The 57,207-nt window shown below is 33.5% G+C and carries 57 protein-coding genes, 1 tRNA gene and 2 pseudogenes (2 of these 60 cut by a window edge); 35 read left to right on the top strand and 25 right to left on the bottom strand.

Features of this window, described 5'->3' with window-relative positions:
• A pseudogene (locus DMB92_RS04145) lies at positions 1-333 on the bottom strand (IS1595 family transposase); it reaches 281 nt to the left of the window's first position.
• Between the two features lie 210 nt (positions 334-543).
• Here DMB92_RS04145 and DMB92_RS04140 point away from each other — a divergent pair.
• Positions 544-633 (top strand) — tRNA-Ser (locus tag DMB92_RS04140).
• 190 nt (positions 634-823) lie between these two features.
• Here DMB92_RS04140 and DMB92_RS04135 read toward each other — a convergent pair.
• From DMB92_RS04135 to DMB92_RS04120, 4 genes are read right to left on the bottom strand one after another with little or no spacing between them, the layout of a single operon-like run.
• A complete protein-coding gene (locus DMB92_RS04135) occupies positions 824-1,624 on the bottom strand; it encodes an adenylosuccinate lyase (RefSeq protein WP_142681811.1) in 801 nt (266 codons plus the stop codon).
• Entirely contained in the window at positions 1,602-2,363 is a 762-nt protein-coding gene (locus DMB92_RS04130) for an arginyltransferase (protein WP_142681789.1), read from the bottom strand. Before DMB92_RS04130 ends, DMB92_RS04135 begins: the two co-directional genes overlap by 23 nt.
• A gap of 2 nt (positions 2,364-2,365) precedes the next feature.
• Positions 2,366-2,560, bottom strand: coding sequence for a hypothetical protein (locus tag DMB92_RS04125; RefSeq protein WP_142681788.1), 195 nt, complete (start codon positions 2,558-2,560; stop codon positions 2,366-2,368).
• A complete protein-coding gene (locus tag DMB92_RS04120) occupies positions 2,560-4,005 on the bottom strand; it encodes an acetyl-CoA carboxylase subunit A (protein WP_142681787.1) in 1,446 nt (481 codons plus the stop codon). Before DMB92_RS04120 ends, DMB92_RS04125 begins: the two co-directional genes overlap by 1 nt.
• A gap of 144 nt (positions 4,006-4,149) precedes the next feature.
• On the opposite strand from DMB92_RS04120, the gene ftsW reads away from it, so the two are divergent.
• Positions 4,150-5,313, top strand: a complete 1,164-nt coding sequence (ftsW, locus tag DMB92_RS04115) for a putative lipid II flippase FtsW (RefSeq protein WP_142681786.1) — start codon at positions 4,150-4,152, stop codon at positions 5,311-5,313.
• Positions 5,310-6,317: an undecaprenyldiphospho-muramoylpentapeptide beta-N-acetylglucosaminyltransferase gene (gene murG / locus DMB92_RS04110; protein ID WP_142681785.1), complete on the top strand. Its 1,008-nt coding sequence runs from the start codon at positions 5,310-5,312 to the stop codon at positions 6,315-6,317. The genes ftsW and murG overlap by 4 nt, the downstream gene beginning before the upstream one ends.
• Positions 6,318-6,392: 75 nt before the next feature.
• Here murG and DMB92_RS04105 read toward each other — a convergent pair whose 3' ends face one another.
• The 4 genes from DMB92_RS04105 to DMB92_RS04090 form a co-directional block, all read right to left on the bottom strand.
• The gene (locus DMB92_RS04105; protein WP_142681784.1) at positions 6,393-7,562 is read right to left on the bottom strand and encodes an NAD(P)-dependent alcohol dehydrogenase; all 1,170 of its coding nucleotides are present in this window, start codon (positions 7,560-7,562) and stop codon (positions 6,393-6,395) included.
• Between the two features lie 100 nt (positions 7,563-7,662).
• Positions 7,663-8,244 carry a DNA-3-methyladenine glycosylase I gene (locus DMB92_RS04100; RefSeq protein WP_142681783.1) on the bottom strand — a complete coding sequence of 194 codons (582 nt, stop codon included), beginning with the start codon at positions 8,242-8,244 and terminating at the stop codon, positions 7,663-7,665.
• A 64-nt stretch (positions 8,245-8,308) separates the two neighbouring features.
• The gene (locus DMB92_RS04095) at positions 8,309-8,734 is read right to left on the bottom strand and encodes a cupin domain-containing protein (RefSeq protein ID WP_142681810.1); all 426 of its coding nucleotides are present in this window, start codon (positions 8,732-8,734) and stop codon (positions 8,309-8,311) included.
• Positions 8,735-8,907: 173 nt separating this feature from the next.
• A complete protein-coding gene (locus DMB92_RS04090) occupies positions 8,908-9,810 on the bottom strand; it encodes a DMT family transporter (RefSeq protein ID WP_142681809.1) in 903 nt (300 codons plus the stop codon).
• 229 nt (positions 9,811-10,039) lie between these two features.
• Here DMB92_RS04090 and DMB92_RS04085 point away from each other — a divergent pair, with 229 nt between their 5' ends.
• The 14 genes from DMB92_RS04085 to DMB92_RS04020 all read left to right on the top strand — a co-directional run bounded on the left by DMB92_RS04085 (position 10,040) and on the right by DMB92_RS04020 (position 22,716).
• Positions 10,040-10,312: a hypothetical protein gene (locus DMB92_RS04085; RefSeq protein ID WP_142681782.1), complete on the top strand. Its 273-nt coding sequence runs from the start codon at positions 10,040-10,042 to the stop codon at positions 10,310-10,312.
• Positions 10,313-10,329: 17 nt separating this feature from the next.
• Positions 10,330-10,845 carry a hypothetical protein gene (locus tag DMB92_RS04080; RefSeq protein WP_142681781.1) on the top strand — a complete coding sequence of 172 codons (516 nt, stop codon included), beginning with the start codon at positions 10,330-10,332 and terminating at the stop codon, positions 10,843-10,845.
• A gap of 78 nt (positions 10,846-10,923) precedes the next feature.
• The gene (locus DMB92_RS04075) at positions 10,924-11,145 is read left to right on the top strand and encodes a hypothetical protein (protein ID WP_142681780.1); all 222 of its coding nucleotides are present in this window, start codon (positions 10,924-10,926) and stop codon (positions 11,143-11,145) included.
• Between the two features lie 219 nt (positions 11,146-11,364).
• Positions 11,365-12,618: a GTP pyrophosphokinase family protein gene (locus tag DMB92_RS04070; RefSeq protein WP_142681779.1), complete on the top strand. Its 1,254-nt coding sequence runs from the start codon at positions 11,365-11,367 to the stop codon at positions 12,616-12,618.
• Positions 12,615-13,559, top strand: coding sequence for a hypothetical protein (locus DMB92_RS04065; RefSeq protein WP_142681778.1), 945 nt, complete (start codon positions 12,615-12,617; stop codon positions 13,557-13,559). Before DMB92_RS04070 ends, DMB92_RS04065 begins: the two co-directional genes overlap by 4 nt.
• Before the next feature lie 10 nt (positions 13,560-13,569).
• Positions 13,570-15,753 carry a hypothetical protein gene (locus DMB92_RS04060; protein ID WP_142681777.1) on the top strand — a complete coding sequence of 728 codons (2,184 nt, stop codon included), beginning with the start codon at positions 13,570-13,572 and terminating at the stop codon, positions 15,751-15,753.
• An 11-nt stretch (positions 15,754-15,764) separates the two neighbouring features.
• Positions 15,765-16,442: a hypothetical protein gene (locus DMB92_RS04055; RefSeq protein ID WP_142681776.1), complete on the top strand. Its 678-nt coding sequence runs from the start codon at positions 15,765-15,767 to the stop codon at positions 16,440-16,442.
• Positions 16,443-16,453: 11 nt separating this feature from the next.
• The gene (locus DMB92_RS04050) at positions 16,454-16,693 is read left to right on the top strand and encodes a hypothetical protein (protein WP_142681775.1); all 240 of its coding nucleotides are present in this window, start codon (positions 16,454-16,456) and stop codon (positions 16,691-16,693) included.
• Entirely contained in the window at positions 16,693-17,196 is a 504-nt protein-coding gene (locus tag DMB92_RS04045) for a hypothetical protein (RefSeq protein WP_142681774.1), read from the top strand. Before DMB92_RS04050 ends, DMB92_RS04045 begins: the two co-directional genes overlap by 1 nt.
• Positions 17,193-20,264, top strand: coding sequence for an ATP-binding protein (locus DMB92_RS04040; RefSeq protein ID WP_142681773.1), 3,072 nt, complete (start codon positions 17,193-17,195; stop codon positions 20,262-20,264). The genes DMB92_RS04045 and DMB92_RS04040 overlap by 4 nt, the downstream gene beginning before the upstream one ends.
• A 9-nt stretch (positions 20,265-20,273) precedes the next feature.
• Positions 20,274-20,453, top strand: a complete 180-nt coding sequence (locus DMB92_RS04035) for a hypothetical protein (protein WP_142681772.1) — start codon at positions 20,274-20,276, stop codon at positions 20,451-20,453.
• 13 nt (positions 20,454-20,466) lie between these two features.
• Positions 20,467-20,766 (top strand): hypothetical protein, encoded by a 300-nt coding sequence (locus tag DMB92_RS04030; RefSeq protein ID WP_409513385.1) that lies wholly within the window; start codon positions 20,467-20,469, stop codon positions 20,764-20,766.
• Positions 20,763-21,851, top strand: coding sequence for an HP0729 family protein (locus DMB92_RS04025; RefSeq protein ID WP_142681770.1), 1,089 nt, complete (start codon positions 20,763-20,765; stop codon positions 21,849-21,851). The genes DMB92_RS04030 and DMB92_RS04025 overlap by 4 nt, the downstream gene beginning before the upstream one ends.
• Positions 21,835-22,716, top strand: a complete 882-nt coding sequence (locus DMB92_RS04020; protein ID WP_142681769.1) for a helix-turn-helix transcriptional regulator — start codon at positions 21,835-21,837, stop codon at positions 22,714-22,716. Before DMB92_RS04025 ends, DMB92_RS04020 begins: the two co-directional genes overlap by 17 nt.
• On the opposite strand, the gene DMB92_RS04015 is transcribed toward DMB92_RS04020, so the two are convergent.
• The 8 genes from DMB92_RS04015 to DMB92_RS03980 all read right to left on the bottom strand — a co-directional run bounded on the left by DMB92_RS04015 (position 22,713) and on the right by DMB92_RS03980 (position 31,020).
• Complete coding sequence (locus DMB92_RS04015; RefSeq protein WP_142681768.1) at positions 22,713-23,126, bottom strand: EamA family transporter; 414 nt, start codon at positions 23,124-23,126, stop codon at positions 22,713-22,715. The two genes, DMB92_RS04020 and DMB92_RS04015, sit on opposite strands and share 4 nt — an antisense overlap.
• Positions 23,127-23,353: 227 nt before the next feature.
• On the bottom strand, positions 23,354-25,042 hold the full coding sequence (locus DMB92_RS04010; RefSeq protein WP_142681767.1) for a DUF262 domain-containing protein: 1,689 nt from the start codon (positions 25,040-25,042) through the stop codon (positions 23,354-23,356).
• 70 nt (positions 25,043-25,112) lie between these two features.
• Positions 25,113-25,739, bottom strand: coding sequence for a flavodoxin (locus DMB92_RS04005; RefSeq protein ID WP_142681766.1), 627 nt, complete (start codon positions 25,737-25,739; stop codon positions 25,113-25,115).
• 3 nt (positions 25,740-25,742) lie between these two features.
• Entirely contained in the window at positions 25,743-26,720 is a 978-nt protein-coding gene (locus DMB92_RS04000) for an aldo/keto reductase (RefSeq protein WP_142681765.1), read from the bottom strand.
• Positions 26,721-26,863: 143 nt separating this feature from the next.
• Complete coding sequence (locus DMB92_RS03995) at positions 26,864-27,880, bottom strand: alpha/beta fold hydrolase (protein ID WP_142681764.1); 1,017 nt, start codon at positions 27,878-27,880, stop codon at positions 26,864-26,866.
• A 122-nt stretch (positions 27,881-28,002) separates the two neighbouring features.
• On the bottom strand, positions 28,003-28,626 hold the full coding sequence (locus DMB92_RS03990) for an NAD(P)H-binding protein (RefSeq protein WP_142681763.1): 624 nt from the start codon (positions 28,624-28,626) through the stop codon (positions 28,003-28,005).
• A 122-nt stretch (positions 28,627-28,748) separates the two neighbouring features.
• The gene (locus DMB92_RS03985; protein WP_260604744.1) at positions 28,749-29,663 is read right to left on the bottom strand and encodes an aldo/keto reductase; all 915 of its coding nucleotides are present in this window, start codon (positions 29,661-29,663) and stop codon (positions 28,749-28,751) included.
• 151 nt (positions 29,664-29,814) lie between these two features.
• Positions 29,815-31,020, bottom strand: a complete 1,206-nt coding sequence (locus tag DMB92_RS03980) for an MFS transporter (RefSeq protein ID WP_142681762.1) — start codon at positions 31,018-31,020, stop codon at positions 29,815-29,817.
• A 474-nt stretch (positions 31,021-31,494) separates the two neighbouring features.
• Here DMB92_RS03980 and DMB92_RS03975 point away from each other — a divergent pair, with 474 nt between their 5' ends.
• From DMB92_RS03975 to DMB92_RS03930, 10 genes and pseudogenes are all read left to right on the top strand, one after another.
• Positions 31,495-32,574 carry an AAA family ATPase gene (locus DMB92_RS03975; RefSeq protein WP_142681761.1) on the top strand — a complete coding sequence of 360 codons (1,080 nt, stop codon included), beginning with the start codon at positions 31,495-31,497 and terminating at the stop codon, positions 32,572-32,574.
• Positions 32,574-33,260 carry a DUF4276 family protein gene (locus DMB92_RS03970; RefSeq protein ID WP_142681760.1) on the top strand — a complete coding sequence of 229 codons (687 nt, stop codon included), beginning with the start codon at positions 32,574-32,576 and terminating at the stop codon, positions 33,258-33,260. Before DMB92_RS03975 ends, DMB92_RS03970 begins: the two co-directional genes overlap by 1 nt.
• A 464-nt stretch (positions 33,261-33,724) precedes the next feature.
• A pseudogene (locus DMB92_RS03965) lies at positions 33,725-34,969 on the top strand (anthranilate synthase component I family protein); the annotation flags it as partial.
• 272 nt (positions 34,970-35,241) lie between these two features.
• Positions 35,242-36,855, top strand: a complete 1,614-nt coding sequence (trpD, locus tag DMB92_RS03960; protein ID WP_142681758.1) for an anthranilate phosphoribosyltransferase — start codon at positions 35,242-35,244, stop codon at positions 36,853-36,855.
• 27 nt (positions 36,856-36,882) lie between these two features.
• Positions 36,883-37,515 carry a phosphoribosylanthranilate isomerase gene (locus tag DMB92_RS03955; protein WP_142681757.1) on the top strand — a complete coding sequence of 211 codons (633 nt, stop codon included), beginning with the start codon at positions 36,883-36,885 and terminating at the stop codon, positions 37,513-37,515.
• Positions 37,512-38,690: a tryptophan synthase subunit beta gene (trpB, locus tag DMB92_RS03950; RefSeq protein ID WP_142681756.1), complete on the top strand. Its 1,179-nt coding sequence runs from the start codon at positions 37,512-37,514 to the stop codon at positions 38,688-38,690. The genes DMB92_RS03955 and trpB overlap by 4 nt, the downstream gene beginning before the upstream one ends.
• Positions 38,683-39,429, top strand: a complete 747-nt coding sequence (gene trpA / locus DMB92_RS03945) for a tryptophan synthase subunit alpha (RefSeq protein WP_142681755.1) — start codon at positions 38,683-38,685, stop codon at positions 39,427-39,429. Before trpB ends, trpA begins: the two co-directional genes overlap by 8 nt.
• Before the next feature lie 66 nt (positions 39,430-39,495).
• Entirely contained in the window at positions 39,496-39,924 is a 429-nt protein-coding gene (locus DMB92_RS03940; RefSeq protein WP_142681754.1) for a hypothetical protein, read from the top strand.
• Positions 39,917-40,234, top strand: coding sequence for a flagellar motor switch protein FliN (fliN, locus tag DMB92_RS03935; RefSeq protein WP_142681753.1), 318 nt, complete (start codon positions 39,917-39,919; stop codon positions 40,232-40,234). The genes DMB92_RS03940 and fliN overlap by 8 nt, the downstream gene beginning before the upstream one ends.
• Positions 40,231-41,052: a hypothetical protein gene (locus DMB92_RS03930; protein ID WP_142681752.1), complete on the top strand. Its 822-nt coding sequence runs from the start codon at positions 40,231-40,233 to the stop codon at positions 41,050-41,052. The genes fliN and DMB92_RS03930 overlap by 4 nt, the downstream gene beginning before the upstream one ends.
• On the opposite strand, the gene DMB92_RS03925 is transcribed toward DMB92_RS03930, so the two are convergent.
• The 4 genes from DMB92_RS03925 to plsY form a co-directional block, all read right to left on the bottom strand.
• A complete protein-coding gene (locus DMB92_RS03925) occupies positions 41,040-42,506 on the bottom strand; it encodes a Ppx/GppA phosphatase family protein (RefSeq protein ID WP_142681751.1) in 1,467 nt (488 codons plus the stop codon). The two genes, DMB92_RS03930 and DMB92_RS03925, sit on opposite strands and share 13 nt — an antisense overlap.
• 50 nt (positions 42,507-42,556) lie before the next feature.
• On the bottom strand, positions 42,557-43,228 hold the full coding sequence (gene hsrA / locus DMB92_RS03920) for a homeostatic response regulator transcription factor HsrA (protein ID WP_142681750.1): 672 nt from the start codon (positions 43,226-43,228) through the stop codon (positions 42,557-42,559).
• An 81-nt stretch (positions 43,229-43,309) separates the two neighbouring features.
• Positions 43,310-43,627, bottom strand: coding sequence for a dihydroneopterin aldolase (locus DMB92_RS03915; RefSeq protein ID WP_142681749.1), 318 nt, complete (start codon positions 43,625-43,627; stop codon positions 43,310-43,312).
• On the bottom strand, positions 43,612-44,217 hold the full coding sequence (plsY, locus tag DMB92_RS03910) for a glycerol-3-phosphate 1-O-acyltransferase PlsY (protein WP_142681807.1): 606 nt from the start codon (positions 44,215-44,217) through the stop codon (positions 43,612-43,614). The genes DMB92_RS03915 and plsY overlap by 16 nt, the downstream gene beginning before the upstream one ends.
• A gap of 384 nt (positions 44,218-44,601) precedes the next feature.
• Here plsY and DMB92_RS03905 point away from each other — a divergent pair, with 384 nt between their 5' ends.
• The gene (locus tag DMB92_RS03905) at positions 44,602-46,242 is read left to right on the top strand and encodes a GspE/PulE family protein (RefSeq protein WP_185900157.1); all 1,641 of its coding nucleotides are present in this window, start codon (positions 44,602-44,604) and stop codon (positions 46,240-46,242) included.
• Positions 46,239-47,435 (top strand): type II secretion system F family protein, encoded by a 1,197-nt coding sequence (locus tag DMB92_RS03900; RefSeq protein ID WP_142681747.1) that lies wholly within the window; start codon positions 46,239-46,241, stop codon positions 47,433-47,435. The genes DMB92_RS03905 and DMB92_RS03900 overlap by 4 nt, the downstream gene beginning before the upstream one ends.
• Before the next feature lie 2 nt (positions 47,436-47,437).
• Here the strand turns inward: DMB92_RS03900 and DMB92_RS03895 are convergent, their stop codons facing one another.
• The 3 genes from DMB92_RS03895 to DMB92_RS03885 all read right to left on the bottom strand — a co-directional run bounded on the left by DMB92_RS03895 (position 47,438) and on the right by DMB92_RS03885 (position 49,969).
• Complete coding sequence (locus tag DMB92_RS03895; protein ID WP_142681746.1) at positions 47,438-47,842, bottom strand: hypothetical protein; 405 nt, start codon at positions 47,840-47,842, stop codon at positions 47,438-47,440.
• Between the two features lie 85 nt (positions 47,843-47,927).
• On the bottom strand, positions 47,928-48,992 hold the full coding sequence (locus tag DMB92_RS09155) for a hypothetical protein (protein WP_185900156.1): 1,065 nt from the start codon (positions 48,990-48,992) through the stop codon (positions 47,928-47,930).
• 209 nt (positions 48,993-49,201) lie between these two features.
• Entirely contained in the window at positions 49,202-49,969 is a 768-nt protein-coding gene (locus DMB92_RS03885; RefSeq protein ID WP_142681745.1) for a TSUP family transporter, read from the bottom strand.
• A 117-nt stretch (positions 49,970-50,086) separates the two neighbouring features.
• On the opposite strand from DMB92_RS03885, the gene DMB92_RS03880 reads away from it, so the two are divergent.
• The 5 genes from DMB92_RS03880 to dapE all read left to right on the top strand — a co-directional run bounded on the left by DMB92_RS03880 (position 50,087) and on the right by dapE (position 53,361).
• Positions 50,087-50,782 carry an NAD-dependent deacetylase gene (locus DMB92_RS03880; RefSeq protein WP_142681744.1) on the top strand — a complete coding sequence of 232 codons (696 nt, stop codon included), beginning with the start codon at positions 50,087-50,089 and terminating at the stop codon, positions 50,780-50,782.
• Positions 50,783-50,840: 58 nt separating this feature from the next.
• The gene (locus DMB92_RS03875) at positions 50,841-51,128 is read left to right on the top strand and encodes a type II toxin-antitoxin system RelB/DinJ family antitoxin (protein ID WP_142681743.1); all 288 of its coding nucleotides are present in this window, start codon (positions 50,841-50,843) and stop codon (positions 51,126-51,128) included.
• A gap of 10 nt (positions 51,129-51,138) precedes the next feature.
• The gene (locus DMB92_RS03870; RefSeq protein WP_142681742.1) at positions 51,139-51,411 is read left to right on the top strand and encodes a type II toxin-antitoxin system YafQ family toxin; all 273 of its coding nucleotides are present in this window, start codon (positions 51,139-51,141) and stop codon (positions 51,409-51,411) included.
• A 252-nt stretch (positions 51,412-51,663) separates the two neighbouring features.
• Positions 51,664-52,263 carry a LysE family transporter gene (locus DMB92_RS03865; RefSeq protein ID WP_142681741.1) on the top strand — a complete coding sequence of 200 codons (600 nt, stop codon included), beginning with the start codon at positions 51,664-51,666 and terminating at the stop codon, positions 52,261-52,263.
• A 3-nt stretch (positions 52,264-52,266) separates the two neighbouring features.
• Entirely contained in the window at positions 52,267-53,361 is a 1,095-nt protein-coding gene (gene dapE, locus DMB92_RS03860) for a succinyl-diaminopimelate desuccinylase (protein WP_142681740.1), read from the top strand.
• A gap of 79 nt (positions 53,362-53,440) precedes the next feature.
• On the opposite strand, the gene DMB92_RS03855 is transcribed toward dapE, so the two are convergent.
• Entirely contained in the window at positions 53,441-54,508 is a 1,068-nt protein-coding gene (locus tag DMB92_RS03855) for an iron-containing alcohol dehydrogenase family protein (protein WP_142681739.1), read from the bottom strand.
• 125 nt (positions 54,509-54,633) lie between these two features.
• On the opposite strand from DMB92_RS03855, the gene DMB92_RS03850 reads away from it, so the two are divergent.
• Positions 54,634-57,207, top strand: the beginning of a protein-coding gene (locus DMB92_RS03850) for a S6 family peptidase (protein ID WP_185900155.1). It continues 2,574 nt past the right edge of the window; the window shows 2,574 of its 5,148 coding nt (coding positions 1-2,574); its start codon is at positions 54,634-54,636; its stop codon lies beyond the right edge, outside the window.

The following is a 57,207-nucleotide window of genomic DNA, read 5'->3' as shown; positions in this document are numbered from 1 at the left end:
AAAACAATGGTTTTTATATGCTCCTCTGCCTCTTTTTTCTCTCGCTCTTTTTGCTCCTTCTTGAAAAGTTGCGAGCAAAGCGAAGTAAAAAGTAAGATTCATCTAATTCTATTTCACCTCTCATTTTAGAAATTTTCTCACATTCTTTTACCATTAATTTAATAAATTCTCTCAATATTTTATTAATAAAATTTCTAGAAATTTTATAAATTTCAGCAATTTTTGTAACATCAAAACGAAGTTTCTTTAGTAAAATCCATACAAAAATACCTTAAAATTTCACGAAATTTCTTCTCAGAGATTTCCTGAACGAACTATATACTTATTTTTCATCGGAGAAATCTACTTAAGCCTCCTGAAAAATGCTTAAGTTGTCTTGAGCCTTTGATATATTGTCTTGTTGTGAGAATTTATTTACTTGCTTTTTATTAATGAAATGATCAGTATATGTTTGTATTATGAGCGTAGATGATTAAATTAAAAAAGTTTTTATGTGTTTAAGCTTAAAATTATGATTTTTTGCTACAATTTTAGCTTCGATATGGACAGATGGGTGAGTGGCTGAAACCACACCCCTGCTAAGGGTGCAGATCTTAACGGGTCTCGAGGGTTCAAATCCCTCTCTGTCCGCCATAATCTCATTTTTTATTTTCCCTTGTTTTTTAATATCCCTTAAAATAGGCTTTTGAGCTTTTTATTGTAAAATCTTTATTTGGATATAAGTTTTTTCTTCGGTAAGCTAAGGATTTTTTGTTATTCAGTGCATGATTTTAATAAATTTGAGCATAGTCATAAACATTGCTTAAGATTTTATTTGGCAATCTTAAGCATTATTTTTATAAAGAGCCTTAAGATTATCATAGGCAATTTGTATTTTTTCAAATTGTTCTCTACAAAAAGCCTTTTCGATACCACTTTTTTCGTGATGAAAATCCGGGTGATAGAGTTTAACTAAGATAAGATATTTTTGTCTTATTTTGCTAAGATCATCTTCTGGAGTGCATTCAAGCGTTTGAAAGTAAGAACTAAAGAGCTTAGCTAGAGCGTTAAATTTCCATTTATTACCCTCTTTTTTGTGTACTTTTGCTTTAAAATCTTTAAATTCTTTTTCATCTATATCAAAATCAACGCAATATTTTAAATGCTCACTCTCGCCTGCAAAACTTTCAAAAAGCCTTAAAGTGCTTTCATCTTTGTAAGGTATCATTAAGAGATTATTTTCAGTACAAAATTCACATTCATGATTTTTGAAGTATTGTTTGATATAGCTGATAAAAAGCCTTTCATTGACACTTAGTTTCAAGGCTATACCACCTTCTATAAATTCTGTCTTAACTAAGATAACGGGCTTGAGAGAATTTTTTTCTGTGAAATTAAGCCTAAAGGTCTTGTTATAAGCCTGACTTAAATCACTGATTTGATCTAAATCTTGACACTTTTTTTCAAGCAATTTTAAAAAATATTTCCTTTGAGGAATTTCATTTTCTTCAAAGAATGAAAAAATTTTATATTTTTTTCCTAGAATTTTAGAAAAATTTTTAGTGATCAAATCCTTAAAATAATTAAAAACACTAATATCATCAGTATTTACACTGATCATTTCAAGACTTTGAACGATTTGCATCATCTTTCTCCCACAAAAAAGCACTTTCGTTTAAATTTGAAGTGCGTTTTAGAATTTCATTTGGGGTATAATCGGCTTTATATGATAAAGATTGACATTTTTTTACAAAATATCCTAAATAAATATACTTAAGTTGCCTCATTTTTGCAAGTTTGATTTCGCTAAGAAGTGAGAATTTTCCAAGGCTCAAGTGATTGTAATCAGGATCGTAAAAACAATAAATACTTGAAATTCCATCTTCTAAAATATCAATTAGATCCACGCAAACAAGCTTATCGTCGATATAAAAATCAAGTTCATATCCATATTTGTTTGCTTCATCTATGTAGAGATTGTAATACTGTCTAAAATTAAGTCTATAAAATTTCCATTCTTTTTTTATCATCATAAATTCATGGTATTTATCATATAAAAATAAATGTTCATTTGTAAGTTGCGGTTTCCTTAAGATGATCTTAGTTTGAGCGTTTTTTTTAAAAACCCTTTTATGTGATTTGCTAAAATGAAAATCTCTCACAAGCACTCTATATCCTAAGCAATCCATGCAGTTTTGACAAATAGGACGAGAAAAATACGCCCCAAATCTACGCCAACCTCTTAACACAAGCTCGTTATTAAGATCGAAGCTACAATTTTTGATAAATTTATACTCCATGCGACATGTTTGTCCTTTTATATAAGGACATTCATCATCTAAGGTACAAAAGTCAATCCGCATTACTTCGTCTAAATTTTGCATAATTATGAGTTTAAAAAGGCGAAGAGTTCTTTTCGCAATCTTTCTTCTTTTTGTGTCAAGCTCTCAAGGGTGTTGTTTTCATGATTTGAAGAAGCTTGTTTGTTGTGCTTTAAAGCTTCTTTTGACGCTTTTTCTTCCTGTTTTTTTGCTTCAAGCATTTCTTTTTTGATGTCTTTTAAGCTTTCTTTAAAATCCATTAGTTCTTTTCCCTACTTGCTCTGATTTTTTGAAGTGTTGCTGCAATTGCTGCTATCACTTCTTCTTTATTATCTTGATGGCGATCCTCTGTTTTTGATAAAAGTTCTTGCATGTGCATTTCTATAAATGAAGTATCAAAGTATCCCCTTCTAAATTCCTTTATCTTTGTAATGGCAATTAAAAAAGGTATAGTTGTGCGAACATCATCTATGATAAATTCTTTCAAAGCGCGTTCGAGTTTATTTACTGCTAGATCATAGCTTGTTGCCTTGATGATAAGTTTTGCTAGTAAAGAATCATAAAAAGGCGGAATAGTATAATCCTTATAAATATGAGAATCAACACGCACAGAAGGACCTAGAGCAGGGTAGTATTCTGTGATCTTTCCTGCACTTGGAGCAAAATTTTTCCATACATTTTCAGCTGTGATACGCACTTCTATGGCATATCCTCTCGGCTTTACATCGCTTTGTTCTATGTCTAAAATTTCTCCACTTGCTATGCGAATTTGACGCACTAAAAGATCAATTCCTGTGATTTCTTCTGTTATGGGGTGTTCTACTTGTATTCTTGTGTTCATTTCCATAAAATAAAAGCGGTTATAATCATCTAGCAAAAACTCAACCGTTCCAGCATTTGTATATCCCACAGCCTTAGCAGCAGCAATAGCTGTAACGCCCATACTTTTCCTTAAATTATCGCTGATACTAGGACAAGGTGCGATTTCTACAATCTTTTGATGTCTTCTTTGGATAGAACAATCCCTTTCGCAAAGATGAATGATATTGCCGTAATTATCGCCTAGAATCTGAAATTCGATATGACGAGGATTTTGGATATATTTTTCCATAAAAACTTCATCATTGTTGAAAAAGGCTAAGGCTTCTCTTTTGCAGGCTTCAAAGGCTTCTTCAAGTTCTTCTTCTTTAAAAACTACGCGTATACCTCTGCCTCCTCCACCACCGCTTGATTTTAAGATCACAGGATAGCCTATTTTTTCAGCACAATCTTTGATTTCATTTATGGATTTGTTATTGAGCTTGTCAGTTCCAGGTACGATAGGGATACCATTTTTATTCATCAAATATCTTGCTATATTTTTATTGCCCATTTTACGAATAACATCTGATTTTGGACCAATAAATATAATCCCAGCATCTTCACATTCTTTTGCAAAATCATAATTTTCACTTAAAAAACCATATCCCGGGTGTATAGCATCAGCCTTACATGCTTTAGCAACTTCGATAATTCTTTTAATGTCCAAATATCCACGAATCGCATCAGTTCCTATACGATAAGCTTCATCGGCGATTTTAACATGCAAACATTCTCTATCAGGCTCTGTAAAAATAGCCACACTTTTTATATGTAAATCTCTACAAGCTCTTATAACTCTAACGGCTATTTCCCCACGATTTGCAATCAAAATTTTATGCACCATTTTAAGCCCTTGAAGTGTAAATTCTATGCAACATTATAATGAAAAAAGTTTTAAGATTTTTTAAAAAGTTTTAAATCTTAGTTTTACAAGGCTTTAAGTGTAATTTTTATACAATTAAATTTTTATTTTAGGTTAGGAAAAAATTTGGTTGCAGATAAAAAACTTTTTTATTTAAGCTCTATTTTGATTACCATAGGCATAGTTTTTTCTTATTCTTTAAGTTCTTTTGCTGTGTTGTATTTTGAATATGATGAATTACATTTTTTTATCAGACAGCTTGCTTTTGGAAGTAGTGGAATTTTGATCATGTTTTTTATTTCAAGATTAAATCCAGATAGCGTAAATTCTCATCGTTTTATGGTTGCCTTGCTTGTCATTTCTTTTGCTTGTATCGTGATCTTACCTTTTTTACCTACTAGCCTTGCTACTGCAAGCGGTGGGGCAAAGAGGTGGATTAGACTTGGTCCTGTTTCTATCTCGCCGGTAGAATTTTTTAAAATAGGGCTTATTTATTTTCTTGCTTGGTCTTATACAAGAAGGATTGATGAGGGAAAAAAGGCGATCAAGCATGAAATTTTAATCCTACTGCCTTATGTAACGCTTGCTTTGATTGTCATTGGGTATATTTATATCACGCAAAATGACCTAGGACAAAGCGTTATATCCTTTTTTCTTATCCTTGCACTTGCTTTTTTTGCCGGGGCTTCAAAAAGACTTTTTGCCTTTGGTTTGGCTGTGGCTACGATGATAGGCATTTTAGTCATTTTTAGCAACCAAAGAAGAATTCAAAGGATAGCTAATTGGTGGGGAAATATCCAAGATGCCTTTTTGCCACTTTTCCCAGAATGGCTTGCAAATGCCCTTAAAGTAAGTAGTAGCGATGAGCCTTATCAAATTTCACACTCCTTAAATTCTATCGCACATGGAGGCTTTTTTGGCGAGGGCTTGGGGCTTGGTATTTTTAAGCTTGGTTTTTTAAGTGAGGTGCATACGGACTTTGTTTTATCAGGCATTACAGAAGAAATAGGTCTTTTTGGCTTAATGATCATTTGTTTGCTTTATCTTGCTTTGATTTTAAGGATTTTTAAAATCGCTGGGCGTTGCGAAAAGAAAGTGCATTTTATCTTTTGTTCTGGCGTTGCTTTGCTTTTGCTTTTTAGCTTTTTTATGAATGCCTTTGGGATTATCTCTCTTACGCCTTTAAAGGGCGTTGCTGTGCCTTTGCTAAGCTATGGAGGTAGTTCGATGTGGGCTATTTGTATAGGTATAGGCTATGTATTGATGATTTCAAAAAAGGTTAAACTATGATAGCTTTGACAGGAGGAGGCACAGGAGGACACTTAGCCATAGTCAAGTGCTTGCTTGAAAGTGCCATGAAATTTAATATAGAATGTATTTATATAGGGAGTGAAAACGGGCAGGATAAGGCTTGGTTTGAAAATGATGAAAGATTTAAAGAAAAATACTTCCTGCAAAGCAAAGGAGTTGTGAGTAAAAAGGGTTTAGCAAAACTTTTTGCTCTTTTTGATATATTTAAGCTTGCCTTACAAACGAAACAAATTCTAAAAAAGCACGACATACAAGCTGTTTTTAGCGTTGGTGGGTATTCGGCTGCTCCTGCTTCTTTTGCGGCTTTGCTTAGTCAAATCCCTTTTTTTATACATGAGCAAAATTCCAAAAAAGGAAGCTTAAATTCGCTTTTAAAGCCCTTTGCAAGCAAATTTTATAGTGCTTTTGAAAAAACTTTTTGCCCATATCCTGTCCATGATAAATTTTTTAATGAAAATATAAGAAAAAAACTTCAAACTATTATATTTTTGGGCGGTTCTCAGGGTGCAAGTTTTATTAATTTACTTGCTTTAAATTTAGCAAGCAAACTTGATGAAAAAGGCATTAAGATCATTCATCAATGCGGAAAAAATGAGCTTGAAAAATGTCAAAAAACATATGATCAGCTCGGTATAAAGGCTGATATTTTTGATTTTTGTGAAAATTTAGAAGAAAAAATGCAAGAAGCTGATCTTGCTATATCAAGAGCAGGAGCAAGCACGCTTTTTGAGCTTTGTGCCAATTCTTTACCTTGTATCTTTGTGCCTTACCCATATGCAGCAAAAAATCATCAGTATTTTAATGCCCTTTTTCTTCAAAAGCAAAATTTAGCTGAAATTTTTACCCAAGATGAAGATGAAAACAAGCTTTTAGAAATGATTTTTAAGCTAAATTTACAAGAGCTTTCAAGTAGGCTTCAAAGTGTGGTGCAAAAAAATGCGGCAGATTTTTTGCTTCAAGATGCCTTAAATTTAAAGGATTAAAATCCTTAATTTTGTAGGAAAAATACAAATGATTTAATCCGCACAAGTGGATTAAAAAAGCCTTAAAATAAGGCTTTAAATACTTGCACTATCTATAACATAGCGATATCTTGCTTTTTTATCAAGAACTTTTTTCCACGCTTCATTTATAGCCTCAGCCTTGATGATTTCTATTTTTGGATAGATTTTATTTTCAGCACAATAATTCACTACTTCTTGTGTTTCTTTCATATCGCCGATTAAAGAAGCGGTGTAATTTACCCTAGTTTTTGCTAAATTTATGTTTGAAAGTGCTACTTCAAATTTAGCTGGCATTCCAACCTGCGTAAAAGTGCCAAAAGGCTTAACACAACTTGCATAAGCGGCCACATCAAAAGGCACAGGTATAGTGCTTATCATATAATCAAGCTCGCCTTTAAGCTTATCTAAAGCCTTAGTATCCTTAAGTGCGTCGCCCACAACGATAACTTCACTTGCTCCAAAGCTTTTAATGTCTTTTACCTTATCTTTTGAGGTCGTAAAAGCATAAACCTTCGCACCCTTACTAACAGCAAGTTTTATAGCTATGTGTCCAAGCCCTCCAATGCCAGCAACGCCTACCTTGTCGCCTTTTTTGATCTGATACTTCATAAGTGGCGAATAAGTCGTAACCCCAGCACAAAGCAAAGGCACAGCCTCTTCAAAGCTGATATTTTCAGGGATCTTAACAGCAAAATGCGAATTTACCACGATATTTGTGCTGTATCCTCCTTGAGTGATACCGCTTGGCTCTCTTTTGTCAGGATTTCCGTAGGTAAAAAGCGTGTTTGCGTCGTATTGTTCTTCGCTTCTTACGCCTTTTAGATTATCCACCATACAACCAACGCCAGCTCTATCGCCCACTTTGAAATTTTTTACCTTGCTACCCACCTGTGTAACTATACCTACGATTTCGTGTCCCGGAACTTGAGGATAAATTTGCTTGCCCCAATCGCCTTTGATTTGATGAATATCGCTGTGGCAAATGCTAGCAAATTTGATCTCTATCAAAATGTCCTCAGCTCCAAGAGCTCTTCTTTCAAATTCCCAAGGCTTTAAAACTCCGCTTTCATCAAACGCCGCAAAGCCTTTGCATTTGATAGTTTTGTTTTTAGCATTTGCTAAATTTGCTCCAAAAATCTGCGAAGCACCGCCTAAAGCTACCGCGCCACCTATGATAGCAGCGTTTTTGATGAATTTTCTTCTTGTATGAGAAGTGTTTTTCATTTTTTCTCCTTTTTGTGAAATGATTTTATAATTATAAAAAATGAGAGCAACTCTAAGTCAAGACTAAATTTAAAAAAATTGCTAATTTTTATGAAAAAATTTAAAGATAAGTTATGTCAAAATTTTCAATGATCTGTTTATAACAAGGACAGCTAGGATCATGGTCGTTGATGATACCGCAAGCTTGCAGGTGCGAATACACCGTGATGGGACCTAAGAATTTAAAGCCATGTTTTTTAAGCTCTTTGGCAATGTGTGTGGATAGATCATTGCTAGCAGGCACTTGTGTTTTTGCATGCGAGCGGTAAATGAGGACTTTATTTTCGGTAAATGCCCATAAATACGCACTAAAGCTTCCAAACTCAGCCCTGATTTTCTTAAAAACTCTTGCGTTGTTTATAATGGCTAGAATTTTAGCTTTTGAAGCGATCATGCCTTGTGTGGAGAGAATTTGTTTTAGCTTATCTTCATCAAAAAGGGCGATTTTTTCAAAGTCAAAATCTGCGAAACATTTCCTAAAAATTTCGCGTTTTTTAAGCATGAGCTGCCAGCTAAGCCCACACTGCATCACTTCCATACTCAAGTGCTCAAACTGCTTTAAATCATCATAAACAGGCACTCCCCATTCATTATCATGATAGTTTTTATAAATTGCTTTCAAGCTCCAATCACAATACCCCATTTTCACTCCTTTTTAGCAAAATTATACAAAATTTAAGCGCGAAAATGAGGATAAATTTAAAATCCTAGTTTTGATTTTTAGCCCTAATTAAAGCCTTGTTGTATTCTTTATCGCTTACTTTTTTAAGCCAAGTTACATTTTTGCCATCAATTTCGCTTGTAAGTGCTAAGTGCATACCAGCTTCATCATCAAGTGCGCCGTGCCAATGCTTTAAATTTGGCGGACAAGAGATCACATCGCCTTTTTTTGCCACTTGCACCTGTCCTGTCTCAGTACCTGTGATGATAGCACCTTCAAGTACGAGCAGGGTTTGTCCCTTTGGGTGTGTATGCCAAGCACTTCTTGCTTTAGGGCTAAAACGGACAAGCCCACCACTAAAATCACGCCATTCATTTGCCTTAAACGCCATATCCACGCTAACTTCACCGCTAAAAATTTTACTATCTCCTTTAAAGCCTCCAAGCGTGCCTTTTTGGATAAGTTCTTGCATATTATCCTCCTTTGCGTATAAATTTGAACTCAAAACAGCAAGGCTAAGTGCTGAAACTGCCAGCATTTTTTTAAGATTTTTCATCTTTTCTCCTTTTTGTGAAATGATTTTATAATTATAAAGCATGAGAGCAACTCTAAGTCAAGGATAAATTTAAAAAAATTGCAAAAAATTTATACTTTTTTACCTTTTTTGCTGTAGATATTGATGCAATAAATCGCACAAATTGCTAGCACACAGCCTAAAAGCGTGAGCAAAGTAGGGATTTCATCTAGGATAAAATAGCTTGAGATTAAAGCACTTGCTGGGGTTATGAGTATGAAAGAATTTGCTTTTATGCTTCCAAGTTTGTGTATGCCAAAATAATAAATGCTAGTTCCTACCACTGTGCTTAAAAATGTTACAGCGATAAGACTTAGCCAAAATGTGCCATCGTTATTAAAAACTTCAAAGGTGTTTGGCAAAAGCAAAATAGGAGCAAAGATGATGAGCGAAACGGCGTTGATATAGAAATTTACGGCTAGAGGATTTGCTCCCTTTGTTTTGTGAGTAAATATCGTCATGCAAGCCCAAATCAAAGCACAAAGCAAAAACAAAACATTAAATTTCCCAAAAAGCGTGCTTAAAGAATCAAGCTCAAGCAAACAAAGACCCGAACAAAGTCCTAGGAAAAGACCGAAAAACTCTGTTTTATTGATATTTTCTTTTATTTTTTTGTGCTTCAATTTAAGAGCAAGGATAAAAAGCAAATATGAAAAAATCGGTATCATGGTAGTAACCAAAACACCGCCTTTTCCAGCAAAACCATGTGCTATGGCTATAAAAAATATGAGCGTATAAAGAGCGTTTAAAAGTCCTGCGATGACTATGTATTTGATAATGCTTTTGTCAAGTTTGAGCGAAATTTTAAAGATCAAAACCACGCCAAGCGAGCCAAGCACGACAAATACAAACCTCCAAAAACAAATAATATCAAATCCTTGAGGATAATAGGTCAAGATCTTAGAAAGGGGCCAAGAAGTTCCCCAAAAAAACATAGAAAGCACGAGCAAAGTATATAAATAACCTTGTTTCATTTTATCACTCATCAAATTTTTTGGTGTCATTATAAAATATTTTTATTTGTTTTTAGCTTTAAAGCTAAAATCTATTTTAGATATAACTTGATCTCTTGCCTTTTTATCGCAAATTTAGGCAGGTTTTAGGCAAAAAAATTAAATAAATTTATAAATTTGTAAAAAACGACACAAGCTGTCGCAAGTGTGTTTTATACTTTCAAAACATTTCAAAAATAAGGAGGAAAAAATGTTGCGTTATGTATTTGCCGGTGTGGCTTTATTTGGTGCTTATAAGTTTAAGCAGTGCTATGATAGGACAAAAAAGGAAAATGAATATTGGGTTGAAAGTCCAAAAGATGTTCTTATCCAAATGGCTGAAGATGCTACATATAAGTGTGTTGATTTTACAGATGCACTTGAAGAAAAGGTAGAAAGGGGCTTTGAAAAAATAGATAAGTTTATGGATCAAAATGAAGCCTTGTTTGATAAGGCTGATAAGCTTTTAGGGCTTAAAAAATAAATTTAAAAGGAGAAAAGATGTTAAACAAATTTTTATTAGGCGGTATAGCAATAGCTGCTACAGGGTATGGGCTTAAAAAATGGCTTGAAGGTCCTTTTGAGGAAACAAAGGCTTCAAAAGAAGAAGAATTTGAGACACAGCCAGAGCAGATCATTGATTTGATCCTTAAGACTAAGCTTTTTGCTGAGGAAAAGCTAGAAAATTTAGTCCAAAGGGCTAATGATTTAAAAAATAAGTGCAAAGAGCTTTTAGAAGAGCCTGAGTTTAAGGAGTATTATGAAGAGCATGCAAAAGAATACACTAAAGATTTGGATTTTACAAATATAACAAAAAATTTAGAGGAGCTTATCAAAGCTGATAAGGAATTTCAAATTTTAAGTGCTTTTAATGAGGAAAAGTTAAAAAATGAATTTCAAATGTTAAGTGCTTTTAATGAGGAAAAATGTAAAGATGAAAATGATCCTTTAACTGAGCTAAGAAAGGATATAAATTTAGAGATCCGTCGCTTTAAAAATACTTATTTAGAATTTTAAGCTTTTAAACCCTAAAGCAAAAGCTTTGGGGTTTATATTAGGACTTTGAAAAGCATTTGTAAATTTTAAGGAGAGCTTGTGAGTTTTCTTGTGGCTTTGGCTGTTTTTGCTTTGGGCATTATGTATTTTAGTATTGTTATTTCTTTGGTGATTATTTTGCTTGCCCTCTTTTTGCTTTATAGTTTTGGACTTTATTTGCATACTCATATACCAGAGCCTTGGAATATTTTTGTGGTTTTAGCCTATGTGCTTGTGCTTGCTTTTTTTGCTTTGAGGATTGTTAAAAATTGGCGAGATTAGGTTCATTGAAAAGCTTTCAGTAAAGTTTAAGGACAAGATACATTAAAAATTTGCTGTAAATTTTAGTAAAGCTATTTAAAGCCCTAAAAGAGCTTTGAAAGTTTGTATAAATTTTTTTGAATTTTAAGGTTTTTATGAAAATTTGCTTAAAAATTTAAGCTTTACAAAAAAAAAAAAAACGATAAAATTATTTTTCAAAATTTTTATAAGGAGCTAGCATTGATAGACGAGTTTGACAATCAGTTTTTGGATATGAATTACGATCCTGATGAGGTCGTAAAAGAATTTGAGCAAAATATTCGAAAATATGAATCTTTTGAAAAAATTTTGAAAAATTACATTCATTATTTGATCTTAAGTGCTGTGGATAAAGGAGAGCTAGATAAGGATAGTTTTGATCTTAAGTCTCGCACTAAGACTAAGCAAAGCTTTGAGGGCAAGATCAAAAGAGATGATAAAAGGCGTCAATACAAAGACCCTATACGAGAGGTTACGGATTTGGTTGGAGCTAAGATCATGCTTACTTCTTTAGGGGATGCAAATAGGGTTTATGATCTTTTAAAAAAGGATCTAAAAGAGCAAATCGATGAGAAAAATAGCGTTAATAAGACAAAGGATCTTTGGGCAAACCGTAAATTTGGCTATCTTGGAAGACACCTTGTTATAAGCTTTGATCCTAAAATGCTTAAAAGCTTAAAAGATGATAAGTTAAGCTCTAAGATCTTTGAAAGCTTGAGATTAGAGATTCAAAAGACGCTTAAGAGCCTTGAGGAAAATCATTTTAGTTCAAAGGACTTTGAGGGCTTAAAAGCAGAAATTCAAATCAAAACCCTACTTCAGCATGTGTGGGCTGAGATAGAGCATAAGGCTAGATATAAGGCTGGAGAGGAGCTATCAGCTGATAAAAGAAGGTATTTTGATCGTTTGGCTGCTTTAGTAGAAGTGGCTGATGATTTGTTTAGAGATCTCATCAAGGAAAGTAAAAAGCAAAGCAAAAGGGCGAGAAAGCGTATCAAGGCTGAAAGTTCGGTTAAGGATATCAAAGAGCTTAAAGGTATTGAAAATCAAAAATCCATTGAGCTTGATAGTGCTTCTATGCTTGTTTATCTCAAAGATGAGGGCGTTATAGCTAAATTTAAGAGCTTAGAAGATGAGTATTTAGATATAGCTTGTTATGATGAACCTGATTTGGTCAGTGCTAAATTTATAGAGCTTGCCAGACTTAGCGAGGTGCTTTATACTAGGGATTTAAATGAGCTTTTAGAAAACAAAAACTACGCTTTGATCTTGCAAGAGTATGCAAGATATGTAGCCCAGCATTCAAGGAGTAAGAAAATTTTACAAAAGCTTCATATTTTACAACTTTTAATTTACATTCATTCAAACAAAAAAGAAAAGATAAAAAAAGAAAGATTGATCAATGAAAGGAGTGCGAAAATCTTAGATGAGTTAGTAAATAGGCTAGGGCAATGAAGGTTTTAAAAAAAGAAAAAGCCTTTATGAAGCTTTTTAAATTTATGCAAAAAATTTACAAAAAACACAGAGTTAAAAGGACAAGGATAATGGCAGAGCATAAAGACAAGATCACAAAGCTTACAGTGAGTTTTGAGCTTGAAAATGGACAAAAGCAAAGCGAAGTTTTTGTAAGGCAAAAAGATAGTGAGGAGCTTATAGAAAAACTTAGCTCTTTAGAAGAAAGCATTAAAGGGCTTGATTCCTCAAGCAAGGATCATTTAGACAAGCTAAGTAAGGAGTTTAACGATAAGGAAAAAAGACTTAAAGATGAGCTAAGCTCCAAAGAAAAAGAACTTACAGAGCTAAAAACTGAATACAAAAAAAAGCAAGAGGAGCTTGAAAGCTCTTTAAAACAAAGAGAAAAAGAGCTTGACGACACTATTAATTTCGCTAAGCTAAAGAAAAAAGAACTTGATGAGTTAAAAACTTCTTTAGCTCAAAAAGAAAAAGAACTTGAAACTAAAAACAAGTCTTTAAAGGATCAAGAGGCTAAATTTAAAGAGCTTGAAAAAGAAGCGAATGTCAGCTTGTATGAGGATTATAAGTCCTTGCCAAGTGATTTTAGAAAGAGGTTTTCTTATATAAATGATGAAAGCTTGTTTAGCTTTAATGCTACGGCTTTTGCCCGCGTTATTTTAGGCTCTTTGCATGAGTATATTAAGGAGGATTTGAAAAATAAAAGAGAAGTTACTCATCTTATAAAATTCTTTGATGAGCTTTTTAGCTTTCATCAAAAAATTTATGGTTTTGAGCGTTTAAAATGCGTGGTTGGAGATAGCTTTAACCAAAAAGAACAAATGAATTTAGGCACTAAGGCTCAAGGAAATATCAAAGAGGTGTATTTTCTTGGCTTTAAGGATAAAAATCAAACCTATGCTTGCATAGTAAATTTAGACTGAAAGGAAAAAAATGAGTCAAAAGAAAAGTATCACAGAAATCATTTTGCATAAGGACGAGCCTTTAGCAAGGGTTTTAAAAAGAATAGAGGGCAATCAAAAGGAAATAGAAGAGTTTTTGTTGAATGTTGATAAAGTAGCTGTTGATATAGACGCTTATGATATAAGTGTGCTTACAGATATTAACAAGGGACATTGGGATATTTATAGAGCTAGTGCGCCTACTGAAAATAGCATAGAGATAAATTTAAACTCTGAGTTACAAGCAAGAAGTCCTGTGCTTGATGTGCAAAAAGATAGAGTCGTTGCCATAGACTTTGGCACAAAAAGCACGGTAGCTGGATACTTAGATGAGCGTTCTAGAAAAAGGCTTATTCGTATAGGGACAGGCGATATTAAAAATGATCACGAGCAAAACGACTATGAAAATCCAACCGTTGTAGAATTTGCAGATATAAAAAGCTTTTTTAAGGCCTATGATAGTGTAAAATCAAGACCCCTTACTTCTTGGAATGATCTAAGGGTTTCTCACGCAGCAGCAAATAATCTTTTTGAAGCTAAAGATGAGGATTTTTACCGCTTTTTTGCTGATTTAAAACAATGGGCTAATGCCTTTGATTTAAAAATTCGTATAAAGGATACTAAGGCGGTTTATGATTTAAAGGATTTTGCAGATTGTAAGGACGAAGACATTAATCCTATAGAACTTTATGCATATTTTCTAGCAAGATATATTAACAATATGAGAAATGGTATATACTTAGAATACCTCCTTTCTTTTCCTGTCAAATACCCTAAAAAAGTAAGGGATAAAATCCGTGAAAGCTTTGAAAGAGGGATAAGAAAGGCTTTGCCTTATGCTGTGCTTTGTGATGAAGACTATGCAAAACAATTTAAGGTAGAACAAACTTTAAGCGAGCCAGCAGCCTATGCTATCAGTGCTTTGAAAGAATACGGCTTTGAAGATGAAAAATACGCAGAAAAAAATATTTATTATGGTATTTTTGATTTTGGTGGAGGCACAACTGATTTTGACTTTGGGATTTGGAGGAAAAGCTCAAGCAAGAATTATGATTTTGAGATAGAGCATTTTGGCTCTGGCGGGGATGTAAATCTTGGCGGAGAAAAACTGCTTGAGCTTTTAGCCTATGAGGTCTTTAAACACAATAAAAATTTAATGAGAGAAAAAGACTGCTCCTTTACAAAACCCAAAGGCAAAGATGGCTTTGGAGCGGACGAAAACTTGATCGCAACTTCTCAAGAAGCCAGAAAAAACACAGCTAAGCTTAAAGAGGCATTAAGGATCTTTTGGGAAAATGCAGAACTTTTTATGAACGAAGAAGAAAATAATGCCTCAGTTGAAGAGAAAATTCAGGCTTTGAAAAGAGGAGAAATCACTCTTAATTTGGTTAATAATACAAAACAAAGCTTAAGCGTAAATTTGGAAGTAGATACGAAAGAGCTTTTAAGTATTTTAGCTAAAGAGATTAAAAGAGGCGTGGATAGTTTTTATCATTGCTTTTTAAGCACTATTGATAAAATGAAAGGAATCGATAGGCTTCATATCTTTTTAGGGGGCAATTCTTCTCGTTCTGTTTTAGTGAAATTAGCTTTTGAAGAACTTATTTCTAGGCTTAAGCAAGAAAATTCAAATTTAAACATAGAGCTTTACCCTCCACTTGGAAGCAAAGAAGCTGATGAAAAGAAAAAAGAGCTTGGTTTAGAAGCAAGCGAAAATGATGATTTTTCTACTAAGATCACTTGCAAAACAGGGGTTGTTTTTGGACTATTAGATGGAAGAAAGGGTTCTAGGATCAGAGTGATTTCAGAAATTTCACATGATGATGAGGCTAAGTTTAACTTCTATCTTGGTTGCATTCGCAGAGGTAAATTTGAGGTCTTGCTTGATAAAAACGAGCTAGATATAGAAGATGGTGTTTTTCATCAACTTTCAGAACTAAAAGAAGATGAACCGCCAATGGATCGCTTTGAGTTAGCCTATACTTCAAATGATAGGGCTGTGTCTAGCGAGGGTCTTTTAGCAACTGATGTCACGCGTTTGACCTTTAACTTTCCTGAGATCAAAGAGGGTAAGCTTTGCGTGCAAATCACAGGCACAAATAGCTTAAAGTTTCTTATCATGGTAAATAATAATGATGAGATAATTCATGAAGAAGAAATAAAACTCACAGAATAAAAGGAGAAAAAATGGGATTTTGGAGTTCAGTTGGCGGTTTTTTAGGTTCAGTTTGTAGTGGTATAGGTGAAGTTTGTAGCAAAATAGGCGGAGCTTTAGCAACGGGTATAGGTGCTTTGGCTGGGGCATTAGCACCTATTCTTTCTACCGTAGCACCTATTATAAGTGCGATAGCTAGTCTCATAGGTGTGTTTAAAAACGAACACACTCCAGAAGATTATGGCGAGGCGATGCAAAAGGCTGAGAAAAAGCCTGATGATTTTGATAGCATTAATGAATACATTGCGTATTTAGATGAAGAAATTAGCAGTGGTCGCATACAGCTTGATGAAAAGGAAAAGAAAACGGATATACAAAAAAACATTGACACAGCCATAGGCTCAGCCCTTGGTATGAAAGGCATAAGTGAAAAATACAACCTTGAAGACAGCGTAAGTTTTTGGGCTACTATGGGTCAGAAATTTAAAGATGAAAAGATCGATGAAAAAGAACTTGTCTCAACCTTAGAAACCATGAGTGAAAAAGACATTAGTGCTGATGATGTGAGTGCGTATTTGGAGGATAAAACCTTAGAAACAAATAGCAAAAGCGAGGTATCTGAAGCTTTAAAACAAGGTTTAGAAAAGGCAAATCCTGAGCTTAGCAAAGATGAGCTTACGACTAAATTTAACGAACTTCTTAAGTCTTAAGGAGGCTAGATATGGGTACTTGGGATAAAATGGTTGAGGATATAGCTAGCTCTTTAGGAAGTGAAAAAAAGTCAGTAGAAACGCTAGTGAAAGAAGTGCTAGAAAGTTTAGAAAATAAAACCACGCTAAAAAGACAAGCACCCATAAAAAAGGCTTCTATGCCCAAAAAAGAATTCATCTTGCCTGAATTTGATATAAACAAATACAAATTAGAGGATAATTTTTTAGATGGTCTTAAAAAGGATAAATGATGAGAAAAATTTGTAATTTATTTTTACTTAAAGAAGGGCAAATAGCCGTTTTTAAGCTTCACAATAATGAACTTACAAATTTAACAAAAGAAGGCGAGGTATTTTTTACGCTAGAACAAGATTTTTGGCAGTGGTGGCAGGATAAAACAAGCTTTGAAAAAGATGAAAATGAGCTTGATCTAGCCTTTGTTTGGGACGAGGAAAATCCTTTGTTTTTTGAGAGTGAGTTTTTTAAGCCTTGCTTAGAAAATAGTCTTTGGCAAAGATCTTGGCTGGAGGATATTTTAAAAAAAATTGCTAAGGATATGGGTATAAAAAGTTATGATGGCGACTTAGTGGGTAAGGGTGAAATATATCTTAACTCTAACATAAAACTTGATAAAAATATAAAAGCAAAAAAGGACATAAAACAAGATAGTGAAGAAAATTTAGAAGAAGAAACTGAAATGTATAGGTTTTTTAAACAAGAACAACAAAAAATGAAACAAAGGATAAAAAAATGAATGAGTTTAAAGAATTTAAAGAAAATTTAAAAAATCCAAATATTTATTATCTTAACAAAAAAGAACGCATCACTACCCAAGATACGCAAAGCCTAGATCTTAGCGATGTGGTGCTTTATAGGGTGCATAGCATAAGCTTTGTTAAGGACGCTCCTCGCCGTGAAGCCTTAGAAAATGTCTTAAGTGCCTTGAGGATAGAGGGGATTAATTTTATTTATCTTATCTTAGGCGATGAAAATGAGGTGGAGTTTTATTATGGAATTTCAAGGGATTATTCAAAAAATCCCCCAAAGCTTGATGTCGATGAGATAGGTAAGTTTATACTAGAGCCAAGTATAAAGGGCAATTTTAGAGGAAGCAATATCGAAGCAGTAAGCAAGGAAGAAAAACGCCTTATCTTAGAAAAGATCCAAAATAACAGCTTTCAAAGCATTATAGAGGGTGTGCCGGGTGTCTTGGAAAAAGAGAGTGAATTTCAAGGTATGGATAGGTTTGCTGATGTTATGGGTGTGGGAAGTGAGTTTGGCTTTATGATCATAGCTTCCTTGCTTAGTGATAATGATCTTTTGAGTATAGAAAAAAATATTTTTGAGCTTTATTCAGGGCTTTTGCCTCTAGCAAAGCATAGTTTTCAAAGCTCTTTGGGTGAAAATGAAAGTAAAACTCAGGGAAGCTCTAAAACCTCCACTAAAAGCACAAATGACGGAGAAAGTAGAAGTGAAATCACCACTAAAGGCGAGAGTAAAAGCTGGAGCAAAAATGAAAGCGAAACTGAAGGAACAAATGAAAGCAAAACAAAGCAAACAACTCGTGGAAAGAGTGAAAGTGAAGGCTCGTCTTATTCTACAAGCGAATCAGGAAGCGAAAGCAAAGCTACGGGATCAAGTGACAGCAAAACTACGGGATCAAGTGAAAGTGTCACACACAATCAAAGCAAACAGCAAAGCCTGAGTAAAAATACAGGAACAAGTGAGAGTTTAGCCATAGCTGAAACTAGCTCCACCCAAACAGGCACAACTAAGAGTGATTCTATCACTAAAGAAAATCTTGATAAACAAATCCAAGATTGGCTTAAATATATAGACGATGTTTTACTTCCAAGGATAGACTATGGTAAGGGCAAGGGTATGTTTTTAAGCTCTATGTTTTGTTTTTCTAACTCAAAGGCTGTCTTGATGAAGCTTGAAAACACCATTATATCTTTATTTAGCGGAGAAAGTGGCAATAAACTTCCTTTAAGAGCTTTTTTGCTTGATGATGGCAAAAGGCTAAAGGCTTTTAGAAATTTACAATTACCTAAAATCTCGCTTCAAAATGCAGACAAAAAGCTTGCTTCCTTGCTTTCTCAAAGCCCTGTAAATTTAGGCAATGTCATCAGCTCAAAAGAGCTAAGTTTAATAGCCGGTCTTCCTAAAAAAGATGTCGTAGGCTTAGAGCTTAAAGAAGAGGTAGAATTTGGGCTCAATTTCAAAGAAGCTAGTGATCCTTTAGTGCTTGGAAAGCTCATTCAAAGTGGCAATGTTACAAACAAAAGTGTAAGCATAGATAGTAAAAATCTTGATAAGCATATTTTTATCACAGGGGTTACAGGCAGTGGTAAAACAACTACTTGTCAAAACATACTCATTAACTCAAATAAGCCTTTTTTAGTCATAGAACCAGCCAAAACGGAGTATAGAATTTTAAAAAACAAATACGAAGATTTGCTCATCTTTACCTTAGGCAAGGATACCTTAGCGCCTTTTAGACTAAATCCATTTGAGTTTTTCCCTCATGAAAGCATAAGCTCTAGGGTGGATATGATAAAAGCTAGCATAGAAGCTGCCTTTGACATGGAAGCTGCTATACCTCAAATCATAGAAAGTGCCATTTATGAATGCTACAAAGATAAGGGCTGGAACATAGCTACAAATGAAAATGAAATTTATGGCAAAGATGCCTTTAATGAGGGCGTGTATTCTTTTCCTACCTTGGAGGACTTGCATTTTAAAGTTCAAAGCGTGGTTAAAGAACAAGGCTTTGATGAAAGGCTTAAAAATGATTATATAGGCTCGATTAAGGCTAGGTTAAATGGGCTTTTAGTGGGTGCAAAGGGCTTTATGCTTAATACCAAAAGATCGGTTGATTTTAGAAAGCTCCTTGATAGACGCATAGTCTTAGAAATGGAAGAGATAAGAAATGGTAGCGAAAAGTCCTTGATCATGGGCTTTATACTAGGAAATGCTCTTGAGGCTATCAAGGCAAATTTCTTGCAAAGTGAGAAAAAACACGGGGTTAAACATATCATCTTGATAGAAGAAGCACACCGCCTTTTGAGTAAATTTCAACCCGGAGATAGTCCAAACAAAAAGCAAGGCGTGGAAGTTTTTGCTGATATGCTGGCTGAAATTCGAAAATATGGCGAATGCTTGATGATAGCTGATCAAATTCCAAGCAAACTTACCCCTGAAGTGCTTAAAAATACAAACACAAAGATCGTGCATAGGATCTTTGCTGCTGATGATCAAGAAGCTCTAAGAAATACTATGGCTTTAGAAAGAGAACAAGCTGAGTTTTTAAGCAAGCTTGAAGTTGGTGCTGGAGTGGTTTTTTCAGGTGGCTTTAATAAGGCTGTGATGACAAAGATGAAACAAGAGCTAAATACAAGCTCTGATGAAGAGCTAATCAGCGAGGAGCTTATACAAAAAAGTGCTTATGAGTTTTATTTGAGCGAATATAAAAGCGGGGTTTTAATGGGATCACACTTGCTTGAAAGTCCAAATTTAAAAGATATAGAAAATCTTTTTGCCCTACAAAGAAGGGGTTTAATGAAAGCACTTAAGGAAAATTATACAAAAACGCAAAAAGTTGCTCCAAAATTACTTCAAAGCTTGAAAGAATTTGAAGCTAAATTTGATAAGAACTTTTTGGCTAAGTATTTGATCTTAGAAAATAAGCTTGATTCGGACGCAAAGAAAGAAGAAGATAAGAATAAAATTGCTAAAATTGCTTTCGAGTTTATCGATAAATACCTGAATGAAAAGCTTGATATAGATGATGTGCAATATTTTAAAGATAATTTATTTTAAGGAACTAAGATGATAAAGCCTCGACCTTTTTTAAAAAAATGTCTTAATTGCAAAAAGCTTTTTCTTTGTAGTCCTAAAAGTGATGTTTTAAATCCTGCTGATTTTATTTGTCCTAGTTGCAGGGGAGAAAAGGGGCTTTTAGAAAAGGGCTTTGAGCTTTTGACAAATGTTTTGGGCAAAAATAAATAAAATGCTTTCAAAGATGAAGATATTTTCAATTCTTTCTTTGGCTTGTGATTTAAAGTCGCCGATTTTCAAACGCTTAAGCTCTCCTCTTCAAAGCAAAAGAATTATTGGTTTTATGCTTGATATAAGGGGCATTTTTGAGCAAGAAGGAGTGGCTTTTGAGGATAGGCTTTGTAAAGGACTTGATCTTGTGGTGCAGTTTAAAAAGGATTATCCTGATGATTTTGATGAGCTTTTTATTATCATAAAAGAAATCTTAGACGAATGGGGTAAAAACGGCGATATCAAGAAAAATTTAAAAGAACTTTTAAAATGAAAAGCAAAGAAGATCTTTTAATCCTCTATAATCCCTACTATGAAAAAGATGTGATCAAAGCTCATCTTGAAGTGCTAAAAGACAAGAAAAAAGTCGCCTTTGGCAAGGTCAAATCAAAACTTAAAGATCAAAACTCCCCCTTTGAAAAGGATCTACAAAGGCTTTATCAAGGCGTAAATGAGCAAAACTACTTACAGCTTTTTCTTAGTGATTATGCAAATTTATTTGTGGCTAAGGTTATAAGGGTGCAAAAAGAGCCTGCTGATGAGCTTTTGCCAAGTTATTATGAGCAAAAAAAGCTTGAGGTGGAGGATTTTTTCATCATCGAGGACTTAAGAGAACTTGTAAGGGAAAATTTTAGCCTGCTTAGAGATGAGTTTTTGAGCAATTTTCTAACCCCAAATGATCACACCTACGCCATTTATGGCAACAATTATACTTATCCTCTTATCGTGAGGCAAAAAAATTATAAGGCTTATTTTCAAAGCGATGAAGTGCATTTTTTAAATATCTATAAAAGCGAGGATTATCTTAGGATAGGACAAATTTTTGTTGATTATGTTTTTGGAAGCTTTTATTATAAATTGCACCATGATAGCATTTCAAATTTGATCTCAGCCCAGCTTGAGTTAGAACAAAATGAAGCTAATAAGCTTTATGATTATACTAGCGTTGTGGTGAAGTACTCAAAGGCTTTGGAGTATGAAATTTATGATTTTTCAAGGGCTATTTTTGCAAGACTTTGCAAGGCTAATAAAGAGCTTTTAAATATCTCTTATAGCGTGCAAGAAAGAAGCTTTATCTTAGAAAATTTTTTCACTCAAAAGCCAAATTTAGGCACAGTTAAATTTTTATTTTTAAAAAAAGAACTTTTTGATCCCCTAGAAAAGCCTTTAAAAAATTTTGTCATAAAATTAAAAGATGATATCAGTTTTTTACAAAATATACGCAATGCTAGCGTGCATAAGGACTTTGCAAGCTTGGAACAAGCTAGGGCTTTAAGGGCTAAAATTTTAGGACTTTATGAGCCAAGCTTACTTAAAAAACTTATTTTTTATAAGGAAAAATATGGACAAGGATTATGATAAACTCAGCACAAGAATAATTCAAATTTTGCTTAAATTTAACAACGGCGAAAGCTTTAGTGTAAGCGAACTAGCCGAGGAATTTAGCGTGAGTGAGCGAAGCATACAAAGGGATTTGCAAAAATTAGCCTCCTTGCCCATAAAAAAAGAAAAAGGCAAATACTCCTTAGAATCTTGGGCTTTGGGAAAATTTCAGTTAAAACACTTGCAAGAATTTGCCCTTTTAAGCGGGATCAAAACCCTTTATCCAAGGCTTGATGGAAATTTTATCGCTGATATTTTAAATAAAAATCTCAATGATAAAAACAATAATAAATTTTTTCTCATTAAAAATTCCGGCTTTGATAAGGTGGATTATGATAAATTTGAGCTTTTAAGCAAGGCTATCATAAAATATAAACAAATCAGCCTTACTTACAAGCAAAAAGATCGTATCCTAAAGCCTTATAAGCTTTTAAACAAGGACGGCATTTGGTATTTGCTTGCTGATGAAGCTGGCAAACTTAAGCATTTTACCCTAAATAAAATAGAAAATTTAAAAGAAAAAGAAGAAAGCTTTAAGATTGATGATGAACTTTACAAGGACATAGTTCAAAGCAAACAAGCTTGGCTAGGTGATTCAAAAGAATGCCTTTTAAGAGTGGATAAAAAGGCTTGGGAGTATTTTTCACGCAAAAGCTTTCTTAGTCATTTTGAGCTTAGCGATGAGGACGAACAATTTTTTTTCATCAAAACCAGCTTTGCTTATGAAGATGAAATTCTAAATATCGTAAAGCTTTTTATCCCTTATATTTTCATCATTTCGCCCACAAGCTTAAAAGAAAAATTAAATGAAAGCTTGAGGGCTTATTTAAATTTATCCTAAAACGCCATTATCAAAGCTCCAGCACCTATCAAAATCGTAGCAATGGCTGTTTTTAAAGTAAAGCTTTCGCCCAAAAAAAGCACAGCAAAAATGATCGCTAAAACCACGCTTAGTTTATCAATAGCTGCGACCTTTGCCACCTCGCCAAGCTGCAAAGCCTTATAATAACAAAGCCAAGAAGCCCCGGTAGCAAGCCCTGAGAGTATCAAAAAGACCCAGCTTTTAGCACTTATCTTTGCGACACCACTTCCAGCACCCACCAAAAAGACCATACCCCAAGCCAAAAGCAAGACAACGCCCGTGCGAATGGCTGTTGCTAGATGAGAATTTACGCCCTCAATGCCAATTTTTGCCAAGATCGCAGTAAGTGCCGCAAAGATAGCTGAACCCAAAGCATAAATAAGCCACATTTGTTTTCCTTCTTATGTGAATTTAAGCTTTTATTTTAAGGCTTTTTTGCTTAAGGGCGTTTTAGATTTTATAGAAAATAGAAAAAAATTGAGTTTAAATTTCAAAAAGTATTGTCATTTTTGCTATATTTTTAAATTTACTCATTTTATCTAAGCCTTATTTAGCATAAAACTAGGATTTGGAAATTTAAAATTTATGATTTTAAAAGATTTTTGAGCTTATATTTTTAAAAAAACTCATCATCTAAAAACTCATCATCTTTAAAACTCCAAGTTTCAAGCACAAATTCTACAATATGCAAATGTCTTTTAACGATAGCATCTGTGTCCCATTTAAGTTTCCCCTCTTCATCTTCGTTTGCAAATTCTTGGATTTCTTTTTGTTGTTCTAAAAGATCGTAGCTTTCAAGCTTTTTACTAAAGGGTTTATTGCCAATAGAGCTATTATTATGCGTTTTTGAAATAAGCAAGAGATTGCCTATAATATCCCTAAATTTTTCATCATACCACCAATATCCACTTGCTAGCTTTTCTTCGTTTTTAATTTTCGGTGCTATGCGTTCTATGTCAGGATCTTTTATATCCTTTAAGCTAAATTTATATCCACTAGTTTTTGCCTTACGCAACTTATTTTCATAACGCTCGAAAATGTATTTTACCATGTCCTTATCATCGAATATATTATATATATCATTTAAAGCTATCTCTACTACATGTTTTCCCCAATTCCAATCATGTTCATTACAAATATTTCTCAACCCATCTTCTAAGCTTTTTATATCTTTAAAATTTTTAAGCACATGATCGAGCTTATCATTATTTATTAAATCAGTTCCTGTTTTTACGAGCTTGTGTCTAAAAGCTATTATTTCTAGTAAATGAAAAGCATTTTCTAAATCCTTGCTTTCTTTGCCAAATAAATCATAAGCTTTTAGCACAAAAGGATATAAAGTTGCCAAATCCAAATAACGCAAATTTACAGCATTTTCACACTTCAAATTCTCAAAATCCTTAAAAATCACAAAGGCATTTTTAAGCTTTCTTACATAAGCTTCTATATATTTGATTTTTTCGCTATTTTCCCCTATCTTTTTTATTTCCTCTTTATAATCCCCCTCTTTATAATAATATCCATACAAGCTAATATTAAAATACTCGAGTATAAAATCTTCATTTGTCTTTATATCGTTCATAAGCCTATAAATTTCCTCAAAAACGCTTGTGATTTCTTTTATCTTAAGCTCTGCTTCTTCGTTTTGAGTGTAAGTATAAAGTTGATAGCAAAGATAAGATTTTAACTTTTCTATATCGCTAAGTGCTTTTCCGCGGTTATTTTGAAGCTCAAACATAAGCACAGAATCCTTTTTATTTTCAAAATGCATGCTTGTAATTTCAGCCTCGCACATTGTTTTTAAAAGTCTTTCAAGTTCTTTAGCATCTTCTTTTTCAAGCTCTTTTGTAAAATACTCTCTTGCATCTTTAATGCGTTTTTGAGAAGGACTACAAGGCTCATGCTTTTTTTCATCCAAGATAATAAAATCCTTAAAATAATCCCTATCATAAGCCACGCTTTCAAGCTTTGCCTTGTTTTTATGTATCAAAAAATCATCTTTTATATCTTCTATTTTTTCATTACTAAAACTTGCTTCATTTTTGTTTTTTAAAAGAACATAAATGACCCTAGCAAAGATGATTATAGTAGTGATTCTTTGTTGTCCATCGATAAGTTCATTGTTTTTTTCAAGTAAAACATTGCCAAAAAAATAATTATTTTCACCCTTGCTAGCTTCCTTTAGATCTTCTAAAAACTGCTCTAATTGCTTTTGTTCCCAAGAATAAGCCCTTTGATACGCAGGGATAAAATACTGCTTTTTGCCAGCAAAAAATTCTTTTATGCTTTGTTTGGTTGGTGTCATTAAAATTCCTTAAATTTAAGTTGCTTCGTATTATATTAAAAAAACGCAAAAACTTGCTTAAAATTTATTTTTAAAACTTTTTGAAGCTTTTAAACTCAAGATGAGCATGGAGTTTTTGCTCATCTTCTTTGCTTAAAATGCTTTGTTTCGCTTTGATTTTGGCTAAATTTAAGGCTCTTAAATTTCTAATTTTTCTTTCAAAAAGTTCAAATGAAAGTTCTATATGAGCTAGGAAATTTGCGTTAGGGCATTCTTGTTTCATGATATTTAGGGCATTACCTACCCCAAAACCAGCGTTTGTGAAAATGGGCATGATATTTTTGCCCTTAAAATCAAAGCTGTTTAAAAAGCTTCTTATGGGGCTTGCTAGCGACATTGCCCAAATTGGCGAGATGATGATAAGATTTTTAAAGCCCTCAAGCCTTAAACTTATGGGCTTTAGAGCTGGTTTAAAACCGCTTTGTTTTTCAAAAAGCACTCTTTTAACCATTTCATCATAATCTTGCGGATAAGGGCTTTGAGTCTTTATTTTAAGCATATCAAAGCCCGTTTTTAAGGATATAAAATCAGCCACAAAGTATGAATTTAAGCTCCTAGTATAAAAAACGATCAAGCTTTTAGCTCTAAGATCCTCGCCAAAGCTTGAAACGCTCGCAAGGCTTAAAAGGCTAAATTTTAAGAAATCTCGCCTTTTCATGGCTCATTTTCCAACCCTTGCGGCAAGTTCTGGCGGATAGCGATCCCCACTTATTTTAATCTCACTTAAAGCCTTTTCAAACTCGTTTAATTCACTTTGACTAAATTTCACTTCTAAAGAGCTTAAATTTTCATCTAAACGCTTTAAATTTGTCGTGCCAAAAATAGGCACTAAAAAGTCCTTTTTAGCGAGTATAAAGCCAAGTGCAAGCTGTGCTAGGCTTATGTTTTTGCTCCTTGCAAACTCGTTCAAAAAGTCAAGCAAAACTTGATTTGCCTCTAAATTTTCCTTGCTAAATCTTGGCACAACGCCCTTAAAATCGCCCTCGCCAAAGTTAGCACTCTTAATAGCTCCTGTTAAAAAGCCCTTACCAAGCGGGCTAAAAGGCACAAAGCCTATATTTAGGCTCTCAAGCTCGTTAAAATAGCTCTCAGGCTCCCTAAACCACAAAGAATACTCACTTTGAACAGCACTAAGCTCAAACTCCGCATTTGCCCTTTTTATAGTCTCAATGCTAGCCTCGCTAAGTCCCCAAGCTCTGATTTTACCCTCATTAAAAAGCTCCCTCATCACGCCAGCTACTTCTTCGATCGGCACATTTGTATCAACTCTGTGCTGATAGTAAAGATCGATATAATCAGTCTTTAGCCTCTTTAAACTTCCATGGGCCGCCTTTCTTATCTGCTCTGGGCGTGAGTTTAGCACTTGTTTGCCATTTTCATAATAAATGCCAAATTTACTTGCCAAAACGATTTTTTCTCTAAAGCCCTTTATAGCCTCGCCCACAAGGCTTTCATTGCTCTCATCTTTATAAACATAAGCTTCAGCCGTATCAAAAAAAGTAAGGCCCTTTTCATAGGCTTTATGAATGAAAGCTATCATCTCATCTTTTGGCTTTGGTAAGCCATGCCCATGTGTCATACCCATGCAACCAAGCCCAAGGGCTGAAACTTCTAAATTTCTTAATTTTCTTTTTTGCATTTTTTCTCCTTTTTAAAATTTATGAAATTATCCAACCTGACACCTAGTGTTTGTCAAGGGGTTTTGTAAAAAATCAATAAAAATATTTAAAATTTAAGGCTTGATTAAACCTTAAATTTAAGAGCTCAAGAGAGTTTATAAACTTATTTATCAAGCCCTTTTTCTTTAAGCCACTCTGAGATTAAATCCGCAATTTCTACATTATTTAAATCAGACATTAAAAAATGCGTATTTCCATAAATTTTAAGCTCAGGCAGGTGAATTAAGCTTACATCTCCGCCTGCTTCATTAACAGCATTTGCCCACTTTTTAGCTAAATCAAGCCTAATTCTCCATATATCAAGCTCTGGTACGTTTGATTTTGTAGTAGGGATATTATCTCCATAGATGAGTAAAATCGGCATTTTAGTAAAGCTTTTAAAGGTTTTTTCATCAACCATAATATATTCCACCCCTTCGCTCGCTTCAGTTTGGGGTCTTTTTACAAAGGAAAAATATCCACCACCCTCAAGAGCTATAACAGCTTTAACATTTTTTGTTTTAGGTAAGAGTTTCCAAGTATGCATCACACCTTGAGAATGAGCCATCATAATGCCTCCCTTAAGTTCATCAAAAAAGTTAGCTAAAATATTTGTATTTAGCTCAAAGTCTATTTTGCCTATGTTTGGGGTTATTTGTCTTAAGAATTGATTAAGACTTTCTTTATCTTTTGAAAACTGCACTCCTTTAAAATAATTAGGATAAATGCCAATTCTCCATTTCACAAACCAAGACTCCTCATCAAAAACGGGCTTGATTAAAGCCTCATCTAATGAGCGTGAAGCATTGCCCCTGCGAGGCGTAGTAAAATTATATATACTAAAACCTCTTCTTAAAAAAATATTAGCATAACCCTCTCTGCCATCAGGTGTGCTTTCCCAAGTTTTAGTAGCTTGATGAATGCCGTGCAAAAGCACGATAGGAAGTTTTTTTGCATTCATAGGTTTTTGATAATATACATAAGCGTGATCTCCGTGAAAGCTCTTGCCCTCATCATTTTTAAGCACACTCCCACCCACAAAAAAGCTTCCTTGTGAAGCTATAACTAAAGGCTTTTGCTCTAAACTCTTAGCTTGTGAAATACCCATTATAAAAAGAGTAAGAAAAATAAGTTTTTTCATAATTTATCCTTTAAAAATAGTTAAAATTTAAAACAAAATTACAACATAATCTTGTTTGCTTGAAATTATAAAACCTGACACCTAGTGTTTGTCAAGGGCAAATTTAAAAAATTTGCAAAAATTTATTTTTTAGGCTTATTTATGCCTAGACTTTGGCGAATTGCAAAATCCTTTTCAAGACAAAGTTTTATAACCAAATGAGCAATACTCTTGCGTGAGATCAAAGCGTCAGGATTTTTAAAGACCTCACCCTTTAAAGTTAGCTCATAATCAATCTCATCAGCATTACTAAACCACTGCGGACGGATAAGGGTATAGTCTAAATTTGAAGCTTCGATGAGTTTGGCTGAGTCCGCATATGGCTTTAGCGCAGACGAGATAGCACCTAGGTTGCGACTAGGAAGCTCTTTATACTCATCTTGATGAATGCCATAACTACTGATCCAAACAAGCCTTTTAAGCCCTGTTTCACTCATCGCCTCGATGATAGATCTTGCCATAGTAGGCAAGTCCCCAGCTAAATTTGCATACACTACATCAACGCCTTGCATAGCCTTTTTCAAAGCCTCTTTATCACTAGCACTGCCTTCAACTAGCTCTACTCTTTCAGGATTTGCATTTTTCACGCTTTGCAAACGGCTGGAATTTCTTAGAAAAAGCTTTAAATTTACCTTTGTTCCACCCAAAAAGCCATTTATCGCCTCCCTTGCCACGCTACCATTTGCACCTATGATTAAAATTTTCATTTTTTCTCCTTTGTAATTTATCCCCTCAAAGTCCCTTTCCTACCACTCGCTTGCCCTTGTAAGCCCTATAAAAGAAAATAGGGCAAAGAGGATAAAATTAATGTATTTTTGCATTTTTATCCCTAAAATTTATCTTTATACACTTCTATGAGCCATTTTACCATGGCTGGATCTTGGTGGTTGAAAAACAAGCTTTGTTTGTTATCAAGGCTAGCTATGGCTTTCATATCGCTATCATCAAGTGCAAAGTCAAAGACAGCGAAATTTTCTTTCATTCTTTCCTTGCGTGTGGTTTTTGGTATCACGACAATGCCTCTTTGAATGAGCCATCTTAAGGTAACTTGAGCGTTTGTTTTGCCATATTTTGAGCCGATTTTGCTTAAAAGCTCATTTTTGAAAAAGTCATTCCTGCCCTCGCCAAAACTAGCCCAAGACTGCAATACGCATTCGTATTCTTTTAAGATATTTTGTGCTTCAAATTGTGCGTGAAAGGGGCTACATTCGATTTGATTGATCATAGGTTTTATTTCTTGATTTAGGGCAAAATCAGTAAAGCGATCAGGGTAAAAATTACTCACGCCAATAGCCTTTATCCTGCCCTCTTTGTAAAGCCTTGACATCACACGCCACGCACCATAGGTATCATTAAATGGCTGGTGAATGAGATAAAGATCCAAATACTCAAGCCCAAGCTTTTTAAGGCTAGTCTCAAAGGCTTTTAAAGCCTCTTTTTCGTTTGCGTGAGTGATCCAAAGCTTTGTGGTGATGAAAAGCTCTTCTCTTTTAACTCCGCCTTTAAGGGCTGAATTTATCGCAGCTCCTACGCCTTCTTCGTTAAAATACGCTTGTGCAGTGTCGATGAGGCGGTAGCCAACGCTGATAGCTTCTTCTACGCATTTTTGTGTTTCTTCCGGCTTTATTTGATAAGTGCCATAGCCTAAAATTGGCATTTTAACGCCGTTATTTAGAGTGATGAAATCCATTTTTTCTCCTTTTGTTAAATTTGCAAATAAATTTGTGCTAAAACTTGAAACCATAGCCAAGCCTAAGCCGAATTTAGCCGAATTTTTTAAAAACTTTCGGCGAGTTTTTTACATTTTTTGCTCCTTTCATAAAAAATTTATGAAATTATAAAACCTGACACCTAGTGTTTGTCAAGAGCAAATTTAAAAAATTTGCAAAAAATGTTCATTTTTTTAAAAAAATATTAGTTGCATAAAGAAAACTTACAAGCAAAATCACCAAAGACCAAATCAAAAATTCCACCTTAAGCCCTAAAAAATGCACCATAGGAGTTGTTATAAACGGCGAAATGAACTGCCCAAAAAACATACAGCTAGCCAAAATCCCATAAAATTTGGCCTTTGAATGAGGAGGAACTATGCTAAATAAAAAAGCCGCATTATTGGTAACAATAAACCCACCAACAAGTCCAAAAAGAAAGAGCGAGAATAAGGCTATAAGAAAATGATCCACCAAAAAACACAAGAAAAAGCCCAAAGCCTCTAAAATGAGAGCAAAGACATAGATTTGCCTCACGCTTAAAAATTTAGCAAAATCCTTGTAAAAATAGCAAAAAATTCCAAAAGATAGGGTTGGCATAGCCATTGCAAAGCCTATGTATTTGGCATTTAAGCCTAAATTTACCTCGATATAATGGGGAAACTGCGTGCCTGCCAGGTAGTAAATAAACATAATAAAAAAGCCCATAAAATACACAGGCAAAAGTCTTTTTGAGTTAAATTTGTTCGGAAGTTCTTGTATCTTTTGCTCTTTTTTCTTGCGTTTTTTAGGCTCAAAAAGATAAAAAGCACAAAAAATCAAGACCAAAATTCCGCTTAAATAGACCAAAAAAACCAAATTCCAAGCAATACTTGTTAAAAATCCCCCAACACAAGTCAGCAAAGCTCCACCAAAAGCCATAACAAAGCCTTGCAAACTAAGGGCTTTTTGCCGCCTTTGTGCGCTACTTTCATAATAATCAGCCAATAAAGATGAAGCTGCAGTAGCGATAAATGCAGTCGCTACGCCAAAAATCACCCTGCTTAGTAAAAGCTCATAAATGCTATTTACAAAATACCCACTAGCACCTGTAAGCACCCAAAGCAAAATAGCTGGATAAAGAAATTTAAGCTTGCCAAATTTATCCATCAAAATCCCAGCCAAAGGTGAGAAAATCATCACAGAAAGTGCAGGTATAGTAAGAACCAAGGCACTTAAAAACTCAATGTAAGGTGTATCTTTGAAATGCGAAGCAATAGCAGGCAATGCAGGAGCTATCACACTAGCACCCAAGGCGGTCATAATAGCCACTGAAAATAGCACCATTTTAAACATAAATCTCTCAGTTAGATTAAACATTTTTCGCTCAAATTTATCAAGCTTTTCTTGCATTTTTTCTCCTTTTTTAAAAATTTATGAAATTATAAAACCTGACACCTAGTGTTTGTCAAGGGGAAATATTTCAAAATATAAAAATAATTTCGTTTCATTTGTTTTTTAGTTTTTTAAAATGTGTTAATTGCTAGCTCAAATTTTTATATAAGAAGCAAAGAAAATGATTGATCATATGGTTGTTAATTTTTAGATTATAAAGTAAGCTATGATAGGAATATTTTGATTTGTAGCAAAGTGTTGGTGTTGTTAAAATAAATGTAAAGATTTCAATAATGACTTTTGCGAGAGAAATATAATAATGTTTCAATATTATTTTTATAAAAAAGTTTGCTTATGTGATATATTGTAAATATTTAATTTAAAAAGAGGTATTGAAAAATTTAAGCTTTTTAATATTTAAAGATAATTTGATATAATCACACCTTGGGTAAAATATTTTTTTTGGTAAAAGGACTATTATGAAGGTTGTCTATGCTTGATAAATTAACCATTAAAGGTTATAAATCAATACGAAATTTAGAAAATTTTAAACTAGAAAATATCAATATCTTAATAGGGGCAAATGGCGTAGGCAAAAGCAATTTTATCTCTATATTTAAAATCCTTAATAGTTTATTTATCAAAAATTTACAACTTTATACGCAGAGCAAAGGACCTGATAATTTTTTATACTTTGGTAGAAAGAAGACACAAGAATTATATCTTGAATTTGTTTTTTCCAGAAATCATTATTGCGTTACCTTAATTCCGACAGATGAAAATAAACTTATGATAAAAAATGAATATATTGGTTTTGATGGTAACTATACAAATTATAAAGAGCCAATAGGGAGCAATCTATTAGAAAGCAATATCTCTAATTCAAAGGAAGTCGCTAGCTCCAGAAGTGTGGCACAATATACGCTTGATGAACTTAAAAAATTGAAAATATATCATTTTCACGACACAAGCGATACAGCTAGAATGAAGAGGATATGTGCAGAAAATGATAATCTCATGCTCAAATCAGATGCTCAAAATATAGCTCCATATTTAAAAAAAATATATAATAATTACCCTGATCATTACAAGCAAATTTTAAGAACCATACAAGATGTAGCCCCTTTTTTTGGAGGATTTGTTTTTAGAGATACGGAATATATTCAATTAGAATGGTATGATAAAAATGATCCTGATACTCCTTTTAAGGCACATATACTTTCTGATGGCACTTTAAGATTTATATGTTTGGCTACTTTGTTACTTCAGCCTTTTGAGTTAATGCCTAACACTATTATTATAGATGAACCAGAGCTAGGACTACATCCTTATGCATTAAAAATTTTAAGTGAAATTATCAAAAGGGTATCTCAAAAAAAACAATTAATAATTTCATCTCAGTCCGTTGAGCTTATAAACCATTTTGAAGCAAATAATATTATCGTGGTTGATAGAGAAGATAATCAATCTACTTTTACAAGATTAGACAATGAAAAGCTTAAAAGTTGGCTTGAAGAATATACACTCGGAGAAATTTGGGCAAGTAATCTCATAGGAGGAAAACCTAAATAATGTCAGGTATTTTAAGGTGTTATATAATTTGTGAAGGACAAAGTGAGGAAAAATTTGTAAAAGATGTTTTATACGGTTATTTTCAAAGCTCTAATATATGTCTTATTCCACTCATGATACCTACATCTAAGGGACATAAAGGTGGGGGATTAAACTATGATAGAGTCTCTAATTTTATTAAAAAATTTTTAAATGGAGATAAGGAAGCTTTTGTAACAACTTTTTTTGATTATTATGGATTGGATAAGAGATTTTTAGAAGGCATAAAACCCGATACTGATATATATGAAAAAATTAAAAATATACAAGATAAATTTGATCAAAAAATCAAAGGGTGTTGCGACACAGAAAGATTTTTTAGCCATATACAGCCACACGAATTTGAAAGCTTGCTTTTTAGTGATATTGGTAAAATTATACAAGCAGATGCTGAGTGGAAAGAATTATCAATTTGTGAATTAGAAAATATTATTAATAAATTTGACAATCCAGAGCTTATTAACAATAGTAAGGAAACAAGTCCCTCACATAGACTAGAAAAAATTTTTCATTCTCCTAAATATAGGAAGATTTTGCACGGTAGCAATATTGCAAAGGAAATTGGTATAGATAATATAAGATCAAAATGTCAGCATTTCAATAGCTGGTGCGTGAAACTTAATTCTTTAAGAGATTTTAAAAAGTAAATATTAAATTTTTATGGAAGTTTGAAAAAATAGGTGTAAAAGCAAAGCTATTGCAAAAGCTTATCAAAATTTTTGAGGCTTGATTTTAAGGCGTTTATTTTTTAATATAATCTTTAGGGCTTTAAATTTTAAAAGAGAACAATTTAAGGTAGGATTTTTTGATAATTTCTCGAATTTATGTTATTTTTATATCTAAATTTTTCTAAATTTGGCATTTACTTCTTTCATTGAGCTTTTCAAATTTTTTAGCTTTTATTTATGTCAAAAATCAAGATATATCAGTTTTTAAATCTCTTTTTTAAGCCAAATTTTATATTTATTATCCTAAACTTTAAGCTTTTAAAGCTTAATAAAAAGGAAAAAAATGTATAAATCTCAAAGTCCTCATACTAACTCACTTTTTTCCCTCTTTCTTTGGCCTTTTTTCTAAAATCCTAAAACTCAAATAAATTTAAAGGTAAAAAATGTTAAGCAAAGAAGCAAATTTTTATTATAGACAAATACTTGAAAAATACCCCTTTTCTTATTTTGCAGAGGATAAGGATAAGATCATCATAGGCATAGATCCTTTATTTTTAGATTCTAAAGAGCTTGATTTTAGTTCTTTTAAGGCTAAATTTTATGAAAAAACCAGCCAAAGGGCACTTTGTAAAGAGGCTGGCTTTTTTGGGGTGCTTTCTTTTGATTTTATCCATCTTTTTGAAAGGCTTGAAAAGCTAAGCTTAAAAAGCTATGATTTTCCTCTTTTTTTATTTGCTGACGCGAAGGCTTACTTAGTGTATGAAAAAAATACCAAAATTTATTATGAATACGGAGATAAAGCCTATTTTTCCTTTTTAAAAGAAGAAGAGCCAAGCTTAAAAGAAAAAAAAGAGCTTAAATTTAAGATACTAAGTGATTTAAAAGAAGAAGAAAAAAAATTTTTAAGCATGGTTAAAGAGGCTAAGCAGTATTTGCTTAGCGGGGATATCTTTCAGGTGGTTTTAAGCAAACAGCTTTGCATAGAGCATAATATTTCTAGCTTTGATTTTTATGAGGCCTTAAGCAAGGAAAATCCAAGCCCTTATATGTTTCATTTTCCAAGCAAGTATGGGGTGGTCTTAGGCTCTTCACCTGAGCTTGTCTTAAGCATTAAAAATAAAGAGCTTTTCGTAGCCCCCATAGCAGGAACAAGAAATTTAGACTCAAAAAGCGATATAAAAGCCTTGCAAGAGGATTTATTAAGTGATGAAAAAGAACTTTGCGAACACAAAATGCTAGTTGATTTAGCCAGAAATGACTTGGCTAAATTTGGAACTGAAATTGAGGTAAAAAATGCCTTTAGCGTGCAAATCTATCAATTTGTCATGCACATAGTAAGCGAGGTTTATGCAAGCTTAAGAAAGGATGCTAGCATATTTGACGCTATTTCAGCTGTCTTTCCAGCAGGCACGCTTAGTGGAGCGCCTAAAATTAGAGCCTTAGAGCTTATTGCCCAGCTTGAAAGGCTTAATAGAGGGGTTTATGGAGGGGCTATTGGCTTTTTAAGATTTAATGAAGACGCTCTTTTAGCTATTTTAATCCGTTCAGCTTTTTTCAAAGACAATAAGGCCTACCTAGCAAGTGGAGCTGGAATAGTGCTAGCTAGCAAGGCTCAAAAAGAATATGAAGAAATAAAGGCAAAAAGAAGATCCTTATTAGCTCTTTTTGAAAAACTTTGCTCTAAAAACTCAAATTTAAAGGAGGAAGGGGATTTTTTAAGCTCTGCTAAAGACTTAAATTTAGCAAGGAAAAAAGATCTCGCTAAATCAAATTTAGCCTCTGCAAAGTTTGGCAAGGCTTCAAAAAAAAGCCTCACCAAAGGCTTAAAGCTAGAAAAAACAAGCCCTGCTAAGACTTCAAATTTAGAGCTTAAAAAGCCAAGCTTAGCTAAAAATTCAAAGCTTAAAAAGCCAAATTTAGCCAAAGGCTCAAAAGAAAAAGCCTTTAGCAAGGATAAAAAATGATAGTTTTAATAGATAATTATGATTCCTTTGTTTTTAATGTCCGCTCTATGCTAGAAAGCCTTTATAAGGGAGAAATTAAGACCATAAGAAATGATGAATTAAGCCTTGAAGAAATCATCTCCTTAAAGCCTGATTTTATAGTGTTAAGCCCAGGGCCAAAGCATCCAAAAGATAGTGGGGTGTGCTTAGAGCTAATCAATGCAAGGCTAAAGATCCCAATACTTGGCATTTGCCTAGGTCATCAAATCATAGCCTTAAGCTTTAAGGCAAAGATTAAAAGGCTTGAAAAACCAGCTCATGCTATAAGCTCAAAAATAAAGCTTGTAAGCTCAAATTTGCTTTTTAAAGAGCTTCCCAAAAGCTTTAAGATCATGCGTTATCACTCCTTAGAAGTTGTAAATTTGCCAAAGGAACTTGAGCCTTTAGCTTTTAGTGAGGATGGGGTTTTAATGGCTTTTGCTCATAAATCCTTGCCTTATTTTGGGGTGCAGTTTCACCCTGAGAGCTTTTTTAGCGAATACGGACTTAAAATACTTTCAAATTTTTTAAGCCTTAAAAAAAGTGAGCTTCAAGAAGAAAAAAAAGATTTCACCCCCTTTTTACAAAAATTAAGCCTTGATCAAAATCTTGATAGTGAGGATTTTAGCCAAATTTGTTCTTTGATTATGAGTAAGGACTTTGAAGAAATTCAGCTTGCTGCCCTGCTTGTTTTAATCACAGAAAAAAGCCTTAATGAAAAAAGCCTAACAGCACTCATTCAAAATATCTTAAAATACTCAAATACCTTTAATGATGATAGCGATATGATAGATATAGTAGGCACAGGAGGGGATGGCTTTAAAACTATAAATATCTCAACCACAGTGGCTTTCATACTAGCAGCCCTTGGACTTAGGGTAGCAAAGCATGGAAATAAGGCTATATCAAGTAAGAGTGGCAGCTCTGATGTCTTAAGCGAGCTTAAGGCCGAGGGCTTTAAAGAGCCTCAAAAACAGCTTTTAATGCTTGAAAAAACAAGGCTTTGCTTTTTTCACGCTCCCTTTTTTCACCCCCTTGTTGGCGAGGTTAAAAGTGTGAGAGAAAGGCTTAAATTAAGAACGGTTTTTAATATCTTAGGACCCCTACTTCATCCAAATTTAAGCTTAAAATATCAACTTGTGGGCAATTACCACGCCCCTGTGCATAAGCTAATAGCTGAGGTTTTAAGGCTTTTGGGTCGTAAAAAGGCCTTGGTTGTTAGGGGAAATGATGGCTTAGATGAGCTTAGTATTTGCGATGAGACAAGCATTTATGAGCTTGATGATGGAGAAATCATTCATTATAATATAAGCCCTGAGCAATTTGGCTTTAAAAGAGCCTTTCATAGCGAAATAGCAGGAGGAAGTCCTAAAGAAAATGCTGAAATTTTAATCAAAACTCTAAAGGGCGAGCAAAGGGGGGCTAAATTTGATATAGTGGTGCTAAATGCTATCTTTGCTCTTTATACAGCCAAAAGGGTGGATAATCCTTTGAAGGCAAAGGATATGGTGCTTGAGGCTATATATTCAGGCAGGGTTTATGAGTATTTTTGTGAATTTCAAGAAGAAAGAGCAAAACTAAGTCAAATTTAGAGCTTTTAAGGCTTAAAAAGGAAGCTTTTGAAAAAGATTAAAATTTGTGGCATAACAGAGAGTAAAAACGCTCTTGAGCTAGCAAGGCTTGAGCTTGATTATATGGGCTTAATCTTTACAAAAAGCCCAAGGCAAGTAAGCTTTGAAAAAGCCGTTGAGATAGCTAGTATCATTAATGAGCATGGTAAAAAAAGCGTGGGTGTTTTTGTAGATGAAAAAGATGAGCTTATCTTAGAACTAGCCAAGGCTTGTAAGCTAAAAGTGGTTCAAGTTTATAAAAATATTTCAAAAAGCTTATATGAGGACTTAAAGGCTTTAAATTTAGAGCTTTGGCAGGTTTTAAGCATAAATGAAGATTTTAAAAAGGACTTGAGTGAGCAAGTCTTTGCTGATTTGATCCTTTTTGATACTAAGGGAAAATTTAAGGGAGGAAATGGGCTAAGCTTTGATTGGAAGCTTTTAGATGAGCCTATTTTACAAGCTTTTTTAAGCGAAAATAAGCTTGATTTTGGCTTAGCTGGAGGCATAGGGCTTGAAAATATCAAAGAAGCCTTAAAAACAAAGGCCTTGCTTTTGGATCTAAACTCAAGGGTTGAAATAAAAGCTGGACTTAAGGATATAAGCTTGGTAGAAAAGATTATAAAGGAGCTTGGAGAATGAAAAAGAGTTATTATGGAGAATTTGGGGGGCAGTTTGTACCAGAAACAGCAATGTTTGCTTTAAAGGACTTAGAAAAGGCTTTTCATGAAATAGCTTTTTTAAAAGATTTTAAAAAAGAGTTAAAAGATTTACTTAAAAACTATGTAGGACGCAAGACACCTCTTTATTTTGCTAGAAATTTAAGCAAGCATTTTGGACATGAAATTTATTTAAAAAGAGAGGATTTAAATCACACAGGAGCACATAAGATCAACAATGCTTTAGCCCAAGTACTTTTAGCTAAGAAAATGGGCAAAAAAAAGGTGATAGCCGAGACAGGAGCAGGGCAGCATGGACTAGCCACCGCCACAGCAGCAGCACTTTTAGGCTTAGAATGTGAAATTTATATGGGCGAAACGGATATGCAAAGACAGGCTTTAAATGTTTATAAAATAGAGCTTTTAGGAGCTAGGGTTGTGGGCATTAAAAATGGACTTAAGACCCTTAAAGAAGCCACAACTGCTGCCTTGCAAACTTGGATCAATGAGATAGAAAAATCCTTTTATGTGATAGGAAGTGCTGTTGGACCTTATCCTTATCCTCAAATCGTAGCACATTTTCAAAGTATCATCGGCAAGGAGACAAAAAAACAGCTGAAAAAGTTGGGTAAAAAAGCTGACATGATCATTGCTTGTGTGGGTGGAGGAAGTAATGCTGTGGGTATTTTTTATGAATTTATAGAAGATAAAAAAGTGCGTTTGATAGGCGTTGAAGCAGGAGGGCTTGGCGTGGATACTCCTTATCATGCAGCGACCTTAACAAAGGGGCGAACAGGTATCATTCATGGTATGAAAACAAAGGTTTTGCAAGATGAGCTGGGTAATATCTTGCCTGTGCATAGTATTTCAGCTGGGCTTGATTATCCGGGTATTGGTCCTATTCATGCTCATTTGTTTGAAAGTAAAAGGGCAAGTTATTATGCGGTAAGTGATGATGAGTGTATCGAGGCTTTAAAGTTTTTGTGTAAAAAAGAAGGAATTTTAAGTGCTATTGAAAGTGCGCATGCCTTGGCTATTTTACCAAAAATTTGCAAGGATTTAAGCAAAAAAAGCGTCATAGTTGTCAATCTTTCAGGAAGAGGGGATAAGGATATAGAAACGATCAAAGCTTACAAAAAAGGAAGAATTTATGGTTAATTTTAGAACTCATTTTAAAGATAAGGCAAATGTAGCGTATATGGTGGCTGGATATCCAGATCTTAAGATGACAAAATCCTTTATAGAGGGGCTTGATAGAACAAATATCGATATTTTAGAGCTTGGTATAGCATACTCTGATCCCATTGCTGATGGAAAAATTATCTCAGAAGCTGCTTTAAAAGCCTTAGAAAAAGGGGCGACTATACATAAGGTCTTTGAGCTTTTAAGTGAGGTAAAAACTTCTAAAATTCTTGTTTTTTTGGTGTATTATAATGTGATCTTTTCTTATGGTTTGCAAAGCTTTGTGAAAAAGGCTAAGGAAGTAGGCATTAAAGGGCTTATCGTGCCTGATCTTCCTTTTGAAGAAAATGAAGAGCTTTTTAGGCTTTGCGAAGAAGCAAATTTAGCCCTAATCCCACTTATCAGCGTAACAACGCCTAAGCCTCGTATCAAAGAGATATTAAGTAGGGGAAGTGGCTTTGTGTATGCTGTGGCAAGTGTTGGCATTACCGGAGGCAAAAGGGCTGAACAAGCAAAGCTTAAGACTCTTGTCAAGGATATCAGAGAGGAAAGTTCTTTGCCTGTTTTTTTGGGTTTTGGTATTAAAACAAAAAAAGATGTGCAAAAGATAAAGCAAATTTGTGATGGGGCTATCGTTGGGACAAGTATAGTCCAGCTTTTTAAAGAATACAAAATAAGAGAAATTTTTAAAAAAATCAAAGAAATTTTTGAATAAATCTTGTTTTTTAAAGCTGTTTTGTTTATAATTATGAAATTTCGTTTATTTTAAAAGGAGGAAAAAGTGATTCGTGCACTTGAGGATTCTATAAGACATTTTTTTGAGGATATTTTAAAGGGTAAATTAAAAGAAAGTGATCAAATTTCTGGAGAACTTTATGGAGCGAGTATTAGTTTAAGTTCTAGCCAAGAGGGCGAGTTTGACTTCTATCTTTTTTTTCCAAAGCAGGTGTTTGAAAAATTTAGAAAGATTTTTTTGAAAAATATTACCTTTGATGAAAGTGATTGGTGTGATTTGGCAAAAGAAATGGCAAATGAAATCATAGGACATGCCAAGCTTACACTTAAAGAAAGCAATTCTAATGTTGAATATAAGCTTGGAATTCCTGAATATCTTGGACGCGTCGATTTTTCAAATTTTAAACTCGATAAAGCCTTTACTTATGATTTTGATGGAGATAGTTTTAGGATAGGTTATAGGAAAAATGGCTGAGGAGAGATTAAATGAATTTGGCGAACATGCAGGTTTGCTTGATTCTTATGAGGATATTTTAGATATTACTGTTGATTTTGTTAGCGAGCTTGGTACGACACAAATGAGTGTTAGCGAGCTTTTAAAGCTTAATGTGGGTTCTGTTATTGATCTTGAAAAACCAGCTGGTGAGAGCGTGGAATTATATATTAATAAAAGAATTTTTGGAAAAGGCGAGGTTATGGTATATGAAAAAAACCTAGCCATTCGTATCAATGAAATTTTGGATTCAAAAACGGTTCTACAATACTTTAAAAAAGAAGTAGTATGAGGGTTTTTATTTTACTTTCTTTTTGTGTTTTACCTCTTTTTGCAACCAAGCTTTTGGATTATAATATTTATGATAGAAATGATAGAGTAGATATTACGCTTTCTTTTGATAGTGCGTATAAGGGGCATGTTACTCAGAAAAAAGAAAATAACTTCATTTTACTAACCTTAAATGAACTAAGTTTTGATAAAGAAAAAGAACAAGAATTTAAATCTCCCATACTCAAAAAAATGTTGATAAAACCAGAACAAAATAAGGTTTTGATCATGTTTGAAGCACCAAATGACACTTTTTTGACCCTAAGTGATACAAATAATAAAATAAGTCTTAGAATAAGAGCCTTAAATAAAGAGCTTGCTCAAAGCCCAAACGCTTCGGCTATCCCAACAAACGATGTTCAAGAAGCAAAACCAAGCTTAAATTTAGAAACAAAAGAGGAATTAAAGCCTAAAAGTTCGAGTTTGGACGGCTTTGATTATGTGAATTATGTTTTAGTGCTTTTGGTTTTGTTTATTTTGCTTGCGGTGCTTTGGTGGATTAAAAATTCTTTAAAAAAGAAAACTTTTAATATCAAAGAATTTGACTTGATTTATCAAAGATATTTAGATAAACATAATCAATTTGTTATTTTAGACTATAATGATAAAAGATATGTTATGATCATTGGAAATTCAAATGTAATCTTAGATATTAGCGATATAAATAAAGAACATACAAATTTACAAACTCAGGCAAAAAGTGAAAAAAGTTTTAATTCTATTTTTGAAGAAAATAAACAAAAGCTACAAAATTTAATCCAAAAAAATCAAGGCACTTGATTTACTACTAAAATAAGATCTTCAGGTAAAACAAGCTTTTTAAGCTCATCTTTTGGGATATTTATGGTATTTTGAGAGTAGATATATAGAGATTTGTTTTTTAGTTTAAATTGGATTTTATCTTTTTCAAAGCAGTTTTGTTCTAAGATCTTTGCAAGTCCTAGTATAAAGCTTAGCCATGCTAGAATGGAAAATTTGGGCAAGAGATCTTGATATTCTTTAATAAGAGTAGAATTGATCTTTTTTCCTGAAAATTTTATCAAGTGAGCAATGAGGGTTTTTTCTTTATGAGAAATCCTATAATCTAGGTTATTAAGCACCAAATACGCACTATGTTCATTTGAATAATAAGGACTTATAAACTCGCCTATATGATAAAGCTTAGAAGCGTTAATTAAACTCGTTTTAAAGGATATGTTTAAATCATGCAGGCTTTGAAGCTCATCAAAGATTTTTGAGCAATAAAGGCTAATTTTGCTTTTATGATTTTTTTTCAAAAATCTATCTTGCAAGGATCTAAGACTTGGGTTAAAATTTACGGGAAAGCTTTTTGTTTTAGGGAGCAAATCTTGTAAAAAAACACCCTCTCTAACACCAACGCCACTTGTGATGATTTCTTTTGCTCCAAGTGTTTCAGCAATATTTAAAAAGATCAAAATACCTTCTTTTATAGTATCAAAGCGATCCTTTTTAATACCATAGTTTGCTAAATCCTCATTTTGGCAAGCAAGTATTTTTTTAATATGTGCTTTTTCATTTTTAAGTTCATAATGAAAATTATGTAAGGTTTTTAAAGGATATGAGTTTTTTTGCATGATAGAATTTGAAAGCGCTCTTAAACTTCCTCCTATGGCGATTAGCTTTTCATTTTTAAAGCTTTCAGGGATAAGTTTTAAAAGAGGTTTAAAAAAGTTATCAAGATCCTTAAGTTTATCTTTATCACTAAATAGCTCCTTAAGTCTTACTGTGCCAATATCCAAAGATATATAATCAACAATTTTCCCTCCTCTTATCAAGCAAAGCTCACTTGATCCACCGCCTATATCAAGAGTGGTAGCGTTTTGGATATCGCTTAGTAAATTTAAAGCGGCTAAGCCTCCAAGATATGATTCGGTTTTTCCGTCTATGCAACGGATATTAAGTTTTAGCTTATTTTTTATCCTCTTGATGAAATCCTTAGAATTTGGAGCATCTCTTAGGGCAGAAGTACCTACGATCAAAAGTTTATTACATTTATGCTTTAGGCTTAAAGCCTTAAAATGAGCTAGAGTATCTTCTGTTCTTTGCATAGCTTCAGCTTGTAAGACTTTGCCGTTATTATAGGCATTTTCTCCAAGCCGAACCTTTCTTTTATACTCAGCACAAATATTAAAAGCAAATCTTGAACTTTTTTCAAAGATCACCATTCTTACAGAATTTGAACCAAGATCAATAACAGCAGTTTTTCTTGCCATAAATTTTCTTTATTTTGAGCATATCCTGAAAGATCAAGATATGCTAATGGCTAGGATTTTTTGGGGAAACAAAATCTATATCCTCTACGACGCACGGTTTCTATGGTAGAGATATTAAGAGGTTTATCCATTTTTTGACGAATTTGATTGATAGCAACTTCGATGACATTTGGAGTTACAAGCTCAGGCTCTTCCCAGATCGCATCTAAAAGTTGTTCTTTGGAAACGATTTGATCTGAGTGTCTGGCTAGGTGGGTTAAAACCTCAAAAGGCTTGCCCTTAAGCTCTATGTCTTGTCCTTTGTAAGTGATCTTTTCTTCATCAGGATCTATAACCAAATCATCTATCTTTATCACATTTGTTCCGCCCATTCTAAGTCTAGCCTCAACTCTTGCTAAAAGAATGTCAAGATCTACAGGTTTTTTTATAAAGTCATCAGCCCCTGTTTTCAAAGCTTTGATCTCATTTTGCTTGTCTGTTTTTGAAGAGAGTATAACAACGGCGGTTCTTGGGGATTTTTGTTTGATGATATTGATCAGATCAGCACCTTCGCCATCAGGCAAATTCCAGCTTGAAAGCACAAGATCATAGCGTCTTATCCCTATGTAGTATTCTCCGTCTTTGAAATTTTCTGAAAAATCCGTTTGATAGCCAAATTGATTTAGGTTATCCACTATGGTTTTATTGAGTGAATTATCATCTTCAATTACTAAAATTCTCATTTCCTTTTTTCCTTCGAAGTTAAAAATTTTTAAAAATCATAACATAATTTAAGTAAATATTTAAAAAACTTTAAAAAAAAATTAATAAATCCGTTCTATACTCGAACCCACCTTAGCTTTCTTGATGATCTTGAGCTTATAAAGTGTGATTTTTAAAAATTTGATTTGAGGATATAAATTTTTAAGTTCATGGCAAAGTTCTTCTAGGGATTCTTCGATGAGTTTAAATTGGCGTGTTTTATAAATTTTTTTAAGATGATTTACAAGCTGTGCATAGTCTAAAAAATCATCAGACTTGGCTTCGAGTTTGATTTGTATTTTTTGTTTTTTTTTGCGTTCAAAGTCTAAAATACCGATGATACACTTAAATTTAAGTTTGATTTTTATATGACTTTGCATTCTTCTTTTTTAAACATTCTTTTGATATTGGGTATATGCTTATAAACGATGATAAAACAGATGATTAAAACAGGTGCGTGCGTGTTAATGCTCATATCATAATGCAAGATAAAAGAACTTGCAAGGAAAAAAACCAAAGCGACCAAGGAAGCTAGACTTGAAATTTTAAAGACCTTAGCAACGATAAACCAAGCTACAAAGCCAATGAGAAGCTCTAAAGGAAGTAAAGCAGCCATAACTCCTGCTGCTGTGGCTACGCCTTTTCCACCCTCAAGTGATAAATAAGCAGAAAAACAATGCCCCAAAACACAAAACACCCCTATGCTCCAAAGCATATTATCATCAAAGCCTAAAAATTGAGCAAGGATAATAGGCACAAAAGCCTTTGCAAAGTCTAAAAGCAAAGTCGCAACAGCAAGTTTTTTAGCAAGTTTGGGATTTTCTTTTTTGACCACTCTTAAAACATTAGTCGCACCTATGCTTTTGCTGCCTTCATTTTGGATATTGATTTTGGCAAAAAATTGAGCTAAAAGCAAACCAAAAGGGATAGAACCTATCAAATAAGCAAGCAGATAAATCATTAAATTCATTCTATGCAAGGCAAAACCAAAAATGACAAAAAAGCCCACAAGGATATAAAATTTAGAATCTTCAAGATCAAGCTTTTTAAAAGCTATAAAATAAAGCGTTCCTCCACTCAAAACGCCTGCTAAAATGATATATAAAAACTTATCGTGAGTACTTAAAATAGCAACAAAAGCAAGAGCTAAAATGCTTGCAAAAATTAAGGTAACATTTTTCATAAAAACTCTTTGTATGGTATTAAAAGCCCCATTATAGCATAATAAATTTAAAATAAATTAAGTTCTAAAAGTAATACTTTTTCTTAAAAATGATAGATTTTTAAGGATTTTAAAAGCACTTCTTGCTTTTTTAGATACAATGTTTTAAATTTATGTATGAAAAGCAAGACAATGAATGATGATTTTTTACAATACCTTTGTGAAGTAAAAGGAGTGCAAAAAGCAAGTATAGAAGAGTTTTTGAGGGAGTATTCTTTTGATGATTTGGCTGGGTATGTGTTTTTGTTTTATGAGAAAAATCCTCATTTTCTTAATAGGCTTTGCTTGCATTTTAAGCTTAAGGTGGAGGATTTTTTAAGATCTTTTGCCTCGTTTAAGGGCTTGGAATTTGTGGATTTAAGTCTAGATGAAGTGTTTGTTTCTAAGCTTCCTTTAAATTTGCTTTTAAGTCTTAAGGCACTTCCTTTTAAGGAGGATAAAGAAAATATTTATATCGCCTTTTGTGAGCCTAGTTCTTTTTTAAATTTACAAAAAATTCAAAATTTCTTTAAGGATAAATTTGTAAAGCCTTATCTTGCAAATCCCCTTAAGATAGCCGAGTTTTTGCAGGATTTAAGTTTAAAAGAGCAAATTTCTTTACTCTTAGCACAGATCAAAACAGAGCTTAAGGATAATACCCAAAAAGAGCAAAGTGGTGTAAGTGCATTTTTTGAGCTTCTTATCAAAGAAGCTATAAGGCTTAGAACAAGTGATATACATTTAGAGCCAAGTGAAAATAGGGCTTTGATCCGTTTTAGGATAGATGGGGTTTTAAGCTTATTTTTAGAACTTGAATATGAAATTTATGAAGCCTTAAATTCTTATATAAAACTTAAATCTCATCTTAATTTAGCCGAAAAAAGAAAGGCTCAAGATGGAAGTTTTAGTATGAGCTTTGAGGGCTTAGAATATGATTTTAGACTTTCATCTTTGCCCTTATTTTACGGAGAAAGCTTGGTTATAAGGATATTAGAGCATAAAAAAGACTTTTTTGCTCTAGAGCATTTAAATTTCTTAAATAAAGATTTAAATTTACTAAAGAAAAAAATTCATGAAGCTTATGGGCTTATCTTGCTTACAGGACCTACAGGAAGTGGAAAAAGCACGACTTTATATGCGTGTTTAAATGAAATAAAAAGCATGCAAAAAAAGATTATTACCGCTGAAGATCCCATAGAATACAAGCTTGATTTAGTGCAACAAATTTTACTTAATGAAAAAGCAGGGCTTGATTTTAACAATGCCTTGCGTGCTATTTTAAGACAAGATCCTGATGTTATCATGATAGGAGAAATTCGCGATGAACAAAGTCTTGATATAGCGATAAAATCCTCTCTAACAGGGCATTTAGTTTTTTCTACTTTGCACACAAACGATGCCTTAGGAGCGGTAAGCAGAATGCTTGATATGAATGCAAAGCCTTATTTACTTGCTTCTTCTTTGAGTTTGGTTATTGCTCAAAGGCTTGTAAGAAAGCTTTGTGTGCATTGTTCTTTTAAAAGTTCTAAAAGATATAAAGAATTTGAGGGCGAGTTTTACGAGGCTTTAGGGTGTGAATATTGTAAGATGAGTGGCTATAAGGGGCGTGAGCTTGTGGCTGAGTTTTTGTTTGTCGATGAGCAAGTAAGCGAGCTTATAAGATCAAACGCAACTAAACAAGAGTTTTTAAGCTATCTTAAAAAGCAAGGTTATAAAAGTATGCTTGAAAATGGCTTGCAAAAGGCAGAGCAGGGCATTACGAGCATAGAAGAGCTTTTGAGGGTTTTAAGATGAAAGTTTTTAAAGCTCTTGTTTTAAAAGATAAGAGGGAAAAAACCCTTATCATCAGGGCAAAAGATGAACTTGGTGCTACAAAAAAGCTTAAGGGTATGAATTTAAAGGTTTTAGAGCTTACTTTGCTTACTCAAAGATCTTTTTTCCATACTCAGCTTAAGGCAGAAGTTCTTGCCTTTCTTTATAAGGAATTTGCACTCTTGCTTGGCTCAGGCATTAGCTTTACTTTGGCTTTGCAAAGTCTTCTTGATAATCCTTACGATAAAAACCTAAGCCTTTTTTTACAAGAAATAAAATACAACCTCTCCCACGGACAAAGCCTCGCTCAAGCCTTTGAAAATACGAGTTTTACACTATCTCAAAGTGAGCTTACCTTGATCAAAATGGGCGAAAATACAGGCGATTTAGCCTTTATTTTTTCTAAGCTTTGTGAGCTTAAAGAAAAAAGCTTAGACAATCAAAAGCGTATTAAAAAGGCTTTGAGCTATCCTTTGTTTGTTTTTATAAGCTTGATCATTGCTTTTGCATGTTTGATACTTTTTGTAATGCCTCAGTTTAAGATGATTTTTGATGATTTTGGTATAAATTTACCCTTGATAACGAGGATTTTATTTGGAGTGTATGAGTTTTTAGATGAGTATTATTTTGTTTTATTAATTTGCATGATCTTTTGTATTTGTGTGTTTTATTTTGCATATACAAAAATAACTATATTTAGCCTTTGGGTGGATTTTTTATTGCTTAAAATACCCTTTGTTAAAAATATGATTTTTTATAATGAATTTTGCACTTTTTTCTTGGTCTTTTCTTTGCTTTTAAAAAATAAGGTTGATTTTTTGACCGCCTTTTTTCTTGCGAGCTCAAGTCTAAAAAATAAATTTCTTTGCAAAAAATGCAAACACATTTCAACACTTTGTCAGCAGGGTTTAAGCCCAGATGAAGCTTTTAAAAAGTCTCATCTTTTTGAAGGGGTTGTACTTTCCATGCTTAATATAGCTATGAAAAGTGCTAAGCTTGATTTGATGAGTGAGAAAATTTCAAATTTTTATGAAACAAAACAAGAAAATTTGATGAGTAAATTTATATTCTTACTCGAACCTTTGATGACTTTTTTGGTAGCGATTTTGGTGCTTTGTTTGGCTTTGGGGATATTTTTGCCTATGTGGGAACTAAATAGCTCTATAAGCTTTTGATTTCATTTTAAACAATCTTTATTTGATATTTTATTGTGGATAAAAATTTCTCCATTTTTATAATAAGTCCAACTCATTGCCATATCTTCATCTCTGTAATATGCTGACAAATCACTATCACAATAATATGATTTGTTTTGTGCTAGAATGGATTTTTTCATAAGTTCTTGCATATTGTTATTTTGACTAAGCTTTTGGTCAAAATCGTTAAATTCTATATCATAGATATATCCTAAGGTATCATTTTCACAAACAATATCTTTTAAAATCGTAATTTTATCAATTTTTTGAGGTAGGTTAAAAATACTTTTTATTTGCATTAAAGCTTCTTGCATTTCAGCACTTTTGCATTTATCAGCATAAGCAAAGATGCATAAAAAACTTAAAATAAAAACATTTTTTTTCATATAATCCCCACTGAGTATATTTTTGTAATGATTTTTAATTGTAGCTAAGATTGCATAAATTTAAAATAAATTGTTTTTAGGATTTTTAAATTTCTAAATCCGTTTTAAACACAGCTTGGCTAAATTCTTGCCTCAAATCTTGTTTTGATAAAGCTTGATAATTTTTACTTGTTTGCCTTTTTGCTTTGAGATTTTTTAACTGCGTTTCATCAATGTTTTCATTGCTTTGGATAAGAGCTTTAAATTCGGGATATTTTTGCATTAAAAGTTCTTTTTCTAGCTCTTTGCTATCCTTTTTAAGTTTTGGATTTTTTGTGTTTAAATTTTCAAAGAAATTTATATGCTCTTGTTCGTTTTTATTTAAGCTTGAAAGATTGATTTTACCTAAAAAATTATCATAAATTTGCTTAACAGCTTGCTTGCTTTTGCCTCTTTCACCTATATTCTTAGCTACTTTGCCCTCAACATCAGCAATGATAGAAAAGCTCATATCCTTTGCTTTTTCTTCATAAATTCTTTCTAAAGCTTCTTTGACAAGATTTTCATATCCTTCATTTAAACTGCCACCATTTGAGGATTTTTCTAAATTTGTAAGCACACCATCAAAATTTTTATCACTTTTTATGGTCGTATCCAAAAGCTCATCTAAAGAAAGATTTTTATGACCGATTTTTCCTTGTGCGTAGCCTTGCGCTTTGTCATTTGTGCCGTTTAAAAACATTATATCATCATCGCTGCTTGTCCAAAATGAGCTTTTGACTGAGTTTTTAAAGCCCAAATGCTCATAATCTGAAATAATTCCATTTTTATCAAGGTCTGCGTTTAAAAACCCTCTCTCATAAGCAATGTCTTTATACCAACCAAGCACAAATTTAGCAGCCGACGCGTTTAAACCAATGCTTCCATCACTAAGACTTAAAAAATTATTCTCATTAAAATGCGTTTTTAAAAGCTCAAGGCTTTCTTTGCTTAAATTTAAGGAGATTTGCTTTTCATTTTCAAAAAAAGAGATTTTTACTTCATTATTTTTTGATACTACATCGCTTGTTTTAAAATCCTCTTTATTTTTAAGATAAAGCTCTGCTTTGCTAGCTTTAAACACTGCATCATCAGCATTGACGAAAAAAGACGGCGTGGCGTGAATATACATTAATTTACCTTAATTTATTTGAGCCAGATTGTATTAGCCTTACAAACGGACTTACCGCAAGCTGATATATAAAATAATAAATTACTCTTTCAATACTTATCAATTAGCACCTTTTTCTATTTATTCCATAGGCTTAAACCAATTCATTATTTCCTTGTTTACTAAAATCCTTTTAATTATAATAAAAATCACAAAAAATCAACTTAAATTTAAGACATAAAATAATCATAAGTTACTTTTAAAAGAGTGAGAAATACCACAGCTAAAAAAAGCTTTTTGATAAATTTAGCCTCAGTTTTTAAAACAAGTTTTGAGCCAAGATAAGCTCCTATGATCTGTCCTACTCCCATTAAAATTCCTATATCCCAAAGCAGTTTGTAAAAACATAAAAATACTATAAGGGCTATGATATTGCTTGTAAAATTTAAGATTTTAGTATTTATGCTTGCTTCTTTCATACTAAGCCCCAAAAATACTACGCAAGCAAAGATCCAAAATGAGCCAGTTCCAGGTCCTAAAAAGCCATCATAAAAGCCCAAAATAAGCCCAAAAATGAAATGAAAAAGCTTGATATTAATCTTTGCTTCGCCCTTATGTTTTCCAAGATTTGGCTTTAAGGCTGTGTAAATGAAAGTTAGAGCTAAGAAAACAAGGACGATAAGCTTTAAGTGTTTATCGTTGATATAAAGCACTAAAATAGCACCCATTGTAGCCCCTAAGGCTGTAAAAAGCACTCCTAAGCCAAGATAAGCAAGGCTTCTAGCCTTAAAATAAGTTAGCATAGCAGTAAATGAGCCAAAAACACTTTGAAGCTTGTTTGTGCTTAGTGCTAAATGAGGTGGTATACCACTTGCCATTAAGGCTGGTAAAGTGATAAGCCCTCCACCTCCAACAATAGCATCAACAAAACCTGCGAAAATAGCGACAAAAAATAAAATAAAATAATAAATAGTATCAATTTGTATTATACCTTCCATAGCAAAAACCTTTGCATGTAAGTATAAATAAATTTGCTTTTATTTTTACTTAAAAAACTAAATCTAAGTTAATTTGAATTATAATGTGTTTTTAAAATTAAATTTTGGGATTGTATGATGAAAAATGTGATGATTTTAAGCGGAGCAGGGCTTTCTGCTCCAAGTGGTTTAAAAACTTTTAGAGATCATGATGGTCTTTGGGACAATCATAATGTCATGGAGGTTTGCTCTGCAACAGCCTTTAGGAAAAATCCTCAAAAAATCTTTGATTTTTATGATACAAGAAGAGCAGAACTTGCCAAGGTTAAGCCAAATCATGCTCATGAAATGATAGCCAAACTCAAAGAAAAATATACAAAAAATTTATTTATCATCACGCAAAATGTCGATGATTTGCTTGAAAGAGCAGGTTGTGCTGAGGTTACTCATTTGCATGGCTTTTTACCTGAGCTTGTTTGTATGGATTGTGGGAGCATTTTTGATATAGGATATGAAAGCCAAAGGGGCAAGATTTGCCCTAAGTGCAAAAGCTTAAATTTGAGGCATAATATAGTCATGTTTGAAGAACAAGCTCCCATGTATAGCGTGCTTTATGAGCTTTTGAAGCAAACTTCTCTTTTTGTTTGTATAGGCACATCTGGGGCGGTTTTGCCTGTGGGACATTATGCTAGAATGTGTGAAAAAAGTATTTTAAACAATCTTGAAAAAGATGAAAAACTTGAGGCTTATTTTGATAAATGCTATTATCAAAGTGCTGAACTTGCTATTGATCAGATAGCAAAGGATATAGAAGATTTTTTAAGAGCAGCGTAAAAATACATAAATTTATGGTAAAATACCTTAATTTCATGTCAAAATAAAGGAAAGAGCCATGCAAAATAAGACTATAAATGTAACCTTTAGAATGGACAAAGAGGATAAAAAGCATTTTGAACGCATTATTAATTCTATGGGGCTAAATTTAAGCTCCGCTTTTAATATTTTCGCTAAGGCTGTGATACGAGATAGTGCTATACCCTTTGAGTTAAAGGGGCAAAATATACCAAATGAAGAGACGATAAGGGCGATAGAAAATGTAGAAAAAGACGAGAATTTAGAAGAAGTTACCATAGAACAGCTTATAGCTGAATATGAAGCACAAAAGCTAAAGAGTAGCTAAAAGGTGCAAAATGGCATTAAAGATAGAGCGAGAGAAAAATTTTATTAAGAATTTTAATAAAATAAGACTCAATGACACAGAATTTCAAAGATTTATAAGCTACATATCCTTGCTTAGCGAGGGTAAAGAGCTACCAAAAGAAGCAAGGGATCATCAGTTATTAGGCGAATACGCAAAATATAGAGAATTTCATATAGCAAGCGATATGCTGGTGATTTATAAAATAGAAAATGAAATACTATATCTAGTAAGGATAGGCACTCACGCCCAGCTTTTTAAATAAAGCTCAAAAAGCGATGATTTGTTAAGCAGATTGCAAATTCTTGTTTTTACTCATAAAATGATATAAAAAATAAAATTTTACATTTCTTAAAGTATGGTAAATATCATAAATTTAATAAAAGCTTTAAAATGAAAGCTTATTCGAGAAAAATGTATGAGCTTTAAAAAGTAGATATTTTGAAAATTTTTAAAGTCTTGATAAAAAATAAGGTAAAATTTAAGCTCATAAACCAAGAAATAAAAGGAGTTTTTTGTGCTTGAGTCTTTTATAAATGGTGCTGTTTTAGGCTTTGGTGTGAGCGTGCCTTTTGGTCCTATAAATGTTTTGATCTTGCTTTATGCTCTAAAGTCCTTTAAAAATGGCTTTAGTTTGGGGCTTGGGGCTATGAGTGTAGATTTTTTATATCTTTTGCTTTTAAATTTAGGTGCTTTAGCTTTTTTGCAAAATGAGTTTGTGCAAAAGGCTTTTGCGATATTTGGTTTTTGTTTCTTGAGCTTTTTAGCCTTTTTGATGATCAAAAACAAGCCCAAAGAGTTAAATTTCAACCAAGAACAAAGGCTTGAAAGTGCGTATAAAAGCTATGCAAAAGGCTTTACTCTAAATATGGCAAATCCCTATGTCATAGGCTTTTGGCTAAGTACTACCTTGCTGATGAGTAAAAACTCTTATCCTGTGCTTATGTTTGTGGGCGTGGTGCTTGCTATCTTGACATGGATTTTTACACTTTCTTTTTTTGTGAGTAAATTTAGGCACTTCATCACAGCAAAAATTCTTTTCCTTATCAATATCGTTTCAGCACTTATTATAGAGTATTTTGCTATATTTTTACTTTATAAAACTTTTATAGGATAAAAAATGTATGTAGAAAAGCTTTTTTTAGAACTCTTGAAATTTAGATCAATTACCCCAAAAGATGATGGCGCACTTAATTATATAGCCCTAGAACTAAGTGATTTTGAAGCAATTTTCATCGATAAAGAAAATGTAAAAAATCTCATCTTAACAAAAAAATTTAACGAAAATGGCGAGCATTTAGCCTTTGGAGGTCATGTTGATGTTGTTCCTGCAGGGCAGGGCTGGGATAGCGAGCCTTTTAAGCCTGTAAAAAAAGATGGCTTTATTTATGCAAGAGGTGCGCAAGATATGAAAAGCGGTCTAGCAGCCTTTCTTGCTGCTGCTAAGGAGGCTAAATTTCAAGGCTCAAGGCTAAGTCTTATCATAACGAGTGATGAGGAGGGCGAGGCAAGATATGGCACTTTGGAAGCTTTAAAATACCTAGCAGAAAAACAAATGCTTCCTGATTATGCTATAGTGGCTGAGCCTACTTGCGTTCATGAGTTTGCAGATACTATCAAGATAGGGCGTAGAGGTTCTATCAACGCTACGCTAAAGATCAAAGGCAAGCAAGGGCATGTGGCTTACCCTGAAAAATGTATCAATCCCATTCATGACTTTGCTCCCATTTTAAGCCAGCTTGCAGGATATGAGTTTGATCATTGTGCTGATTTTAGTCCCTCAAAGCTGATTTTTACAGATATAAGAGGGGGAATGCAAGTGTGCAATGTAACCCCAAACGAGCTTACGCTAATGTTTAATGTAAGAAACTCCCCACAAACAAAGCTTCAAGATGTGCAAGATCTTGTTGAAAAACTTTGTAAGGGGCTAGATTACGAGCTTGAGCTAAGGCAAAGTTCAAAGCCTTTTTTGACGGATAAAAATTCTAAGATCGTGCAAAAGCTTATGCAAAGTATCGCAAAAATCACTTCCAAAACACCAGAGCTTAACACCAAAGGCGGCACGAGCGATGCGAGGTTTTTTGCTGAATTTGGCGTGAGCGTGGCTGAATTTGGCGTTTGTAATGACACTATCCACGCTGTAAATGAAAGGGTTAGCCTTGATGAAGTGCAAGGACTTTACGAGGTTTTTAAGGATTTTATAGAAAATTTTTAAATCAAATGTAAAATCTTAAAAATTTTACATTTGATTGAGAATTTTTATCCTAATGTTTTTTAAATCCTAAATTTTAGCTTTACTCACCCAAATCCTCCACGAAATTTATAGCCTCTATGATTTCTTTAGGGCTTATATCAGGCTTTGCGTAAATAAAGCTTTCGTCTTTAGAGCTAGCATAATGTGCTATTTTTAAGATAGCCTCGTTTTTGTTTTCTTGTATGTTAAGTGCTTTAAACGAATAAATAAAGCCATTTTCTTTGCAAAATTTTCTTAATCTTTCAAGCTCGTCAAATTCTTTAAACACCGCAAGTTGCACGAGTAAGCCATAAGCTACTTTGACCCCATGTTCTATCTTATGAGTGCTTTCAAACATAGACAAGGCATTATGTATAGCGTGTGCGCCACTTGAACGCCCCATTTTACACGCAAAACACCCCACAGCAGCTGAGATATTCAGTATAGTGTCGCTTATGCGTTTAAACTCAGGGCTAATTTGTTTTTCATCAAAGTCTTTTAGGGCTTTTTGTGTGTCCTTAAGTAAGATATCCTTAGTGATCTTACTTGCTGCTAAACCAAGCTCAACATTTGCTTCTAAGGGCTTTTTGGCAAGCTTTATGATAGAATACGCCTCGTAAAATTTAGCCAAGGTATCGCCTATGCCTCCAAGTAGGTATTTTTTAGGCGAATGAATGAGTAAATTTAAATCCGCCACGCAAGCAAAAGGCGTTCTTTTATAATAACCCACCTTTTTAAACTCGTGCTTTGGCGTATAAACAGCAGCTATAGGCGTAGTAGCCGCACAAGTTCCAAGTATAGTAGGTATAGTGATAAGCTCAGCATTTAAGCTCTCAGCCACGCCTTTAGCCGTATCAAGCACCTTGCCACCGCCTATGCCTACGATAAGATCAGCTTCTTTTGCTTCTTTGGCAAGGGCGTTTATATTTTCCTCACTTGCTGTTTTGTCATATCTTAAGGCCTTTAAAGAGCTTTGTTTGTGGGCTAAAAAGGCTTCGTAAGACTTTTCGCCTGTGATGATGATAGGATTTTTAAAAGAGCTTAAAAGCTCATCAAGATTTTTTAGGCTGTCCTTATCGCTTAAATATAAATTTGGCGTTGCTCTTGTTATGTCATCAAAATTTTGCATACTTTTCCCTAAAAACAAAGTTTTAAAGTCTCATTGTAGCAAAAAAATCTCAAAAAAACATTAAGTCAAGTATATACCAAATTTTGCTATAATGAAAGGTTAAGAACATGATAAAAAGATAAATGATGAAAAAATATACAAAATTTTTTATGCTTTCAAGCTTTTGCGTTTTAACGCTTCATGCTCAAAGGATAGAAATTTCTAATTTTAACTACCGCGATTTTTTGGACTTTGGGCAAAATAAGGGGCAGTTTGCTCCAAATGCTCAAAATATCATCATAAATGGCAAGGACAGCCAAAAAAATTTACCTCAAGTACCCTTCATAAATTTCAACGCTTCGAGCAATCACGGCTCACTTACAAGCATAGGGCGTGGCTTTGTCGCTACGGCAAATCATGTTCAAAGTCCTGAAAGTATCACTTCACTTCGTAAATGGGGAAATACCGAATATAATATCGCTAATCAAAATGGCACAAGCAATGCCGTAGGCTCTGATAATAAATTTTTAAGAATGAATAAATATATAGTCGAAGGAGAAGCAAAGCTTTTAGAAACGACGATACAGCAAAATACTCAAAACCCAAGCAACACAGCACAGCAAAATTTAAATATCACGGCTCTTAAAAATACTCTAAATAATTTTAAAGATAGCGATGGCAAGGTGTATGCATATATGGCTGGCTCTGGAGCGCTTAGCTTGTATAATAACTCAAATTCGGTTTTAAATCTTAATCAATCAGAGCAAGGAGATAGAAGAGGTGGTGGCTTTGGAAGCTTGGATCTTAGCCTTATCAATTACAATGATACCGAACTTTGTTCAAGCTGTAACACAAGTGGGCTTGATATACTTTATACACCTGATTCTAAATTTTTAAATGCCACAAGCTCAGGAGATAGCGGGAGTGCGCTTTATGTGTATGATAAAAACAAAAGCGAGTGGGTCTTGCTTGGGGCTTTATCAAGACTTCCTTATGTTGGCGCTCAAAGTTCTCGTTATGCCTTTGTGGCACAAAGTGATTTTGATACATATAAAAAGCAGTTTGAAGCAAGATATACTTTAAATTCGGGTATAAATGAAATGAGTTTGCAAAGTTTGGCAGGATATTTTAATAAGGATTTAATTTTTAGCGGTGGTGGAAATGTAGAATTTACAAATAATATTGACAGGCTTCAAAGTAGTGGCACCGGAGGCTTTGTTTTTGAAAAGGCGAGTAGTGCCACGACTTATAAATTTAATAGCAAAAACAATGGAAATTATTATTACAAAGGTTCAGGGCTTGATATAGGCGAAAATGTAACAGTTGAATGGGCTTTGAAAAATAAAAACGGCGATACCTTGCATAAAATCGGTAAAGGTACTTTGAAAATAGTAGAACATAGTGGAGGTGTGGGCTTTTTAAAAGTTGGCGAGGGCAAGGTGATACTTGATACTTCTTCAAAGGCTTATGAGGGCATTTATCTTACAAGCGGGAGAGGAGAAATAGAGCTTGTGCAAGGAAAGGCTCAGGCTCTTGGTGCTACTATAAATAGCGGTGCAAATTCTTTTATTCTTGAGCAAAAGAAGGTAAATGACGGCGGTATAGGAATTTACTTTGGCACAGGTGGAGGAAAGCTTGATCTTAAGGGAAATTCTTTAAAGCTTAACACTATAGCTGCAAATGACTATAAGGCTGTGATTACTTCAAGCACTGCTTCAACGCTTGAGCTTGAGGGTTTTGGCTATAATGCAAATGGCGGTAAAACTGCTCAAAAAGCTGATACCTTGATTCATGCAAGTATAGGACAAGGCTCTTACTATGACGCAAATGGAGCTTTACAACAAGGAAGTGCGGCAAATATAAATTTAAAATATGAAAACTCAGGCAAAGCAAATTTGATCTTTGATGGCAACATAAATACAAGCGGTAAATTTGAGCTAAATAATGCAAATTTGACCTTGCAAGGACATGCTACAACGCATGCTACGGTTAATGCAAATGAGGCAGAGGCGATTAAAAACGCTCAAGCAAATGCAGGAAATCCGCTTCCAAATTATGTTGATCTTACTAAGCCAAGCTCTTTGGAGCAAAGCGATTGGGATACAAGAGAATTTAAGCTTGGCAGTGGCATAAATTTACAAAGTTCTTCTTTAAATGTGGGACGAAATGCTATAGTAAAGACGAATATTAACGCAAATGCTAATTCAAAGATAAATTTTGGAAGCTCTGTTAAACATTTTATCGATGAAAAAGATGGGGCAAATATCAATGGTAGCGGTTTTGGGTATTATCAAAAGCTTGCAAGTGGGATTTTAGATAAGAAGAATTTAGAAAATATAGAAAATGCGGACACAAGCACGAGTTATGAGGGAAAAATCACAGCTGATAAAAGTGCTATAAATTCAAGTATAAGGTATTTTAATGCTAATTTGGAGCTTAAAAATGGCTCAAGTTTAAAGGCTGATTATCTTAGCTTAAGCTCTAATTCTAGTATAAATCTTAGTGATTCTAGTGCTGTGGTGCAAAATTTACACCTAAAAAATGTAAATCAACTAAGTGGCTTTACTCTTAATAACTCTACATTTGAAGTTAAGCAAAGTATGATTTTTGAAAGCTCAACTTTTAACTTAGATAATATCAATAATATTAATCTATCTTCAAACTATGATATAATAGGCTTTAGCTCTTCAAATATCACTTCAAACAAAGATCTTACAAGC

Source organism: Campylobacter sp. MIT 99-7217, assembly GCF_006864365.1.
In the GTDB taxonomy this organism is placed as follows: Bacteria; Campylobacterota; Campylobacteria; order Campylobacterales; family Campylobacteraceae; genus Campylobacter_D.
The sequence above is the reverse complement of the archived record's forward strand: the minus strand, read 5'-3'. Positions and strand labels throughout refer to the sequence as shown.

Bases quoted from the DNA above. Each gene is read 5' to 3' on its own strand.
- DMB92_RS03925 (WP_142681751.1), bottom strand. From the start codon at position 42,506: ATGGCAAGAAAAACTGCTGTTATTGATCTTGGTTCAAATTCTGTAAGA.
- DMB92_RS03880 (WP_142681744.1), top strand. From the start codon at position 50,087: ATGAAAAATGTGATGATTTTAAGCGGAGCAGGGCTTTCTGCTCCAAGT.
- DMB92_RS04085 (WP_142681782.1), top strand. From the start codon at position 10,040: ATGTTGCGTTATGTATTTGCCGGTGTGGCTTTATTTGGTGCTTATAAG.
- DMB92_RS04120 (WP_142681787.1), bottom strand. From the start codon at position 4,005: ATGGTGCATAAAATTTTGATTGCAAATCGTGGGGAAATAGCCGTTAGA.
- DMB92_RS04050 (WP_142681775.1), top strand. From the start codon at position 16,454: ATGGGTACTTGGGATAAAATGGTTGAGGATATAGCTAGCTCTTTAGGA.
- trpA (WP_142681755.1), top strand. From the start codon at position 38,683: ATGGTTAATTTTAGAACTCATTTTAAAGATAAGGCAAATGTAGCGTAT.
- DMB92_RS04055 (WP_142681776.1), top strand. From the start codon at position 15,765: ATGGGATTTTGGAGTTCAGTTGGCGGTTTTTTAGGTTCAGTTTGTAGT.
- DMB92_RS04135 (WP_142681811.1), bottom strand. From the start codon at position 1,624: ATGCAAATCGTTCAAAGTCTTGAAATGATCAGTGTAAATACTGATGAT.
- DMB92_RS04125 (WP_142681788.1), bottom strand. From the start codon at position 2,560: ATGGATTTTAAAGAAAGCTTAAAAGACATCAAAAAAGAAATGCTTGAA.
- DMB92_RS03875 (WP_142681743.1), top strand. From the start codon at position 50,841: ATGCAAAATAAGACTATAAATGTAACCTTTAGAATGGACAAAGAGGAT.
- DMB92_RS03895 (WP_142681746.1), bottom strand. From the start codon at position 47,842: ATGAAAAAAAATGTTTTTATTTTAAGTTTTTTATGCATCTTTGCTTAT.
- DMB92_RS04020 (WP_142681769.1), top strand. From the start codon at position 21,835: ATGGACAAGGATTATGATAAACTCAGCACAAGAATAATTCAAATTTTG.
- hsrA (WP_142681750.1), bottom strand. From the start codon at position 43,228: ATGAGAATTTTAGTAATTGAAGATGATAATTCACTCAATAAAACCATA.
- plsY (WP_142681807.1), bottom strand. From the start codon at position 44,217: ATGAATTTAATGATTTATCTGCTTGCTTATTTGATAGGTTCTATCCCT.
- DMB92_RS03990 (WP_142681763.1), bottom strand. From the start codon at position 28,626: ATGAAAATTTTAATCATAGGTGCAAATGGTAGCGTGGCAAGGGAGGCG.
- DMB92_RS04045 (WP_142681774.1), top strand. From the start codon at position 16,693: ATGAGAAAAATTTGTAATTTATTTTTACTTAAAGAAGGGCAAATAGCC.
- DMB92_RS04030 (WP_409513385.1), top strand. From the start codon at position 20,467: ATGAAGATATTTTCAATTCTTTCTTTGGCTTGTGATTTAAAGTCGCCG.
- DMB92_RS04005 (WP_142681766.1), bottom strand. From the start codon at position 25,739: ATGAAAAGGCGAGATTTCTTAAAATTTAGCCTTTTAAGCCTTGCGAGC.
- murG (WP_142681785.1), top strand. From the start codon at position 5,310: ATGATAGCTTTGACAGGAGGAGGCACAGGAGGACACTTAGCCATAGTC.
- DMB92_RS03970 (WP_142681760.1), top strand. From the start codon at position 32,574: ATGTCAGGTATTTTAAGGTGTTATATAATTTGTGAAGGACAAAGTGAG.
- DMB92_RS03855 (WP_142681739.1), bottom strand. From the start codon at position 54,508: ATGCAAAATTTTGATGACATAACAAGAGCAACGCCAAATTTATATTTA.
- DMB92_RS03870 (WP_142681742.1), top strand. From the start codon at position 51,139: ATGGCATTAAAGATAGAGCGAGAGAAAAATTTTATTAAGAATTTTAAT.
- DMB92_RS04095 (WP_142681810.1), bottom strand. From the start codon at position 8,734: ATGCAAGAACTTATCCAAAAAGGCACGCTTGGAGGCTTTAAAGGAGAT.
- DMB92_RS04060 (WP_142681777.1), top strand. From the start codon at position 13,570: ATGAGTCAAAAGAAAAGTATCACAGAAATCATTTTGCATAAGGACGAG.
- DMB92_RS04035 (WP_142681772.1), top strand. From the start codon at position 20,274: ATGATAAAGCCTCGACCTTTTTTAAAAAAATGTCTTAATTGCAAAAAG.
- DMB92_RS04000 (WP_142681765.1), bottom strand. From the start codon at position 26,720: ATGCAAAAAAGAAAATTAAGAAATTTAGAAGTTTCAGCCCTTGGGCTT.
- DMB92_RS03885 (WP_142681745.1), bottom strand. From the start codon at position 49,969: ATGGAAGGTATAATACAAATTGATACTATTTATTATTTTATTTTATTT.
- fliN (WP_142681753.1), top strand. From the start codon at position 39,917: ATGGCTGAGGAGAGATTAAATGAATTTGGCGAACATGCAGGTTTGCTT.
- DMB92_RS03900 (WP_142681747.1), top strand. From the start codon at position 46,239: ATGAAAGTTTTTAAAGCTCTTGTTTTAAAAGATAAGAGGGAAAAAACC.
- DMB92_RS09155 (WP_185900156.1), bottom strand. From the start codon at position 48,992: ATGTATATTCACGCCACGCCGTCTTTTTTCGTCAATGCTGATGATGCA.
- DMB92_RS03905 (WP_185900157.1), top strand. From the start codon at position 44,602: ATGAATGATGATTTTTTACAATACCTTTGTGAAGTAAAAGGAGTGCAA.
- DMB92_RS03985 (WP_260604744.1), bottom strand. From the start codon at position 29,663: ATGGTTTCAAGTTTTAGCACAAATTTATTTGCAAATTTAACAAAAGGA.
- DMB92_RS04130 (WP_142681789.1), bottom strand. From the start codon at position 2,363: ATGCAAAATTTAGACGAAGTAATGCGGATTGACTTTTGTACCTTAGAT.
- DMB92_RS04025 (WP_142681770.1), top strand. From the start codon at position 20,763: ATGAAAAGCAAAGAAGATCTTTTAATCCTCTATAATCCCTACTATGAA.
- DMB92_RS03980 (WP_142681762.1), bottom strand. From the start codon at position 31,020: ATGCAAGAAAAGCTTGATAAATTTGAGCGAAAAATGTTTAATCTAACT.
- DMB92_RS03975 (WP_142681761.1), top strand. From the start codon at position 31,495: ATGCTTGATAAATTAACCATTAAAGGTTATAAATCAATACGAAATTTA.
- DMB92_RS04080 (WP_142681781.1), top strand. From the start codon at position 10,330: ATGTTAAACAAATTTTTATTAGGCGGTATAGCAATAGCTGCTACAGGG.
- DMB92_RS03930 (WP_142681752.1), top strand. From the start codon at position 40,231: ATGAGGGTTTTTATTTTACTTTCTTTTTGTGTTTTACCTCTTTTTGCA.
- trpB (WP_142681756.1), top strand. From the start codon at position 37,512: ATGAAAAAGAGTTATTATGGAGAATTTGGGGGGCAGTTTGTACCAGAA.
- DMB92_RS04040 (WP_142681773.1), top strand. From the start codon at position 17,193: ATGAATGAGTTTAAAGAATTTAAAGAAAATTTAAAAAATCCAAATATT.
- dapE (WP_142681740.1), top strand. From the start codon at position 52,267: ATGTATGTAGAAAAGCTTTTTTTAGAACTCTTGAAATTTAGATCAATT.
- DMB92_RS04090 (WP_142681809.1), bottom strand. From the start codon at position 9,810: ATGAAACAAGGTTATTTATATACTTTGCTCGTGCTTTCTATGTTTTTT.
- DMB92_RS04015 (WP_142681768.1), bottom strand. From the start codon at position 23,126: ATGTGGCTTATTTATGCTTTGGGTTCAGCTATCTTTGCGGCACTTACT.
- trpD (WP_142681758.1), top strand. From the start codon at position 35,242: ATGATAGTTTTAATAGATAATTATGATTCCTTTGTTTTTAATGTCCGC.
- DMB92_RS04065 (WP_142681778.1), top strand. From the start codon at position 12,615: ATGAAGGTTTTAAAAAAAGAAAAAGCCTTTATGAAGCTTTTTAAATTT.
- DMB92_RS04010 (WP_142681767.1), bottom strand. From the start codon at position 25,042: ATGACACCAACCAAACAAAGCATAAAAGAATTTTTTGCTGGCAAAAAG.
- DMB92_RS03995 (WP_142681764.1), bottom strand. From the start codon at position 27,880: ATGAAAAAACTTATTTTTCTTACTCTTTTTATAATGGGTATTTCACAA.
- DMB92_RS04105 (WP_142681784.1), bottom strand. From the start codon at position 7,562: ATGAAAAACACTTCTCATACAAGAAGAAAATTCATCAAAAACGCTGCT.
- DMB92_RS03915 (WP_142681749.1), bottom strand. From the start codon at position 43,627: ATGCAAAGTCATATAAAAATCAAACTTAAATTTAAGTGTATCATCGGT.
- DMB92_RS04100 (WP_142681783.1), bottom strand. From the start codon at position 8,244: ATGGGGTATTGTGATTGGAGCTTGAAAGCAATTTATAAAAACTATCAT.